Below are 57,671 nucleotides of genomic sequence, written 5' to 3' on the forward strand. Positions count from 1 at the left end.
GCACTAGTCGTTAAAGTATTATCTCCTGAGTTCGTAGCACCATTATTTAATATAAAAGAGAGTGCTGTAAACGACGGATTTAGTAAGATGGATAATTCAAATGTGTTTATTGGTATTATAATAGGACTAATTGCAGCATACTGTTATAACAAATTCAGTGATGTTGAATTACCTATAGCATTATCATTCTTTAGTGGTAAGCGATTAGTTCCAATTATGACAGTATTCTATTGTACTTTTTTAATTGTGATTTTACTATTCGCATGGCCATTTATATATTCAGCTATAGTGGCATTTGGTGAATGGTTAGTTGGTTTTGGACCATTCGGTGCATTCCTATACGGCTTCTTTAACCGACTATTAATTCCTACTGGGCTTCACCATGCATTAAATGCTGTGTTCTGGTTTGATACAGCAGGAATTAACGATATCGGTAAATTCCAAACTGGACAAGATGCAATTAAAGGTATTACTGGTCGATATCAAGCAGGATTCTTCCCAATTATGATGTTCGGCATGCCTGCTGCAGCGTTGGCGATGTATCACACCGCTGAATCTACACAGAAAAAACAAGTATATGGTTGGTTTATAGCAAGTTCCATTTCTGCATTTATGGTTGGTGTAACTGAACCTATTGAATTTGCATTTATGTTTGTTGCACCGGTATTATTTGTAATCCATGCATTATTAACCGGTTTGTCATTATTTATAGCTGCACTATTTCATTGGACAGCAGGATTCTCATTTAGTGCAGGTTTAATTGATTACGCATTATCACTAATCAATCCAGTGGCTAATCATCCGTTAATGATTTTAGTTCAAGGCATTGTATTCTTTGCTTTATATTACTTTATCTTTAGATTTGTCATTAAAATCTTTAATCTCAACACAATTGGTCGTGGTGACAATTTATTAGCTGATCCAACTTCTAATACGACTGAGAGAGATGGGGCTGAAACTACAAGTAAAAGCAAATATCATCACACAGCAAGTCAAATCTTAGAAGGATTAGGTGGTAGTGAAAATATTACTACATTGACCAATTGTGCTACTAGATTAAGAATTGAATTAAAAGATAATTCTATTATTGACGAACAAAAAATTAGAAATGCAGGAGCGGTTGGCGTAACCAAAAATGGTCAACACTCAGCACAAGTTATAATTGGCACTCATGTACAGCAAGTCGCAGATGAAATTGAAAAGCAAATGTAAAATTTATACTTTCATTTTTTAAAAGTATTAAGACAGACAAAATATGTCTTACTGATTTGATAAGATATAACCATATTGATAAATATATGTTGTTCAATTAACTGATGAATTTTAGGAGGATACCTTGAATTCATCAGTTTTTTATTATAGATTTATTGACATTGAGATATAAGACGTTAAGATTATAAGTATCAGAATATTCAAAAATAATGGAGCGAAAAGTCATGAAATCAATTTTATTTGATGTAGACGGTGTATTCTTAAGTGAGGAACGTTGTTTCGATACGTCAGCTTTAACAATAGAGGCGTTACTTAAAAGTGAACATTTTTTAGGTTTAGATAAATCATTTAAACTAAATACATTAAGTGACGAAACTATAAATAATATTCGCAGTAAAGTATTTAATAATGATTTAATTCTTAATCGATTAAAATCAATGGGATTAAATTCAAATTGGGATATGTTATTTGTCGTTTTTTGCATACATTTTATCCAATTAATAAAGCAATTTAACTTTCAAGAAATTAAAGACATTATAGAAGATAATCAATTTTCAGCTAAAAGTATTCAAGGCATTCAGTCATTGATCAATAGAGATTTTAAAATCGATTATGAACTTCCTATGAATTTTATTAATCATAGTCAAGGTGGTAAAAATAATATTTATGCTGAGTTAGAACAATATGCTAAGAAAGAATTAAATGTTAATGATGCGCGCTTGTTTAAACTTAAAGGACCTCTATGGTTTGTTGCTAGAGATTTATACCAAGAATTATACATGGGTTCTGAATTATTTGAACAAGTTGAAGAAAAGCCTTCTAATCTTGATGGCATTAATGGTTTTATTTATTACGAAACAGTTCTTAGACCTATTGAAGAGATAAAGTCATTACTTAATTCTCTTAAAGAGAAAGGCTATCATCTTGCAATAGCTACAGGTAGACCTAGAACTGAGACATTAGTTCCATTTGAATCTTTAGGTTTAAAAGCGTTCTTTTCAGATAATCACATTGTTACTGCAAGTGATGTTATGGAAGCTGAAAATGAATATCCTGACTTTATACCTCTAGGTAAGCCTAATCCTTTTTGCTACATAGCTACTCTATATGGAAATAACAAGGAGAATTATAAACAATTCATTACTCAACAAGATCAAATTGTAAATAAAGAAGATGTAATCATTGTTGGTGACTCACTGGCTGATTTATTCTGTGCTAAACAAATAGGTGCTACATTTATAGGTACATTAACAGGGTTAAAAGGGCAAGAGGCTCGTAAAGAATTGGAGTATCATGAAGCGGATTATATTGTTGATCATATAGGTTTGATTAAAAATATTTTATTGAAAGGTTAATTCATTATAAATTGATATTAAATCATTAGTATTAATATGCCCCTCAATGATGAAGTGAAATCCATCATAGAGGGGCATTATTATTTCAAGTAGTTATAGTAGTGAATCTTTAAAAAGATTAGTTATTTGACTGAGAGTGTAGTTCCATATATTTTATCGAAACCACCCACATCATATAGTTCATTGATAATATCCTCAGTAACAGGTTGATCAATTGATAATACCATCATCGCTTGGCCTCCTTGTACATTTCTGCCAAGTGACATTGATGCAATGTTAATATTATGTCTACCTAGTAGCTGACCAGTTAAACCGACCATACCAGGCTTGTCACCATGATAAGAAACAAGTTGGTAGGCATTAGGTTTAAAGTCAACAGAGTAATCATTAATACGTACAATACGAGCGCCAAAGCCAGCTATGACAGTGGCACCAATTTTTACTTCTTCCGTATCACTAATTAAATGAACTTGAATATAATTACTAAAAGTACCTTGTGATGCTCTTTTTTCAACGTTACGTGTTACACCTTGTTCATTTAAAAGTGCAAAAGCATTAATGATATTAACACGATCTCCTAAATCCTGTTGCAAAATTTGTTTTACAATTGAGCGTGTAATTAAGTCAGTTTCCTGTTTAGCGACATCACCATTAAAAGTCACCTTGATTTCTCTCGGTGCACCTTCAATTAATTGAATTGCTAATTCACCAGATAACTCACCTATTTCAATCCATTGTTGTGTTATTTCATCTATATCATTGAAACTAATTTTTGGCGCATTGACTGCGTGTGTTACATTACCGTTTTCCAGTATATCTATAATTTCTTCTGACACTGATACTGCAACTTTCTCTTGAGCCTCAATAGTTGATGCACCTAAGTGTGGCGTAACAATGATTTTTTCATGCTCTATTAATGGTGAATCGGTAGGGGGTTCATGTTCAAATACGTCTAATGCAGCACGTGCAATCTGATTATTATCTAGTGCATTTAATAAATCATCTTCATTGATAATACCGCCTCTTGCGACGTTAATAATTTGCAATGTTGGTTTTGCTTTTGAAAAGAAATCAGCATTTACAATACCTTTTGTTTTAGGTGTTAATGGCGTATGAACTGTTACAAAATCAGCTTGTCTAGCTATTTCATCTATAGTAGCAAGTTTAACGCCTAATTGCTGTGCTTTATCTTCCGTAAGATAAGGGTCATAAGCTAACACTTTCATACCGAAACTTTGAAGTCGTTGTGCTACACCAATACCTATTCGTCCTGCACCTATGACACCTATTGTTTTTTGATAAAGTTCGACACCCTTAAACGCTTTTCTATTCCATTCCTTATTTTTTAAAGATGCATGCGCTTGAGGAATATTTCTAGCCATCGCTAAAATCATAGCTACTGAATGTTCAGTTGCAGAAATAGTATTACCATCAGGTGCATTAATAACTAAAATACCTTGGAGAGTAGCAGCTTCAATATCAATATTGTCAACGCCAACACCAGCACGTGCGATAACTTTCAATTTATTAGCCTTTTCAATGACTTGTTGAGTCACTTGCGTCTGACTACGAACAATTAAACCCTCGTAATTACCTATAATATCTAATAATGATTGTTCATCCAAATCAGTTTTAATATCGACGTTAAAATCTGAATGGTTTAATAAACTTTGTAATCCATCTGTTGAAATAGGGTCTGACACTAGAATATTATGCTTCACTATGAATCACCTCTGAAAATTTTGTTAAGCCTTTACCAATATAATTCGTTTGACGGTAATCTGTAAGTATAATCTCTAAAGCACTTATCACTGAGAGTATATCGAAAGGTGAGACTTTACCCATATGTCCGATACGTAAAATTTTTCCTTTCAATTTACCTTGACCACCAGCGATTGTAATATTAAATCTTGTTTTTAAAGTTGATTTAATATGAGTTAATTCATCTTTGGATGTTGGTATGAACGATGTTACCGTTGGGGAAGCGAAATCATCTTCTACTAGAAGTTCCAAATCTAATGCATTTAAAGCTGATCTTAGACCGTCTCTAATAATATAGTGACGTTTAATGGTATTTTCAAACCCTTCAGAATGAATTAATTCGGCATAAGCGTTTACAGCTCTAAATAACCCGACATTTGGTGTAAAAGGAGTAGAATCTTGTTGAAGTGAGTCAAAGTATTTATTTAAATTTAAGTAAAAACGTGGTGTAGTCACTTCTTTGAAACGTTTCAACGCACGATCATTATAAGCAACGAATGCTAGTCCGGGTGGCAACATAATTGCTTTTTGACTTCCAGAAACTAACACATCTATGTAGTCACGCTCTAAATTAACATCTACAGCACCAATACAACTCACACCGTCTACAACAAAGTAGATATCTTGATCGAATGTTTTCAGTGCTTTACCAAGTTCACCTACAGGATGTAAGACAGCGGTTGACGTTTCGCAGAATTGAGTAAATACAGCACTGATTTGATGATTTAAATTGTCAAGATATGTTATGAATTCTTTAACATCAATGGGTTGACCCCATTCCACATTATATATGTGTACATTTTCATAGTATGTCTCAGCAATTTGTTTAAAACGATTGCCAAAGGCGCCTGACACTATAACAACAAAATGATCATCAGGATTAACTATATTTAACATACTTGCTTCTAAGACACTAGTACCACTTGATGTTAAAATCATAACTTCATTTTCTGTACCAAAAATGGGTTTTAAATTGTTAAATGCTTTTTTAGCTATAGATTCAAAATCTGGTGAACGGTGACCAACCATAGGTAAACCTAAAGCATGATTGATTTCCTTTGGAACTGGAGTAGGTCCTGGTGTTAATAAAAGTGGTTCATAATAATTCATTAAATTTCCTCCCACGGTATAAGATTTAATCATTTTACCAAATATTCTGATAATTTAAAAGAGCAATCACCATGTTTATATGAGATTCATGGTGAAACTAGCGCAATTTTAACAATTATTGAATTGACGCTTGAATTTTAATTTCTACATTATTACGTATAGAATTCGAAATCATACAATTATTATCAGCTATTTCTAATAATTTAGGAAGTCGTTTCTCAAGATTTGCTTTGTCTTCCGCAGTCACTGAAATTTTAGGATAATGTGTTATTGTAGCCATTTTAAACTTACCATTCTCGAATAGGGCAGTACCCACTGAATCATTTATCAGATTGATGTCGGTAAATTTTGCTCTTTCTAATGTTGCTGCTAATGAGATGATATAACAAGACGATGCTGCTGATACTAATAATTCATCAGGATTTGTACCTACTCCATTACCACCAAGCGGTGCAGGTATAGAAATTTGTTCAGAAATAATGTCTCCATTAACAGTTCCAACTTCTTCTCTTCCACCACGCCATTCTGTTTGTACTTTAAAATCATGCTTAACCATTTATGTTTAACCTCCACTTATAATATGGTAATTTAAGTGTAGTTTAAAGTGTGACATAATTAAAGAAAGGTGACTTTTTATGAAAATTAATAAACCTAATCAAGCATTTCAAATAGTTGCTCATCGTGGTTTATCTAATCAATTTCCAGAAAATACTCTTGTTGGTTTTAAGGCGGCTTTAATGCAACATGTTGATATGTTAGAAATAGATGTACATTTCAGCAAAGACAATCATTTAGTTGTTATACATGATGACACTATTAATCGAACTTCGAATGGTGAAGGAAAAGTAAAAGACTATACACTTGAAGAATTGTTAACATTTGATTTTGGAGTAAAACATGATAAATCTTTTCAAAATACTAAGATTTCAACATTTGAAGAGGTATTATCCTTAATTAAAAATTTTTCAAAAAAGTTACTTATTGAGATTAAAGTTCCACATCAATATCCCGGAATAGAAGAAGCTGTATTAAATGCTTTAGAAATATATAAAGTTCCTAAACATAAGGCAATCATTCAATCTTTTGATGAAGATTGTATGAAACGTTTAAACTCATTGGATAGTGAGTATCAATTAGGGTTGCTTATTAGTAGAAAGAAATATTGGTATAAATCTCCAAATTTTGAAGAAATATCTGATTATGCAAATTTTATTAATCCTAATTACAAATTAGTTAATTCTAAATTTATAAAAAATGCACATAGTCAATCATTGAAGGTTATTCCATATACTGTGAATAAACCGAAAGATGTTAAAAAACTTATAAACCTTGGCGTAGATGGCATTATTTCTGATTTACCAGAGGATATCTTTAGAATATAAAATCATTTTGATCATCTATGATATAAAAAAACCACCCATTCCATAAGAAAGGGTGGTTGTTCATTATCATGAACTTATCTTGAGTAGTACTCAACGATTAATTGTTCATTAATTTCAGCTGGTAATTCGCTACGTTCAGGGAAGCGTACGAAAGTACCTTTTAAGCTATCTGCATCAAAGTCTAAGTATTCTGGTACGAAATTATTAATTTCAACAGATTCTTTGATGATGTCTAAGTTTTGTGATTTTTCACGTACAGTGATAACTTGACCAGGTTTTAATGAATATGATGGAATATCAACACGACGACCATCAACTTCAACGTGACCGTGACCAACTAATTGACGTGCTTGACGACGAGTACGAGCTAAACCTAATGAATAAACAACTGCGTCTAAACGACTAGCTAGTAAAATCATGAAGTTTTCACCATGTACACCGTGTTGTTTACCAGCGATGTCAAATGTGTTACGGAATTGTCTTTCAGTCATTCCATATAAATAACGTAATTTTTGTTTTTCACGTAATTGTAAACCATATTCTGATAATTTTTTACGTTGGTTTGGACCATGTTGTCCTGGTGCGTAAGGACGTTTTTCTAATTCTTTACCAGTACCGCTTAATGAGATACCTAAACGACGAGATTTTTTCCAGTTTGAACCTCTGAATCGAGCCATATTAAGACTCCTCCTTTTTCTTTTTTGTTGTTATGAATAAACAAAAAAGAGTGTTGCATGCCCAATAGGATATGTTGTTTTATGTGTCTTCACCTTATAGCGTCAGTTACGCGACACGTCCTCATCGGGAACAACATAGAGCTTATTGATATGCAACTGCTATTTTCGTTAATTCACACAAAGTTCATTGTAACAGTATTTTACAAAGTGTCAATACTTTTTAGTTATTTAGTTAGCTGTTTTTCAAGAACTTTGACAATAACTTCTAAACCTTCCTTATCTTCATTAGTAAATCGATCTGCGATAGGTGCATCAATATCTAGAACCCCAATTATTTCATCATTGACATGAATTGGAATTACTATTTCTGATTTACTGTTTGCATCGCAGGCAATGTGTCCTGGGAACGCGTGTACATCTTTAACTAACTGAGTTTTATCTTCTGCAACTGCAGTACCACAGACACCTTTGCCAATTGCAATATGAACGCAAGCTGGATGACCTTGAAAGGGTCCAAGAATTAGTTCTTCATTTTCAATTAGATAAAAACCAACCCAATTAATTTGATCTAAATTATCATTTAATATAGCTGATGTATTGCTTAGAATTGCGATAAGGTTCTGTTCGTCTTCGATTAAACTTTGAAGCTGTTTCGTTAATAAATTATAATTTGTTTCTTTTATTAATGGCATATGCTTACCTCATTTTGTTATTTTTAATAAAAGTATAAATGGAAAAATTTATTCTATCAATTCATTCATTTACTATTTTAATGAAAGCGGTATTTGCGTTATAATAATGATAATATAGGAGGAGAATGAGATGGTTTTATACACAATATTAGCAATAATTATCATTGTTTTAATCATTGTAGGAATCATGTTTTATTTACGTTCTAACAAACGAAAAATTGTTGAAGAAGCTGAAGAACGTAAGTTGAAAGTTCAAAGATTACCTTTTGAAGAAAATTTAAAACAACTTTCTGAATTAAATTTAAAAGGTGAAACTAGAACAAAATATGATGCTTTTAAGAGAGACACCTTAGACTATACAAATAACTATTTAGCACCCGTAGAGGAAAAAATCCACGATGCTGAAATTCAACTTGATAAGTTTCAATTTTCTGGAGCTCAAAGTGACATTGACGATGCACATGAATTAATGGATAAATATGAAGCTGGGTATCAACAACAAGTTGAAGATATTAATGAAATTGTTTCTTTACATAAGGAAAATGAACAAGTTTATGAAAAGTGCAAGACTAATTATCGAGAAATGAAGCGTGATGTGTTAGCTAACAGACATCAGTTTGGCGATGCAGCTTCACCACTTGAAAAAAGAATTGAATCATTTGAGCCAGAACTTGTACAGTATGAAGAACTTAAAGAAGAAGGTAATTACGTTCAAGCACACAACCACATTATGGGTCTAAATGAATCTATGAATGAAGTCCAAAAGTATATGGATGAAATTCCAGAATTAATTAGAGAAGCCCAAAAAGAACTACCTGGACAATTTCAAGATTTGAAATATGGTTGTCGTGACTTAAAGATGGACGGTTATGATCTAGATCACGTTAAAATCGATGGTACGCTACAAAGCTTAAAGACAGAGTTGAATTTTGTAGAACCTATGATCAGTCGTCTTGAGTTAGATAATGCAAACGATAAACTTGAACAAATTAATGATAAGCTTGATGAAATGTATGATTTGATTGAGCATGAAGTTAAAGCTAAAAATGAAGTGGAAGAAACTAAAGAACAAATTACTGATGAATTGTTCAAAGCACGTGAGATGAATTACACATTACGTACAGAAATTGACTATATTCGTGAGAATTATTTCATTAATGAAAGTGATGTTCATAGCATTAGACAACATGAGAACGAAATTCAAAATTTAGTAGCAGTTTATGATGAAATTCTTAAAGAAATGGCTAAATCTGCTGTACGTTATAGCGAAGTTAAAGACAACTTAGAATATTTAGACGATCACGTTAAAGTAATTAATGAGAATCAAGAAAAATTACAAAATCATCTTATTCAATTGAGAGAAGATGAAGCTGAGGCAGAAGATAATCTTTTAAGAATTCAATCTAAAAAAGAAGAAGTTTATCGCCGACTTTTAGCTTCAAATTTAACAAGTGTACCTGAAAGATTCATTATTATGAAAAATGAAATTGACCATGAAGTTCGTGAAACGAATGATCAATTTAGTGAACGTCCAATTCACGTTAAACAACTTAAAGATAAAGTTGTCAAAATTGTTATTCAAATGAATACTTTTGAAGATGAAGCAAATGATGTATTGGTAAATGCCGTATACGCAGAACGTTTAATTCAATATGGTAACCGTTATCGTAAAGATCATAATAATGTAGATAAGAGTTTAAACGAAGCAGAACGCTTGTTTAAAAATAATCGTTACAAACGATCAATTGAAATTTCAGAACAAGCACTTGAAAGTGTAGAACCTGGAATTACTAAATATATTGAAGATGAGGTAGCCAAAGGTTAATTTCACTTGTCTTATTGACAATAAAAATTTATAGCTTTGGTAAGTAATAAATGTTAGGTTAAAGCAAATAAATAGTAGTCTATTTTGAGGTGGGACAATGAATTCATAATGAATTCTGTCCCATCTTTTTTGATTTGTTTAAAGTTATAGTAAGTTATTGAATTCAAGGGGAGTTACTTAAATTCAGAACGCTTAATAAATAATGCTAAATAAGTTTTCAACTCAAAATCATTTAATTTGAGTCCGACGCCTTTTATTTTTATTTAAAAATAGTATAATGCTTTAGTATCTATTTTTGAAAAATATGTCTATAAAAGATAAATTTACTAAGGGTAAATAAATAATTTAATAGAGAATGAAAGAGAGTGTTTTAAGTGATCTATTTTGATAATGCAGCCACTACAAAGCCTCATAAAGATGTACTCGATTCATTTAATAAAGTAAATGAAACTGTTTATTTCAATCCAAATAGTCCTCATAAGTGGGGGTTGCAAGCGGAGAAGGTGCTTCTACAAGCAAAGGAGCGTATATCTTCAATGCTATCTATAGGACAAAATACAGATGTTATTTTCACAAGTGGTGCCACTGAATCGAATAATATAGCTTTAAAAGGTATTGCTTATCGTAAAAAGCAATTTGCAAATGAAATTATTACTTCCGTTTTAGAACATCCATCTGTCTTAGAAGTTATGAGATATTTAGAAGAAGATGGGTTTGTATTAAAATATGTTGATGTTAATGCGGATGGCCGTGTTGATATTGAACATTTAGCTTCATTGATGAATGATAAGGTCGGCCTTGTTTCTTGTATGTATGTGAATAATATTATGGGACAAATTCAACCTATTGATGAAATAGTGAACATATTAAAAGAATATCCTAAAGCACATTTACACGTTGATGCAGTTCAAGCTTTGGGAAAGATAACAATGAACCTTGAAGGTGTTAATAGTGTAAGCTTTAGTGGCCATAAATTTAATGGACTTAAAGGACAAGGTCTCCTATTAATTGACAATAAAGATAAATTAGAGCCTATTGTTCATGGCGGAGGACAAGAATACGGCGTAAGAAGTGGAACAGTGAACTTGCCGATGAATGTGTCACTAGTGAAAGCAATAACTTTAGCAATGGATAATTTAAATGAACGTAATCAACGATTAAGTGATTACAACCATGAATTACGTGAATTTTTAAAAGAGTTTAGAGGTGTATATATCAATTCTCCTATGGATTGTGCACCGCAAATATTAAATATTGCGTTTCCAGGTGTGAAAGGTGAGGTCATAGTTAATGCATTTTCTAAAATGGATATCATGGTTTCAACTACAAGCGCTTGCTCATCTAAAAGAGGGAAACTAAATGAAGTTTTAATGTCAATGGGACTTCCTGATAATAAAATTGAAGGAAGTATTAGATTATCCTTAGGGAATATGACTACTCAAGAAGATATTGATCAATTTAAAGTGAAATTTGGAACAATATACAAAGAAATTAAGGAGTTGTTAAAGTAAATGGAGTTTGATCATTTATTAGTTAGATATGGTGAACTGACTTTAAAAGGAACAAATCGGAAAAAGTTTGTAAATGCTTTGAAAGATAACGTCATTAAGTCTTTACAAACTATAGAAGGAACGCATGTTAAAGGTAAGAGAGATAGAATGTATATCTCATTAACTGAAGAAGCGGATGCACAAGAGGTAATCAATCGCTTAACTAAAATATTTGGTATTAAATCTATTAGTCCTGTTCATAAAACATCTCAAGAATTAGATGAAATAAAAAAATTATGTGTTGATTTAGCTCAAGATTTTAAACCGGGAGAGACATTCAAAATTGATGTTAAACGTGTAGATAAGTCATTTCCAATGGACACATATGCTTTACAACGTGAACTTGGAGGTGCGATTTTACAAGCAAGTGAAGATATATCGGTTGATGTGAAACAACCGGATTATAACGTAAGAGTTGAAGTAAGAATGGATGGTGTGTATGTATTCACACAAATTTATGAAGGTGCTGGAGGTTTACCAGTTGGCACTGGCGGTAAAACACTCTTAATGTTGTCAGGAGGCATTGACTCTCCAGTAGCTGGAATGGAAATTATGAAACGTGGTGTTTATATAGAAGCGATTCATTTCCATAGTCCACCTTTCACTAGTGAAAAAGCTAAAGATAAAGTGATTGAACTTACACGTATCCTCTCTGAAAGAGTGGGACCAATAAAATTGCATATAGTGCCATTTACAGAATTACAAAAACAAATAAATAAAGTAGTTCATCCTAGATACACAATGACATCTACACGTCGCATGATGTTACGTGTAGCGGATATTGTATTAGAAAAAGTTGGGGCTAATGCGATTGTTAACGGTGAAAATTTAGGACAAGTGGCAAGTCAAACATTAAAGAGTATGTACGCAATTAATGATGTGACTTCTACTCCGATTTTAAGACCACTTGTTTCGCTTGATAAGGAAGATATTGTCAAGAAAGCACGAGAGATTGGTACATTTGATGTTTCGATTCAACCTTATGAAGACTGTTGTACTATTTTCACTCCTAAAAATCCTGTAACTGAACCAGATTTTGATAAAGTAATTAAATATGAAAGTGTATTTAACTTCGATGAAATGGTTCAACGTGCAGCAGATAATATTGAAACATTAACGATTAACAAAGATTATAAGAGCGAAAAAGACCAAAACACTGATGCATTAATTGATGAGTTATTCTAAAATAGAGTAATCAAGTATTAAAAACAAAGGGGATATGCATCATGGAGATAACGCTAAATATTATATTGATTATTATAGCATTTGGATTTTTAGCTGCTTTTATCGATGCAGTAGTAGGTGGTGGTGGCCTAATTTCAACACCAGCTCTATTAGCTATAGGAATGCCACCTTCATTGGCGCTTGGTACTAACAAATTAGCCAGTTCATTTGGATCGCTTACAAGTGCAATTAAGTTTATACGTTCAGGCAAAGTAGATTTAAATATTGTACTTAAGTTATTTCCATTTGTGTTTATATTTGCAGCAGGCGGTGCTAGTTTAGCTACTATGTTGCCTGCACAAGTTTTAAAGCCTTTAATTATCATTATATTGAGCCTTGTACTGATATATACAATTATGAAAAAAGATTGGGGAAATGTGCGCACATTTTCTAAGCTAACAATTGGTAAAGCTATCATTTTTGTATCATTAATGTTAATGATTGGCTTTTATGATGGTTTCTTAGGTGGAGGCACTGGCTCTTTTATGTTATTTGTTTTGCTTATGTTTGGATTTGATTTTTTAAGTGCAACAGGTAATGCGAAAGTCTTAAATTTTGCTTCTAATTTAGGTGCATTAGTTCTGTTTATTATCTTAGGTCAGGTTGATTTTGTGTATGGCTTAATTATGGCTGTAAGTATGATAATTGGTTCATATGTAGGTGCACAATTTGCCATAAGCAAAGGTGTTGGTTATGTAAAGATACTTTTTATCATCGTTACAGCAGTTCTAATTTTGAAAAACACATATGACTACATTTTACAACTGCTTCAACATTAGATATGCTTCAGTTTTAAATGATTGATTTAAGTTTTACGACTGTCGTATGATAACAATATAATGATAAATACTATAGGAGGTCATTTCATCATGACACAAATTACTTTTAAAAATAATCCAATTCATTTAGCTGGTTCTGAAGTATCAGAAGGGCAACATGCTCCTGACTTTAAAGTATTAGATAACGATTTAAATGAAGTTAGTTTAGAAAATTATAAAGGTCAAAAGAAATTAATCAGCGTTGTACCTTCTATTGATACAGGTGTGTGTGACCAACAAACTCGTAAATTTAATGAAGAAGCGGCGCAAGAAGACGGTGTTGTTTTAACTATTTCTGCAGATTTACCATTTGCTCAAAAAAGATGGTGTGCATCAAATGGTTTAGATAACGTTATTACTTTAAGTGACCATAAAGACTTATCATTCGGTCAACAATATGGTGTCGTTATGGAAGAGTTAAGATTATTAGCTCGTTCTGTTTTTGTATTAGATAACAATGACAAAGTTGTATATAAAGAATTAGTTAGTGAAGGTACTGATTTCCCTAATTTTGATGCTGCATTAGAAGCATATCGCAACATTTAATATCAATTTTAGATGATAGATATAACGTAAAAGTGTCCATATTTATTTCAGAAATGCTACTTTAAATTAGCGTTGATTATTTTGAAGAAATAAACCGAATGGACACTTTTTTAATGGAGAGGATTAAGTTTATGAGTGAAGAACAAACAATCATGGAAAAGCTTTTCAAAACATTAGATGAAAAAGCTAAAGCTTTAAATGAACAAAACGGTCAAAGTTTTATTGAGAATTTAGGATTAGCAATGGAAGATGTTTATAGTAATAAACGTGAATTATTAGAACAAACCACATTACAAGATCGTAGAAAAGCATTTCAGTTCGCTTATTTAAGTTTAATGCAAGAAGAAACAATTCAAGCCAATCACCAAATAACACCCGATTCTATAGGTTTAATTCTCGGATTTTTAGTTCAAAAATTTACTGAAAACAACGAAGAATTACATGTTGTAGATATCGCTAGTGGTGCAGGCCATTTAAGTGCATCTGTTAATGAAGTGCTTAAGGATACTACAATAATGCATCATCTTATTGAAGTTGATCCGGTACTTTCAAGAGTTAGTGTACATTTAGCAAATTTCTTGGAGATACCGTTTGATGTTTATCCTCAAGATGCAATTATGCCGTTACCTTTAGAAGAAGCGGATATAGTTATTGGTGATTTACCGATAGGATATTATCCTCTAGATGAACGAAGTCATGAAATGCAATTAGGATTTAAAGAAGGGCATAGCTATTCTCACTATTTACTAATTGAACAAGCAATTACTGCTTTGAAACAATCTGGTTTCGCATTTTTAGTAGTTCCAAGTAATATTTTTGAAGATGACAATGTAAAACAGTTGGAAAATTTCATTGCTACAGAAACAGAAATGCAAGCATTTCTAAATTTACCTAAGACGTTATTTAAGAACGAAAATGCGCGTAAATCAATATTGATTTTACAAAAGAAAAAATCGAATGAGACTAAGCCAGTTGAAGTGTTATTAGCAAATATTCCTGATTTTAAAAATCCTAATCAATTCCAAGGATTTATTGGTGAATTAAATACTTGGATGAAAGACAATCATCCTCAAAAATAAACTGTGATATTCTTGAATTATGTCTGTATTAATGGTTAAATAAATATGGATATTAATTAATAAATTGGAGGACAATAATATATGTCTAGTTTAGTTTTAGCGATTAACGCTGGTAGTTCTTCTTTAAAATTTCAACTAATAAGAATGCCTGAAGAAACTCTAGTAACAAAAGGTTTAATCGAACGTATCGGTATTAAAGATTCAATCTTCACAATTGAAGTGAATGGTGAAAAAATTAAAGATGTTAAAGATATCAAGGATCATGAAGAAGCAATTAACATCATGTTAGACAGTTTCAAACAACATGGCATCATTGATGACATTAATGATATTGCTGGTACAGGACAACGTGTTGTGCACGGTGGTGAGTTATTCCCAACGTCTGCATTAGTTACAGATAAAGTGGAAGAACAAATTGAGTCATTAAGTGAATTAGCACCATTGCATAACCCTGCTAACTTAATGGGTATCCGTGCATTCAGAAAATTATTACCAAACATTCCTCATGTAGCAGTGTTTGATACTTCATTCCACCAATCAATGCCAGAACAATCATATTTATATAGCTTACCTTACCAATACTATAAAGATTATGGTATTCGCAAATATGGTTTCCATGGTACAAGTCACAAATATGTATCACAACGTGCTGCTGAAATCATGAATAAACCAATTGAAGAGTTACGCATTATCTCTTGTCATATTGGTAATGGTGCATCAATTGCTGCCATCGATGGTGGTGAATCAATCGATACATCAATGGGATTCACTCCATTAGCAGGTGTTACAATGGGTACACGTTCAGGTAATATCGACCCTGCATTAATTCCTTTCATTATGCAAAAGACTGGTCAAAACGCCGAAGAAGTTCTTAATGTATTAAACAAAGAATCAGGTCTACTTGGTATTTCAGGTACATCAAGTGACTTACGTGACCTTGAAAGTAATGCAGAAGAAGGTAAAGAACGTGCACAATTAGCACTAGACGTATTTGCTTCAAGAATTCATAAATATATTGGTTCTTATGCTACAAGAATGCATGGCGTGGATGTCATTGTATTTACAGCTGGTGTAGGAGAAAACTCTTCAACAGTACGTGCTAAAGTATTAGAAGGCTTAGAATTCATGGGCATCTATTGGGATCCTAAGAAAAATGAAGCAATCCGTGGTGAAGAAGGATTTATCAATTACCCACACTCACCAGTTAAAGTTATTGTTATTCCAACAAATGAAGAAGTTATGATTGCTAGAGATACAGTTAAATTTGGCGAATTATAATCGATAGTAGGGTGAATAAAAAAGCACAAAAATGATTGTTGTTTTAAACATCATTTTTGTGCTTTTCCTATTATATTATATGCAAGATTCATTGTTAATATTCAGTATGATTAATCTTTAGTAATAATTTTGAAGTCATATACTTTAACCTAGACTTCATGTAGTACGTTTATGTTAATTATTACTCTCTATAATATATATCACCTTGAATTTCTTTGTCATACCTTTTTTCTAGGAGACCATTTGAATCAAATGAGAAATAAAATGTATCAATATTGTTGTTCACATCTATAAAATCCACCTCAGCAAACTTGCCATCATACTTTGTGACTTGATACTTTAATAATTCTTTTCTTCCTAATACTTCTCTTTTTAATTCTCCGTTAGATCTAAATTCTAGATATGAACCATATACTGTGAAATACTTACCGACTAATTTCTTTTTAAATTTTTCTTCTTCTGATATTTTTGGTTTTGTGATAGTATTAATAATATTTTGGCTACACCCAGAAACAATTAATGAAATGCAAATAATTGTAAATACAAGTAATAAGATTTTTTTCATAAGTTTACTCCTTAAATAATTTAAAAATATTTTATAAAACTTATTAAAATATATAAAGAGTTAAAAAATCTATTTTTTGGATATAAGTAACTAAAGAAAACTAATGTTGCATGGATATAAAATAAAAAAGAGATAGAGTATTATACTCTATCTCCATAAATATTTACCTTGAGTGTGATATAACTTTTATGAATATTGTTTTCTAAATTCTGGAGTCGCAACTTCAGGTTGGAAATCTTCAGGAATTTCTTCTGTACGTACTACTAATACATCACATGGTGCGTGACGTACAATTGCTTCAGATACAGAACCGACAATAAATCTTTCAACGGCATTTAAACCTGAAGTACCACACATAATTAAATCTACACCTAATTCACTTGCTAATTTTTTAGGGATAATTGCTTTAGGAGAACCAAATTCTAAACGAGTTTCAACGTTAGTTACTCCAGCACGCGTTGCAACTTCTTGATAACCTTTTAATAATTCTTCAGAGAAACTTCTAGACTTCTCAGTGAATTGTGCATCGTATACTTCATAAGAAGAATACGTTCTTGAATCGATAATGTTCACTATAGTTAATTTAGCGTCATTACGTTTAGCTACGTCTACTGCTTTGTTGAAAGCCCACTCAGCTTCGTGTGAACCATCAACTGCGATTAAAATGTTTTTGTATGTTAACATCTTAATAACCCCCTTAGCTTTTCTTACTTATATATTACCACAAATTTCAGAATTTTTACTCTTTATATTTTAACAATAATGTGTACTTTTTCTGATTGCGCTTTCATTGGTTTAGCGTTACGATAGTGATGGAGGTGGATGGAATGAAAATTGGTATTCCAAAAGAGATAAAAAATAACGAAAACAGAGTTGGTTTGTCACCAAGTGGTGTACATGCATTAGTTGAGCAAGGACATACAGTACTTGTTGAGAAAGATGCTGGTTTAGGTTCATTCTTTGAAGATAAAGATTACAAAGATGCAGGTGCTGACATTGTATCTGAACAGTCATCTGTATGGGATGTAGAAATGGTTATTAAAGTTAAAGAACCATTGGAAGAAGAGTATAAATATTTCAAAGAAGGACTCATCTTATTTACATACCTACATCTTGCTAATGAAGAAAAATTAACTCAAGCGTTAGTTGATAATAAAGTCGTAGGTATTGCCTATGAAACGGTTCAATTACCTGACCGTTCATTACCATTATTAACACCAATGAGTGAAGTTGCAGGACGTATGTCTGCTCAAGTTGGCTCACAATTCCTACAAAAATTTAACGGTGGAATGGGTATTTTACTTGGAGGCGTTCCTGGAGTACCAAAAGGTAAAGTATCTATCATCGGTGGCGGTCAAGCTGGTACAAATGCGGCTAAAATCGCACTAGGTTTAGGTGCTAATGTTACAATCTTAGATGTAAACCCTAAACGATTAGCTGAATTAGATGATTTATTTGATGGCCGTGTGAACACAATTATGTCTAACCCATTAAATATTGAAAATGCAGTTAAAGAAAGTGATTTAGTTATTGGTGCCGTATTAATCCCTGGTGCAAAAGCACCTAGCTTGGTAACTGAAGATATGATTAAACAAATGAAAGATGGTTCAGTGATTGTTGATATCGCTATTGACCAAGGTGGTATTTTTGAGACTACAGATAAAATTACGACACACGATGATCCAACATATGTAAAACATGGTGTTGTTCACTATGCAGTTGCGAATATGCCAGGTGCAGTACCTCGTACATCTACAATTGCATTAAATAATGCAACATTACCTTATGCGCAATTATTAGCAAGTAAGGGTTACCGTGAAGCATTCAAAGCTAACCACGCATTATCTTTAGGTTTAAATACGTACAAAGGTCATGTAACTCACAAAGGTGTAGCTGAAGCGTTCGGTTTAGAATATACATCTGTTGAAGATGCATTAAAAGAAGATTAATAATTGATTTAATATAAATAATCCAGTTGAGTGCATAGTTTTTTACTATAAACTCAACTGGATTTTTAATTTTTATTTATCATAGTGTGTTAGTATTTCATAACCATTTTCAGTTACTAAAATATCATCTTCAATACGAACGCCAGCAACATTTGGTACATATATACCAGGTTCTATCGTAATAACCATTCCCGCTTCAAGTAGGTTTGAATTTGTACTTGAAACATCTTGATATTCATGTTCTTCTAAACCAAGGCCATGTCCTAATCTGTGAGGGAAATAATCACCGTATCCAGCATCACTTATAATGTCTCTAGCGATTTTATCAATTTCTTGTAAAGGGACGCCTGCTTTAATTGCCTCAATTGCATTGGTTTCTGCTTCTAAAACAATATTATAAATTGTTTGAGCTTCTTCAGAAGGGGTTCCGAATTTTACTGTACGTGTCATATCGCTACAATAATGATTATATATAACCCCTAAATCAAATAATACATATTCATCTTTAACAAGTTTTCTTTCTCCTGGTGTCCCGTGAGGTGATGCAGCGTGATCTCCAAATAATACCATTGTGTCAAAACTCATCTCACTAACACCAAATTTTTTGATTTCATTTTCAATATGATTGACTACTTCACGTTCTGTTACACCAACTTTAAGGAATTCGGTACCAATTTCGATGCATTTGTCAGCGAGTTTTGCCGCTTCGCGAATATTTTCAATTTCGGATTCGTTTTTAATATTACGTAATTCTTTAATTGTTTGATCAATATCGCCATAGTGCTGAACACCAAAGTTTTGAGTTAACTCGCGTTGACGTTTTACTGTTAAGTGTTCACTTTCAATCAATAACTTATTAAAAGATAACGGATCAATTTCAAAAGGATTCTCAGTATCTAAGTAGCCAATGATTTTTCCTTCAAATGGAGAATTCTTAACTTCTTCAACTTCCATCTTTGGACAATATAAGGTTTGATCTCCATTTGCTGTAATTAATAGTGCAAATAGTCTCTTATGAGGTTCGCTTCTATACCCAGTGAAGTAGAATACATTGAGAGGAGTTGTTATCCATGCAGCGTCAGCTTGTTCATGTTGTAATTGTTTAGTTATTTTTTCGATTTTACTCATTCAATCATCTCCATTAAGTATTTATGTTAATTTTACGTCTAATCAGCTTAGAATTCAAAATTATTTAATGCAATAAGCGATTATTTTAGTTTCATGTTATATCTTTAATAGCTAGGGTATAATTATAATAATCAAGCAATAGGAGGCTATAATTATGAAACTTTCTTTTCATGGGCAATCAACGATTTATTTTGAAGGTAATGGTAAAAAAGTAATTGTAGATCCATTTATTTCGGGTAATGACAAATGTGATTTAGATGAACAAACATTAGATGTAGACTATATTATTTTAACTCATGGTCATGCCGATCACTTTGGCGATGTAGTTGAGTTAGCAAATCGTAATCACGCAACTGTTATAGGTTCTGCTGAATTACAAGGGTATTTAAGTACTTATCACGGTGTAGAAGATGTTCATGGTATGAATATCGGTGGCAAAGCTAAATTTGATTTTGGTAGCGTTAAATATGTTCAAGCTTTCCATAGTTCAAGTTTCACACATGAAGATGGTATCCCTGTTTACTTAGGCATGCCAATGGGACTTATATTAGAAGTTGAAGGTAAAACGATTTATCACATGGGTGATACAGGATTGTTTAGTGATATGAAATTAATTGTTGAAAGACACCCTGTTGATGTATGTTTTGTTCCAATTGGAGATAACTTTACTATGGGTATTGATGATGCAAGTTATGCAATTAATGAATTTGTTAAACCTAAGATTTCGGTTCCAGTTCATTACAATACTTTCCCATTAATTGAACAAGATCCACAGCAATTTAAGGATGCAGTGCATGAAGGTGAAGTACAAATATTAGAACCTGGTGAGTCTGTATCATTTTAATAAATGTAAATATAAATGAAGTAATTAATTAGTTTAATGAAATAAATAAGCACAAAGGTGATTTATACATGAACAATCATCTTTGTGCTATTATTTTGACGCATCTTTTGAAATTGTACTAACTATTTTACAATCAATACAGGGATGGTAGCACGTTTAGCTACTTTGTGACTTACGCTGCCTAATACGAATTTTTTCTGAGATTCAGCTTTACGGTTACTTAATACGACGATTTCATATTTACCACTATTAGCGTGTTTCACTAATTCGTCCTTAGGGTTACCACGCACGATGATTTGATCATAATCAATGCCGTAGTCTTCTAAAGTAGTTCGTGTTTTTTCTAGCAATTGACTACGTTTTTCAGTCAATTCATTAATATGCGTACCAGCTTTAATTGATGCTTGTGCATCCTGTTCACCAATCGCATTTAAAATAGTTACTACGGTATCTGGACCTGCTAATTTTGATACTTCCTTCAACGCTTTCTCATTTTTTAATTGAGTATCTACACCTAATAAAATATTTTTATACATAGGTCATCCCTCCTCATAAACAATTATATATAAAATATTTTAATTTTACCAATGTATATAATTAAAATAATTAAAGATTTAATTAACATAACTTGATTTATTAATTAATAAAAAATCAAACTGATGAAGCGTTTTTAAAACTAATTAATTTACATTTTCTAAATCGATTTTTTATGATTAAAAAGTTATAATAAATAAAACACTGTACATTATAAAGAGGTATTATCAATGACTAAACATGAACAAATCATAGCATACATAGAATCGTTAAATGTTGGCCAAAAAATTTCTGTCAGGAAAGTTGCCAAAGTAATGAAAGTATCTGATGGGACGGCATATAGAGCTATAAAAGATGCCGGACAACTTGGGTTAGTAACTACCATTGATAGAGTAGGTACAGTACGTATTGATAAAAAGAATCGTGAGGAGATTGAGAACCTTACGTTTAAAGAAATTTTAAAAATCATTGATGGAGATATCATTGGTGGTAAAAATGGATTAACAAAAAGTGTTTCAAAATTTGCGATAGGTGCAATGGAACTTAAAGATGTGGTTAAATATTTAAGTCATCATACATTGTTAATCGTAGGTAATAGGCCCGATGTTCAGTTAGAAGCGTTAAAAAGAGGTAGTGGCGTACTTATTACTGGAGGTTTTAAAACAACACAAAAAATTATTGATTATGCTAATAATCATGATTTACCAATCCTGTCTTCAAATTATGATACATTTCTTGTAGCCAATATTATTAATAGAGCAATGTATAATCAAATGATTAGAAAAGAAATTTTAATAGTTGAAGATATAGTGAAACCAATTAACGATATGACGGTTATATTTGATGAAATGGGTATTGAAGATTATAAATCACGTGCCAAAGTTACAGGTCATTCAAGGTTTCCAGTTGTAGATAAAGATTGGCGATTAGTTGGGATCGTTACGAGTAAGGAAGTCATTCAAATGAACTCGGATGATACCATTGCTAAAGTAATGACGAAACGTCCTATCAATGTTGAATTAAATACAACGGTAGCGAGTTGTGCTCACATTATGATTTGGGAAGGAATTGAGATATTACCCGTAACTCAGAATAAAAGAGCAATAGGTGTAATAACGAGAGATGACGTATTAAAAGCGATGCAACTTATTGGCAGACAACCTCAAATAGGTGAGACGATTAATGATCAAATAGCGAAACATATTACGATTTCACAAAGTGATATTTCGGTTGAGGTTTCTCCGTTATTAACCAATCAATATGGCACATTAAGTAAGGCTGTATTTGTCGCTATTATTGAAGAAACAATAAAACATGAATTGCGAAAATATAAAAAGGTAGATGTTATGATTGAAAGTTTAAATATCATCTATATTAAAACTGTGCCAATTGAAGCATCAATTAGAGTTCAATATGACATGCTCGATGTTGGAAGGAACTTTGCTAAATTGGAAGTCGCGATGGTAAGCGGGAATGAAAAAGTCGCAAATGCAATGATAATTTGTCAGATGTTTGAGGATATGCAAAGTATTTAATTTTAAAGTAATAAATCTAATTTAAGGAGATATAATAATGGTAGAAATTTTTAATGAAATCATGCAAAGAGTTAAAGAGGCAGAAACAATTATTATTCATAGACATGTGAGACCAGATCCAGATGCTTATGGCTCACAACTTGGATTAAAGTTATATCTTGAACGAAAATTCCCTGAAAAAAATGTCTATGCTGCAGGTGAAGCTGAACCATCATTATCATTTATAGGAGACTTAGATAAAATTGATGACAGTTTATATAGTGATGCACTTGTAATTGTATGTGATACTGCAAATGCACCACGTATTGATGATCAAAGATATTTAAATGGACAGTCATTAATTAAAATAGATCATCATCCTGCTACTGATCAATACGGCGATGTAAATTTTGTTAATACTGAAGCATCTTCTACAAGTGAAATTATATTTGATTTCATCGTACATTTTAATGATCTAAGTTTCATTGATGAACAAGTAGCTCGAGTATTGTATTTAGGTATTGTTGGAGACACAGGGCGATTCTTATTCAGTAATACATCACCCCATACAATGGAAGTTGCTAGTCAATTATTGGCATATCCATTCAATCATAATGCCGAATTAAATAAAATGTCCGAAAAAGATCCTAAGTTAATGCCTTTCCAAGGATATATTTTACAAAATTTTGAACTATCAGATTCACATGAATATTGTCAAATTAAAATAACTAATGATGTTTTAAAGCAGTTTGACATTCAGCCTAATGAAGCTTCTCAATTTGTAAATACAGTTGCGGATATTAGCGGTTTAAAAATATGGATGTTTGGTGTAGATGAGGGAGATCAAATTAGATGTCGTATTCGATCTAAAAGGATTACTATTAATGATGTCGCTAATCAATTTGGTGGGGGAGGCCACCCAAATGCATCAGGTGTGTCAGTCTATAGTTGGGATGAATTTGAAGAATTAGCACAAGCTTTACGTCAGAAATTATAAATTTAAGAAAGGAAGTCATTCATGGTTGCTCATTTAAATCTTCATACAGCATATGATTTATTAAATTCTAGTTTGAGAATCGATGATGTAGTTAAAAAAGCACAACATAATCATTATGATACATTAGCGATTACTGATACTAATGTCTTATATGGCTTCCCTAAATTTTATGATGCTTGTATTAAAGCCAATATTAAACCAATTTTTGGAATGACAGTTAACGTTACGGATGGTTTGTATACAATTGAGACTGTGGTTTTAGCTATAAATAATGATGGCTTAAGATCACTATTTCAACTCTCTTCCGCAATTAAAATGAAGCAAAAAGACGTTATATCAGTTGAGTGGTTAAAAAAGTATTCAACAAATATAGTAATCATATTTAAACAAGCAAATCAATCTCATTATTCTATAGTTGAACAATTTCAAAACCACCAAAATATATTTATAAATCATTCAAGCGACTTAGCATTTTATAATAATATAAAAGTAGTTTGGTTTGAAAATGCACGATACTTAAATCAAGAAGATGTTGGGACGATTCCAGCACTTGAAGCAATTAAAAATAATACTAAGCTAGATTTGGTTAATGATACTGAAGATATTGGGGAACATTTTCCTAATCAAAATGAATTAGAAACATTAAATATAGACAGAGAGGTATGGAATAATACACTTGAACTAGCTAATTTATGTAGTGCAAGCTTAGAATATCATCAAAATTTACTACCTAAATTCGATGCACCATCAGGTAGTTCCTCAAAAGAGTATTTATGGTCACAACTTCAATCAAGTTTAAAGAAGATGGAATTAAATCATGATGAACGCTATACAAAAAGATTAGAACATGAATATCGCGTTATAACTGAAATGGGTTTTGAAGACTACTTTTTAATTGTGAGTGATTTAATTCACTACGCTAAAACACATGATGTTATGGTTGGTCCTGGGCGGGGATCCTCAGCTGGTTCATTAGTTAGCTTCCTACTCGGCATTACTACAATAGATCCAATTAGATTTAATCTATTATTTGAACGTTTTTTAAATCCTGAACGTGTAACAATGCCAGATATAGATATTGATTTTGAAGACACGCGTAGGGAAAGAGTCATTCAATACGTTCAAGATAAATATGGAAAACATCGTGTTTCGGGTATTGTCACATTCGGACATTTATTGGCTAGGGCCGTTGCAAGAGATGTAGGTCGCATAATTGGATTTGATGATAAAACTTTAAATGAAATTTCTAAGTTAATACCTAATCAACTAGGTATAACTTTAGATAAGGCATATGAGGATGAGCAATTTAAGCAATTTGTACATAGAAATCATCGACATGAAAAGTGGTTTGAATTAAGTAAGAAATTAGAAGGCTTACCTAGACATACTTCAACACATGCAGCAGGTATTATTATTAACGATCAACCTTTATATAATTATGCACCACTTACATTGGGCGATACTGGTTTATTGACGCAATGGACGATGACAGAAGCAGAGCGAATTGGTCTACTAAAGATTGACTTTTTGGGGTTAAGAAATTTATCTATCATACATCAAATTATCACTCAAGTAAAAAAAGATTTAAATATTACTCTAGAGATTGAAGAGATACCGTTTAATGATGTAGATGTATTTAAGTTATTATCTAGGGGAGATACAACTGGAATCTTCCAACTTGAATCCGAAGGTGTAAGAAAAGTATTAAAACGACTTCAGCCTGAACATTTTGAAGATATCGTTGCGGTTACGTCTTTATATAGACCAGGACCTATGGAAGAAATTCCGACTTATATTTCAAGACGACATAACGAAAGTGAAATTAAATACTTACATCCTGATTTAGAACCCATACTTAAAAATACGTATGGTGTAATAATCTATCAAGAACAAATTATGCAAATCGCTAGTCAATTTGCTAGCTTTAGTTATGGACAAGCAGATATTTTACGTCGTGCCATGAGTAAAAAGAATAGAGCAGTATTAGAAAGTGAAAGACAACATTTTGTCGAAGGTGCGATAAAAAATAAATATGATGAGAAGATAAGTAAACAAATATTTGATTTAATTCTTAAGTTTGCTGATTATGGATTTCCTAGAGCACATGCAGTAAGTTATTCAAAAATTGCATATATCATGGCATATTTGAAGGTTCACTATCCTAATTATTTTTACGCTAATATTTTAAGTAATGTCGTTGGTAATGAATCTAAAACAGCGGCCATAATTGATGAAGCTAAAAATCAAAAATTGAAAATTTTGCCTCCTAATATTAATGAAAGCTATTGGTATTATAGAGCAACTAAATCAAATATTTATCTATCCTTAGGTGCTATTAAAGGTGTTGGTTATCAGAGCGTTAAATCAATTGTTGATGAAAGGTATCAAAATGGTAAGTATAAAGATTTCTTTGATTTTACTAGACGAATTCCAAATCGCATAAAGACTAGAAAATTACTTGAATCATTAATATTGGTAGGCGCTTTTGATACTTTTGGAAAAACACGTTCAACTTTATTAAGTTCTATTGATCAAGTTTTAGATGAAGTGTCAAATGTAGAACAAAACGATTTGTTAATGGATATTTTAACACCTAAGCAAGCTTACACTGATAAAGAGGAATTTAGTGATCAAATGATTAGTAGTTACGAAATGGAATACTTGGGATTTTATGTTTCTAATCATCCAGTTGAAAAGCAATTTAATAAAAAGCAATATTTAGGTATCTATACACTAAGTAATGTTGTTAATCACAAACCTATTTTGGTTCAAGTAGATCAAATCAAACAAATAAGGACCAAGAATGGTCAAAATATGGCATTTTTAGTTCTAAATGATGGACGACATACGATGGATGCAGTTTTATTTCCAGATAAGTTCAAACGGTATGAAACTCAATTAAATGAGAGAGAAATGTATATTGTTTGGGGGAAATTTGAAAAGAGAAAACAACAATTGCAGCTTATTTTAAATCAAATGGATTCAGTTGAACATTTCGAAGTAACTAAAATAAATGAGGCATCTCAAATTATTTTAAGAAACATTCAAAACTTAGATGAAATTAAACAAATTCTTAATGATCATCAAAACAACTATATGATTAAAGTGAATATATATAATGAACAAACTGGAGAACTTGATTATTTGGGTAGTATGGATAAAACATCGAATGAAATTAAAAACTTTGTTGAGGCTTTTGATCCAAAAGATATAAGAATTTTATAACTTTTATGTATAAAAAAATTATGATATAGTAAACTGATGATTTATAAAATAAAGTCATCAGTTTATTTTATCTTAAAAAATTTTAAATGCAGAGAATATATATTCATTATACTGATGAACTTTCGATATTTTAGTAAATAAACAGGGGTTGATTTAATGTCTTTAAGAGATGATGCATTACAAATGCATAAAGAAAATCAAGGTAAGTTGGAAATTACACCTAATATCAAAGTTACTAATAAAGAAGAATTAAGTTTAGCCTATTCACCAGGCGTAGCAGAACCGTGTAAAGAAATACATGAAGATCCAAGAACTGTATATGATTACACGATTAAAAGAAATACTGTGGCTGTTGTTACTGATGGCACTGCAGTTTTAGGTTTAGGTAATATTGGTGCCTCAGCTAGTATTCCTGTTATGGAAGGTAAAGCTGTTCTTTTTAAAAGTTTTGCAGGTATAAATGGTGTACCTATCGCTTTAGATACTAAAGATACAGAAGAAATTATTAGAACAGTTAAATTAATTTCACCTAATTATGGAGGAATTAATCTAGAAGATATTTCAGCACCAAGATGTTTTGAAATTGAAGATCGTCTTAAAAAAGAAACTAATATTCCAGTTTTCCATGATGATCAACATGGTACAGCGATTGTTACTATGGCTGGTTTAATCAATGCACTAAGAATAGTTGATAAAGATTTATCTGATATTAAAGTTGTGTTAAATGGTGCAGGTGCAGCAGGTATTGCAATTGTTAAATTATTAGATTCTTACGGTGTCAGAAATATGATAATGTGCGATTCAAAAGGTGCTATTTTTGAAGGTCGATCTTATGGTATGAATGACACTAAGGATTATGTAGCTAAATTCACAAATAAAGATAAAATTGAAGGTTCATTACAAGATGTAATTAAAGATGCTGATGTATTTATAGGTGTTTCAGTTGATAACTTACTATCAAAAGACATGGTTAAATCAATGGCGGATGATGCAATCATCTTTGCAATGGCTAACCCAGATCCAGAAATCAAGCCCGATGATGCTAAAGAAGCAGGCGCTAAAGTTGTAGGAACAGGTCGTTCAGATTTTCCAAACCAAATTAATAATGTACTTGCGTTCCCAGGTATTTTTAGAGGTGCATTAGACACTGAATCAACACACATAAATGAAGATATGAAGAAAGCGGCGGTTGTAGCGATTGCTAATCTTATAGATGAAGATGAGTTAAATCCGGATTATTGTATTCCTGGTCCTTTCGATAAAAGGGTAGCTCCTTCAGTTGCACGTGAAGTTGCAAAAGCAGCAATGGAAACTGGCGTGGCAAGAATTGAAGTGGATCCTCAAAAAGTTTATGATAAAACAATGCAATTAACAGACTTGAAATAACCTAGAATTGCAACAATTTTAATAAAAAACAAAGACATGTATTATTTCTAACTCATATTTTATGTTCGATCATATATTAAATTGAGATGTAATAAATTAAGGTTGTATGGTTAGGTGGAGGTTTACGAATGTTTAAAGACTTTTTTAATCGTAGTAGTAAAAAACGAAAATATTTAACAGTTCAAGATTCAAAACAAAATGAAGTACCAGCAGGTATTATGACTAAATGTCCAAAATGCAAAAAAATAATGTATACAAAAGAATTAAATGAGAATTTAAATGTATGTTTTAACTGTGATCACCATATTGCATTACCTGCATATAAGAGAATTGAAGCAATCACTGATGAAAATAGTTTCGTTGAATTTGATAAAGGAATGACATCAGCAAATCCTTTAGACTTTCCTGGTTATCAAGAAAAAATTGAAAAAGACCAACAAAAAACTGATTTAAGCGAAGCGGTTGTAACCGGTACTGCCAAACTAGATGGTGTTCGATTTGGTGTAGCTGTTATGGATGCTAGATTTAGAATGGGAAGTATGGGTTCAGTTGTTGGTGAGAAAATATGTCGAATTATTGATTATGCAACAGAACATAGACTACCATTCATATTATTTTCTGCAAGTGGTGGTGCTAGGATGCAAGAGGGTATTATTTCATTGATGCAAATGGGTAAAACGAGTGTTTCATTGAAACGACACTCAGATGCCGGATTATTATATATTTCTTATCTTACGCATCCAACAACTGGTGGTGTTTCTGCTAGTTTTGCATCTGTTGGGGATATCAATTTAAGTGAACCTAAAGCCTTAATTGGATTTGCTGGTCGACGTGTTATTGAGCAAACTATTAATGAGAAACTTCCAGATGATTTCCAAACTGCAGAGTTTCTTCTTGAGCATGGTCAACTTGATAAAGTTGTTCACCGTAAAGAGATGAAAGAAACACTTGCTCAATTATTAAAATTGCACCAAGAGGTGAATAAAGATGCTTGATTTTGAAAAACCACTTTTTGAAATAAAAAATAAAATTGAATCTCTTAAGCAATCTCAAGAAAAAAATGATGTAGATTTACAAGATGAAATTGATTTACTTGAAGCATCACTTGAAAGAGAAACCAAAAAAATATATACCAATCTTAAGCCTTGGGATAGAGTGCAAATTGCTCGTCTCCAAGAACGACCTACGACATTAGACTATATTCCATATATCTTCGATTCATTTATTGAATTGCATGGAGATCGTAATTTTAGAGATGACCCTGCAATGATTGGTGGAATTGGGTATTTAAACGGTACCCCTGTTACAGTTATAGGCCAACAAAGAGGTAAAGATACTAAGGATAATATATATCGAAATTTTGGTATGGCGCATCCTGAAGGTTATCGTAAAGCATTAAGATTAATGAAACAAGCAGAGAAATTTAATAGACCTATTTTTACTTTCATTGATACTAAAGGTGCTTATCCAGGTAAAGCTGCTGAAGAACGCGGACAAAGTGAATCTATTGCCAGAAACTTAGTTGAGATGGCATCTCTAAAAGTGCCAGTTATAGCTATCGTTATCGGCGAAGGTGGTAGTGGTGGTGCACTAGGAATAGGTATAGCCAATCGAATTATGATGCTTGAAAACAGTACGTATTCTGTTATTTCCCCAGAGGGAGCAGCGGCACTGTTATGGAAAGATAGTTCATTAGCAAAAATGGCTGCCGAAACTATGAAAATTACTGCAAAAGATTTACATCATTTAAACGTTATTGATAGTGTGATTGACGAACCTTTAGGTGGTGCACACAATAATATAGAACAACAAGCTATTGATATTAAGCAAGCATTCGTAAATCAATTAGAACAACTTCAACAACAAAGTGCTGATGAATTAGTTGAAGATAGATTTAATAAGTTTAGAAATATCGGTGCTTTTATTGAAAAATAGCTGGGCTGGGACAAATACAAATTAATATTTAAAACTACTTTGAAAACACAGTTGCAAATTAAGTTGTGAAGGAACCTTTATTATATTTTTCTAGCTGTAGTTTTCCTTATAGGGGTGAAACAATTGATTCTAGTTGAATATTGTTCACCCTTTTTTTATTTCGAAAAGAAATATTGATTATAAAACGTTTACATGAATTTTGTGCACCTATATTGATGGAACACTAAAAAAAATTGTGGTAATTTATTATTAAAGAGAAATCTAGTTAGGAAAGGGAATGTCGTCATGAAGAAAATTGCGGTTTTAACTAGTGGTGGAGATTCACCAGGCATGAATGCTGCTGTTAGAGCAGTTGTGCGTAAGGCGATTTATAACAACATTGAAGTTTATGGAATTTATCAAGGTTATCAAGGGTTACTTGATGACAATATTCATAAACTTGAATTGGGTTCAGTAGGGGATACAATTCAACGTGGAGGAACTTTCCTTTACTCTGCAAGATGTCCACAATTTAAAGAGGCGAGTGTAAGACAAAAAGGTATAGAGAATTTACATAAACGTGGTATTGAGGGACTAGTAGTAGTTGGGGGAGATGGCAGTTACCGAGGTGCCCAACGTATTAGTGAAGAAACGAAAGATATTAAAACAATAGGAATTCCAGGTACTATTGATAATGATATTAATGGTACTGACTTCACTATTGGGTTTGACACAGCGTTGAACACAATTATTGATAGTGTAGACAAGATTAGAGACACAGCTTCAAGTCATGCTAGAACTTTTATTGTAGAAGTTATGGGACGTGATTGTGGTGATTTAGCATTATGGGCTGGCTTATCAGTTGGTGCTGAAACAATATTAGTTCCTGAAGCTAATACAGATATTAAAGATATTGCCGAAAAAATAGAAAAAGGTATCAAACGAGGTAAAAAACACTCAATCGTCATGGTAGCTGAGGGCAGTATGAGTGGACAAGAATGTGCGGATCAATTAATGAAATATATTAATGTTGATGCACGTGTGTCTGTACTGGGCCATATCCAACGTGGTGGTAGCCCATCAGGTGCTGACAGAGTATTAGCTTCACGCTTAGGTGGTTACGCCGTTGATTTATTAATACAAGGTCGTTCTGGACATGGAGTAGGTATTATGAATAACAAATTGACTGCTACACCATTTGATGAAATTTTCAATGGTAACGACCATAAATTCAATACTGATATTTATGAATTAGCGAAAGAGTTATCTATTTAATTTAGGAGGCTTTTTAAAATGAGAAAGACTAAAATTGTATGTACAATTGGACCTGCATCAGAGTCTGAGGAAATGTTAGAAAAATTAATGAAAGCTGGTATGAACGTAGCGCGTTTGAATTTCTCTCATGGTAGCCATGAAGAGCATAAAGCACGTATTGATACGATTCGTAAAGTAGCTGATAAATTAGGTAAAACAATTGGTATCTTATTAGATACTAAAGGACCTGAAATTCGTACTCATGACATGAAAGATGGCTTAATTATGCTTGAAAAAGGCAAAGAAGTTATCGTTAGTATGTCTCAAGTTGAAGGTACACCTGAAAAATTCTCAGTAACTTATGAAGATTTAATCAACGATGTTCAAGTAGGTTCTTACATTTTACTTGATGATGGTTTAGTTGAACTACAAGTAAAAGACATCGATAAAACAAAAGGCGAAGTTAAATGTGATATCTTAAATACGGGTGAATTAAAAAATAAAAAAGGCGTAAATTTACCAGGTGTAAAAGTTAATTTACCAGGTATTACTGATAAAGATGCTGATGATATCTTATTTGGTATCAAAGAAGATGTTGATTATATCGCAGCAAGCTTTGTACGACGTCCAAGTGATGTCTTAGATATTCGTGAAATTCTTGAAAGAGAAAACAATCATAATATCACTATTTTCCCTAAAATTGAAAACCAAGAAGGAATTGACAATATAGAAGAAATATTAGAAGTTTCTGATGGTTTAATGGTAGCTCGTGGTGACATGGGTGTTGAAATTCCACCAGAATCTGTACCAATTGTACAAAAAGATTTAATCAGAAAATGTAATAAACTAGGTAAACCAGTTATCACAGCTACTCAAATGTTAGATTCAATGCAACGTAATCCTCGTGCGACAAGAGCGGAAGCTAGTGACGTTGCTAATGCAATTTATGATGGTACTGACGCAGTTATGCTTTCTGGTGAAACTGCTGCTGGTTTATATCCAGAAGAGGCTGTTAAAACAATGAGAAATATTGCGGTTTCTGCTGAAGCGGCACAAGATTACAAAAAATTATTATCAGACCGTACTAAACTAGTAGAAACTTCATTAGTAAATGCTATTGGTGTTTCAGTTGCACATACTGCTTTAAATCTAAAAGTTAAAGCTATTGTTGCAGCAACTGAAAGTGGATCTACTGCAGTAACTATTTCTAAATATCGTCCACATTCTGATATCATTGCGGTTACTCCAAGCGAGCACACTGCACGTCAACTTGCTTTAGTTTGGGGTGCATATCCTGTAATTAAAAAAGGTCGTAAAACTACTGATGACCTATTAAATAACGCAGTTGCTACAGCAGTTGAAACTGGAAGAGTCACTAATGGTGATTTAATTATTATTACTGCTGGTGTACCTACTGGTGAAAAAGGTACAACTAATATGATGAAATTACATTTAGTTGGAGATGAAATTGCAAAAGGACAAGGTGTCGGTCGTGGATCAGTAGTTGGTAAAACTGTAGTTGCTAATAGTGCAAGTGAATTAGAAGGCGTAGATTTAAGTGAATCAGTTATTGTTACTAATTCAGTAGATGAGACATTAGTGCCTTATATTGAGCAAGCAGTTGGATTAATTACAGAAGAAAATGGTATCACATCACCAAGTGCGATTATTGGACTTGAAAAAGGTATTCCAACAATTATAGGTGTTGAAAATGCTACTAAAGAATTAAAAGATGGTATTTTAGTAACAGTAGATGCTGCCCAAGGTAAAATATTTGAAGGGTATGCTAACGTACTTTAATTCATTAATTTATTATTAAGAATGATGGCTAACCTAGTAAGATAAGAGAGCCAGAACAGATAATATTTCAAAGCGATATTGCAAATTCGCAAAAGTTGATTAAACTGGGAATAAGCTCGTGAAGAGTTTTTCTCAGTTTTTTCATTTCATTAGAAGGAAATTCATTAAATGAGAATTTCAAATAGGAAAGTTAATTGAGTTATAAAATTTCATTTTGAATAAGGTTATAATTTGTGGTAATATAACATGGATTAATTGAGATATACTAATATAAGAAGGTTTAATTATTATGAAAGAAAATTTTTGGAGTGAATTACCACGTCCTTTTTTTATTTTAGCACCTATGGAGGACGTTACTGATATCGTTTTTCGACATGTTGTTAGTGAGGCTGCTAGACCTGATGTTTTTTTCACTGAATTTACAAACACTGAGAGTTATTGCCATCCGGAAGGTATTCATAGTGTTCGTGGAAGATTGACATTCAGTGAAGATGAACAGCCTATGGTAGCACATATATGGGGCGATAAACCCGAACAGTTTAGAGAAATGAGCTTTGGTTTAGCTGAAATGGGTTTTAAAGGTATAGATTTAAATATGGGATGTCCAGTAGCTAATGTCGCAAAAAAAGGTAAAGGTTCTGGTTTAATATTAAGACCTGAAACAGCTGCTGAGATTATTCAGGCTACTAAAGCTGGTGGATTACCTGTTAGTGTTAAAACCCGTTTAGGTTATTATGATATTGAAGAGTGGAAAGATTGGTTAAAGCACGTTTTTAAACAAGATATCGCAAATTTATCCATACATCTTCGAACACGCAAAGAGATGAGTAAAGTAGATGCGCATTGGGAATTAATTGCAGCAATTAAACAATTAAGAGATGATATCGCACCTAATACATTACTAACGATTAATGGAGATATTCCAGATAGAAAAACTGGACATGAACTTGCGATGAAATATGGTGTTGATGGCGTGATGATAGGTAGAGGGATCTTTAATAATCCGTTTGCTTTTGAAAAAGAACCCCGTGAACATACTAGTAAAGAACTATTGAATTTGTTTAGATTGCATTTATCATTGTTTGAGAAATATTCAAGTGATGAAAGTCAACAATTCAAAAGTTTAAGAAGATTTTTTAAGATTTATGTGAAGGGGATTAAAGGAGCTAGTCAATTACGTCATCAATTAATGAGTACAGAATCGGTTGATGAAGCACGCGATTTATTAGATGAATTTGAGTCTAAAATTGAAGAAGATATAAATTAATTTTCTAAAACATTAGATATAGTTATTAGATAATAGGTTTATTATAAATAACAAGCCAGTAAATGAATTTTTATGTTAATTCATTTACTGGCTATTATAATCTCATAAAAATTTTAAATTATTTATTATGCTTAGCAACTTGTCTATATCTCAAATACATTAAACCTAGTAATATAAACCAAATTGGAGTTAAGAAAATAGCATTTCTAGTTGTTTCATTTACAAATAATAAACAAAATACTAAGAAGAAGAATACTAATATCGCGTAACCCATATATTTACCACCAGGAAGTTTATAAGATACAGTTTTATGTAGCTCAGGATTTTTTCTGTGATAGTTAATATAAGCAATAATAATTAATGCCCATACGATAATAAATAATACAGTTGAAATTGTTGTTACATAAGTAAACACTAACGTAGCATCTGGGAAGATGTAGTTTAATAATGCTGTTACTAATAATAATGCAGATGAACCAATAATAGCAAAATGAGGAACACCATTTTTATTAGTACTTCTAAAGATAGGTGGTGCTTGATCTTGTTCTGATAAACCAAATAACATACGACTATTTGAGAATATTCCACTATTACAAGATGATGCTGCAGCAGTTAATACTACAAAGTTGATCAATCCAGCAGCGAAAGGAATACCAATTAATGAGAATAATCTAACAAATGGACTTTCACTAGGGTCAACTTTATCCCAAGGAATAATAGACATAATTACCGCTAATGCACCAACGTAGAATACTAAAATTCTTAACGGTACAGCATTGATAGCTTTTGGAATTGTTTTCTGAGGATCTTTAGTTTCTCCAGCAGTTACACCAATCATTTCAATACCAACAAATGAGAACAATGCCATTTGGAATGACATAAAGAAACCAGATGCACCGTGAGTAAAGATGCCATGTTTATATAAATTTGTAAAACTCGCATGTCCAAATTGTGTTTTATATGCCATTAAAATCATGACTAAACCTACAACGATTAAAGCGATGATAGTTATAATTTTAATTATAGCGAACCAGAATTCTAATTCACCAAATAATTTAGCACTAAGCAAATTAAATAACATTAATATTAGTACACAGAATAGTGCACTAACCCAGTTTGGAATTGCAGGGAACCAGAAACTAACATATTTAGCAACGGCAGTTACTTCAGCCATACCTGTTATAATCCAGCACAACCAATAAGTCCAACCAGTTACAAAACCAGCAAACGGTCCTATGTATTCATTTGTCACATCGGCGAAAGATTTGAAGCGAGTATTTTGAATTATAATCTCACCTAAGCCTCTCATAAACATGAACAACATGAAACCTATAATAATATAAGTTAATAGAATAGATGGACCAGTCATTGCTATTGTTTGACCTGCTCCCAAGAATAATCCAGTACCAATAGCGCCGCCAATAGCAATCAATTGCACATGACGATTACTCAATCCTCTTTGTAATTTTTCTTCAGCCATAAGACAACTCCCTTACATTTAATTAATATTATTATGCACTTATAAATTCAATTCGACAATTATTTTTCGAATTTTTTCTAAAAATTCCTTTAAATTTAGATTAAATAATTGTAATCAAGCTTGATAATTAAATTGAAATTTTCAATATTTTCTCATTAATTACATAATTTAAATTGGAATGAAAGCTTATATAATGGCGTTTATTGGGTATTTAAGTAAAAATAAGTTTAAAAATTTAAAGTTAAATAGCATTTATTGAGCGATATATAATCGTTCACAAAACTTATCACATTGGCTATAATAGTATTTGAAAGCCATTACATTATGTATAAGAAAAGGGGAATTACTTATGGCAGAATTACAAAAAGGTTTAGAAGGGGTAATTGCAGCTGAAACTAAAATCAGTTCAATTATTGATAGTCAATTAACGTATGCGGGATACGATATTGATGATTTAGCAGAAAATGCATTGTTCGAAGAAGTAGTGTTTTTATTATGGAATTATAGATTGCCTACTCAAGATGAACTAGATGCATTAAGAGAAAAATTTAATCATTATATGACTTTAAACCCAAGAGTTTATAAGCATTTTGAAGAATACGCAACTGATAATGTGCATCCTATGACGGCACTACGTACATCTGTATCATATATTGCTCATTTTGATCCTGATGCTGAAAATGAAACAGAAGAAAATAGAAAAGAAAGAGCAATACGTATTCAAGCGAAAATTGCATCTTTAGTTACAGCATTTGCGCGTGTTCGTGAAGGTAAAGAACCTGTTAAACCTAATCCTGATTTAAGTTATGCAGCTAACTTCTTATATATGTTAAGAGGAGAATTACCAACAGATACTGAAGTTGAAGCATTTAATAAAGCATTAGTGTTACATGCTGACCATGAACTTAATGCTTCTGCATTTACTGCACGTTGTGCCGTATCTTCTTTATCTGATATGTACTCAGGTATTGTAGCTGCTGTGGGTTCATTAAAAGGACCTTTACATGGTGGAGCAAATGAACAAGTAATGAGCATGCTTGCTGATGTTAAATCAGTTGATGAAGTTGATGCTTATTTAAATGAAAAATTCAAAAATAAAGAGAAAATCATGGGATTTGGTCATAGAGTATACAAAGACGGGGATCCAAGAGCTAAATATTTACGTGAGATGAGCCGAAAAATCACTTCTGAAACTGGTAGAAGTGAATTATATGATATTTCAATAGCTATTGAGAAACGTATGAAAGAAGAAAAAGGACTTATTCCTAATGTCGATTTCTTTAGTGCTACTGTATATCACAGTATGGATATTCCACACGATTTATTCACGCCAATTTTCGCGGTAAGTCGTACATCTGGTTGGACAGCACATATTCTAGAACAATATCGTGATAATAGAATAATGCGTCCTAGAGCTAATTACGTCGGTGAAACTAATCGTAAGTATTTACCAATTGAAGAAAGATAAATTATAAACTTTAATAGATTTCACTATATTTGGAGGTAAAATTATGTCAGCTGAAAAAATTACTAGAATTAACGATGGATTAAATGTACCTAATGAACCAATTATTCCTTTTATTATTGGTGATGGTATTGGCCCAGATATTTGGAAAGCAGCGAGTCGCGTTATTGATGCAGCTGTTGAAAAAGCATATAACGGCGAAAAACGTATTGAATGGAAAGAAGTACTAGCAGGTCAAAAAGCTTTTGATGAAACAGGTGAATGGTTACCTCAAGAAACGCTTGACACGATTAAAGAATATTTAATCGCTATTAAGGGACCTTTAACTACACCAATTGGTGGTGGTATTCGTTCATTAAATGTTGCATTACGTCAAGAATTAGACCTATTTACATGCTTGCGTCCAGTTCGTTGGTTCAAAGGTGTCCCTTCACCAGTTAAACGTCCACAAGATGTTGATATGGTTATCTTCCGTGAAAATACTGAAGATATTTATGCAGGTATCGAATTTAAAGAAGGTACTGATGAAGTTAAAAAAATCATTGATTTCTTACAAAATGAAATGGGTGCTACTAACATTCGCTTCCCAGAAACTTCAGGTATTGGTGTGAAACCAGTTTCTAAAGAAGGTACTGAACGTTTAGTTAGAGCAGCAATTCAGTATGCAATCGATAATAACCGTAAAACTGTTACGCTTGTTCATAAAGGTAATATTATGAAATTCACCGAAGGCGCATTTAAGCAATGGGGCTATGATGTAGCTCATAATGAATTTGCTGATAAGGTATTTACTTGGCAACAATATGATGAAATTGTTGAAAAAGATGGTAAAGATGCAGCAAATCAAGCTCAAGAAAAAGCTGAACAAGATGGGAAAATCATTATTAAAGATTCTATCGCTGACATTTTCTTACAACAAATTTTAACTCGTCCAGCAGAACATGATGTAGTTGCTACAATGAATTTAAATGGTGACTATATTTCAGATGCTTTAGCAGCTCAAGTGGGCGGAATTGGAATTGCACCAGGTGCAAACATTAACTATGAGTCTGGACACGCTATTTTCGAAGCAACACATGGTACTGCACCTAAGTATGCTGGTTTAAACAAAGTTAACCCATCTTCTGAATTATTAAGTTCAGTTCTAATGTTAGAACATTTAGGTTGGCAAGAAGCCGCTGATAAGATTACTGATGCAATTGAAGCTACTATTGCTTCTAAAGTTGTAACTTATGATTTTGCTCGTTTAATGGATGGTGCTACTGAAGTATCAACTTCAGAATTCGCTGATGAGTTAATTAAAAACTTAAAGTAATTTAATTACACATTAATATTTTAAAATTTTTAAAAATTAATAGATTGACGATGCATTGCACTAATGTAGTAGTTAAAACAAAAGCGCAAGTTTAAGGCATTCTCGATCATAGCAATTTTTAATAAAAGTGGAACAATGAATTTATATTAAATTCTGTTCCGCTTTTTTATTATGAAGTAAAACAAATAACTTTATTTTATTTATAATATGTTAATAATTTTTTAAAAATAATAAAATAAATACTCAATATGTGGAAAATAATCATATGATTGTTAAGATTATGTAAATTTAATATGTTGTATGTTATTTTTGTTTTAACTTCCGTTATAATGAAATTGAAATGTTATATTAATTCAGGGAGGCACATTATGTCACAAAAAGTATTAGTGGTTGACGATGAGCAATCAATTGTAACTTTACTTAAATATAATCTTGAAACGGCTGGTTACATCGTTGAGGTAGCTTACGATGGTGAAGAAGCTTTGGAAAAGGTAAATGAAATTCAACCAGAACTTGTCGTTTTAGATGTAATGTTACCTAAAAAAGATGGTATTGAAGTATGTAAAACAATACGTTCTGATAAGAATTTAGTACCTATTTTAATGTTAACTGCAAAAGATGATGAGTTTGATCGTGTATTAGGATTAGAATTAGGTGCCGATGATTATATGACAAAACCTTTTTCTCCTAGAGAAGTTGTGGCGAGAGTTAAAGCTATCTTGAGAAGATCGAAATTTGCTAGTGAAATTGAAAAAGAAGATGTTGATGATGAGGATATATTGATTGAAAATATTAGAATCAGACCTGAATTCTTTGAGGTATATAAAGATGATGAATTATTAGAACTCACTCCTAAAGAATTTGAACTATTGTTGTATTTAATAGAAAGACAAGGGCGAGTAATCACTCGAGAACACATGTTAAATTCTGTATGGAATTATGAATTCGCAGGAGATTCTCGGATTGTTGATGTTCATATAAGTCATTTAAGAGACAAACTCGAAGAGAATCCGAAACAACCTAAATTAATTAAAACTGTTCGTGGACTTGGTTATAAATTAGAGAGACCTAAAGCTTAATGCTTAAATTTCATCATAGATTATTATTGCTATTAAGCACAATTACTATAATCAGTTTTATTGGTTTAGGCGTCATTATTCATCATACAATTTATCAAATATTATCAACAGCTCAGGTTACGGAACTCAAACATGTATCTGAAAATTTTTTGAAATTAAACAAGCAAAATGAGAATAATGAAATTAAAAATATTTCAGCTAATCAAAATTTAATTGTTAGAATTTCTGAAAATGGTAAGGTGATATACCAAACTGGTAACCAAAATAAAATAAATGATAACATCGATAATGAAGCTAATCCATCAAATATCATTTATAAAAGAGAAAATGGTCAGGTTAGATACACATTTAAAACAACTGTCAATGACAAAACGATATACATAAGTGGGATGAATACTGAGATTCTTGAATTACAGAAGAGTATGTGGAAGTATTTATCTTTAATAGGAATTATTGTTCTTTTAGCGATTTATTTAGCTGTTAGAAGTATCAATCGTACATATATTAGACCGATTAATGAAGTGACTTATGCTACCTCGTTAATTGCTGATGGATACTATCATGTTAGAGTACCTGAAAGCAATGTTAAGGAGACAAAAGCGCTATTTGTCACAACTAACGATCTTGCAAGACGTTTACAAAAGCTTAATAATAAACAAAAAATGCAATCAAATCGATTAAAAACAACATTAGAAAATATACCTAGTTCAGTATTAATGATCGACAAACATGGTGAAATTGTTGTGGCCAATCATGCATACTATGAGTTGTTTAGGCCAAACGGTAAGGTTGAAAATAAAAACTATACATCATATTTAGATCCTAAAATTCAACAATTAATTCTAGAAAGTTTTAAAACTGAAAAGCCACTATATGATCAGATAGAAATTTTATTAAATAATGTTCATCATAAATATTTCGATTTGTCATGTGTTCCAATACTAAGTAAATCTAAGAAAAAGTTACAAGGTATGGTTGTAGTAATGCATGACATAACAAATTTGAAAAAATTGGAAAACTTGCGTCGCGAGTTTGTTGGGAATGTATCTCATGAGCTTAAAACACCTATTACATCTATTAAAGGCTTCGCTGAAACACTTATCGAAGGTGCGAAAAACGATGAAGAATCACTTGATATGTTCTTAAATATTATTTTAAAAGAATCTAATCGTATTGAGTCACTCGTTATGGATTTATTGGATTTATCACATATCGAACAACAAACAGAGATAGAAACAGCATTTATGAATTTATCAGAGCTTGCTTACACAACTATTGATAACTTACAAAACCAAGCAAGATATAAAAATATTAAAATAGTATCCGATATAGAAAAAGATGTCATTATAGAAGCACATGAAAACAAAATCGCACAAGTCATTACTAATTTACTATCAAATGCAATTAATTATTCACTAGAGAATAATGAGGTTATTGTAAGAGTGTATAGAGAAGGACATGAAGTAAATTTAGAAATACAAGACTTTGGTATTGGAATAGATAAAAGTGATCAAAAGCATATTTTCGAAAGATTTTATCGGGTGGATAAAGCAAGAAGTAGAGATTCAGGCGGTACAGGTTTAGGTTTATCTATAACAAAACATATAGTAGAGGCACACCATGGAACGATTAATGTCGAAAGCAATATTGGTGAAGGCTCGCTATTTAAAGTTTCATTTTTAGATGAACAAGAATAATATCGTTCAATAAAGAATGACTAAAATATCGGGGTACTAGAACTTTTATTTTGATTAATAATTATTACTATTATTTTAAGGCCTTTCGTATACTTGCACCAAAAATTGGTTGAGGATATGAAAGTGCCTTTTTTATTTAAATAAGTAATGTAGAGTGTGAAAAGTTATTGTATAAACCATACATTCGTTATGCCACAGGTTATATGCTAAAATATAATAAAATCACTCTGGAGGTATACGCTTTGAATAAATTAGTTTTAATTGATGGTAATAGTTTAAGTTTTAGAGCATTTTATGCATTACCACTACTTTCTAACAAAGCAGGAATACATACGAATGCTGTATACGGTTTTGCTATGTTATTGGAAAAGATTATAAGAGAAGAACAACCAACACACTTTTTAGTTGCGTTTGACGCCGGCAAAACAACATTTAGACATTCAAAATTTAGTGAATACAAAGGCGGAAGACAGAGTACCCCACCTGAGTTAAGCGAACAGTTCCCATACATTCGACAATTATTAGATACTTACCATATAAAGCACTATGAGTTAGAAAATTATGAGGCTGATGATATTCTAGGCACATTAAGTAAAGAAGCTAACGAGCAAGGGTTTGAAACGATTATTGTTACTGGTGATCGAGATTTAACACAGTTAGCAACTGATAATGTTACAATTTATTACACTAAGAAAGGTGTAACAGATGTTGATCATTATACTCCAGAATTCATTAATGAAAAATATGAGGGACTCAATCCAAGTCAAATTATAGATATGAAAGGTCTTATGGGTGACACATCTGATAACATCCCTGGTGTTGCTGGTGTAGGTGAAAAGATGGCTATCAAACTATTGAAACAATTCAATACTGTTGAAGGTGTTTATGACAATATAGAATCTGTTTCAGGAAAAAAATTAAAGGAAAAACTTGAAAACAGTCGTGAAGATGCATTCATGAGTAAAGAATTAGCAACAATTAATAAAGATAGCCCAATTGAAGTTGCATTACAAGATACTGAGCTAAAAAATCAAGATGATAATAAAGATAAAATTGAATTATTCAAAAAGTTAGAATTCAAACAATTATTATCTGATATAGATAGTAATAATACTGAAGAGAAACACGAAGATAAAGTCATTGAAGTGAGTAATGATTTTAACACCATAAATTTTAAAGAATTAAAAGAAGCTGTGATTCACATCGAAGTAGATGGTATCAATTACTTACAGGATACAATTTTAAAATTTGGATTTTATGATGGAGTGGACCATGTTGTAATAGCCTCCGATCAACTAAAGGAATATCCTGAATTGATTAAATGGCTAGAGAATGAGACTACAGAAAAAATTGTTTATGATGCTAAAAAAACATACGTTGTTGCGCATAGATTAGATATAGATATAAAAAATATTGTATTTGATGTTATGTTAGCAAGTTATATTATTGATCCATCGAGAACGATAGATGATGTGAACTCTGTAGTAAGTAATTATAATCAAAAATATGTCCAAGATGATATTTCAATTTATGGAAAAGGGAAAAAGCGACATGTTCCAGAAGACGCAATTTTAAATAAGCATATTGCTACAATCACAGAGGCAATTTATGCCTGCAAACCTGAAATGGTTACTGAATTAGAATCACACCAACAAACTGATCTATTGTTAAATTTAGAGCTTCCACTTGCACGTATCTTAAGTGAAATGGAAGAAACAGGAATTTATACGGATATTAATGATTTAAAACAAATGCAGTCTGAAATCCAAGAAAAATTAGATTTACTAATAAGTAATATTCACGAAGCGGCGGGGGAAGAATTTAACATTAACTCTCCTAAACAATTAGGTGTAGTATTATTTGAAACACTAGAACTACCAGTCATTAAAAAAACAAAAACTGGATATTCTACTGCAGTTGATGTGTTGGAGCAATTACAAGGTCAGCACCCAATCATTGACTATATACTTGAATATCGTCAATTATCAAAATTACAATCCACTTATGTAGAGGGATTACAAAAAGTCATAAGTAAAGATAACAGAATTCATACTCGCTTCAATCAAACATTAGCGCAAACTGGTCGTTTATCAAGTGTAGATCCTAATTTACAAAATATACCAGTCCGTCTTGAAGAAGGACGTAAGATTAGAAAAGCTTTTAAGCCTACTTCAAATGATAGTGTGATATTATCAGCTGATTACTCTCAAATTGAATTACGTGTACTAGCTCATATTACCCAAGATGAAAGTATGAAAGAAGCATTTATCCATGAAAGAGATGTTCATACTGCTACTGCGATGAAAGTATTTGATGTAGAAGCGAATGAAGTTAACGCTTTAATGAGAAGACAAGCTAAAGCTGTTAACTTTGGAATAGTGTATGGTATTAGTGATTATGGTTTAAGCCAGAGCTTGAACATTACTCGAAAAAAAGCAAAAGCATTTATAGATGATTATTTGGCAAGTTTCCCAGGTGTAAAACAATACATGTCTGATATTGTCAAAGATGCGAAAGCAGATGGATATGTTGAAACATTATTGCACCGTCGTAGATATATACCAGATATTAATAGTAGAAACTTTAATTTGAGAGGTTTTGCTGAACGTACGGCAATGAATACTCCAATACAGGGTAGTGCAGCAGATATTATTAAATTAGCAATGGTCGAGTTTGATAGACAAATTAAACAAACGTCTTATCATGCCCAATTATTACTTCAAGTACATGATGAATTAATTTTCGAAGTACCTGAAAATGAAGTTGAAGATTTTAGTTTATTTGTTGAGGAAATTATGGAACACGCATTACAATTAGATGTGCCGTTAAAAGTAGATTCTAACTATGGATCTACATGGTATGATGCAAAATAGAAAGAGGAATTAGAAATGCCAGAATTACCAGAGGTTGAACACGTTAAAAGGGGTATAGAGCCTTATATATTGAATGCAACTATTAAAAGTGTGACATTTTCAAACAAAGTTATTGAGGGTAAACAACAAGGAAAAGAGACAATTATCAAAGGAATTAATCTGGATGGTTTCAGATTGAATAGTGAAAGTTTTAAAATAAAATCCGTTGATAGAAGAAGTAAATATATTGTCTTCACTATTGAAAAAAATAACAACCAGCGTATTATATTAAGTCATTTAGGTATGGCAGGCGGATTTTTTATTGTCGATAAATTATCAGATATTAGTACACCTAACTATCGAAAACATTGGCATGTCGTGTTTCATTTAGATAATGGTAAACAACTCGTTTATTCTGATATTAGACGATTTGGTGAACTAAGAAATCTGGCTACTTATAATGATTATCCAGCTTTTCTTGAAATTGCGCCTGAACCTTTTGATGACAAAGCATTAAACTATTTTTTAGACCGGATTAAACTTAAGAAATATCAAAACAAACCTATTAAACAAATGTTGCTTGATCATAAAATGATAGCAGGTTGTGGAAATATTTATGCATGTGAAGCGTTATTTAGAGCGGGCGTTTTACCTGAGAGGAAAGTAAAAGATGTGTCTAATCAAGAACGACAAATGTTATTTTATTATGTTCAAGAAGTATTAAATGAGGGTATAAATAATGGCGGTACTAGCATTTCTGATTATCGTCATGCTGATGGCAAGACAGGAGAAATGCAATTACACTTAAATGTATATAAACAAAAGACATGTAAAATATGTGGTCATGACATTGAGCAAAAAGTCATTGCATCGCGAAATAGTCATTTTTGTCCACATTGTCAGAAATAAAGGTGAGTGAATATTTATGCCAAAAGTTATTGGATTAACAGGTGGTATTGCCACTGGAAAGTCAACGGTTTCTGAGTTATTAACAGCATTTGGTTTTAAAGTTGTAGATGCTGATATAGCTGCAAGAAAAGCTGTTGCAAAAGGAACCAAAGGTTTAGAACAAGTTAGAGCAGCTTTTGGTGATATTGCTATTACTGATGAAGGTGAAATGGATCGCAAATATGTAGGTGAAATTGTTTTTAATCACCCAGAGAAACGTTTAGAGTTAAACGATATTGTGCATCCTATAGTTAGAGAAATAATGGAAGAAGAAAAGCAATCATATCTTAATCAAGGTTATGATGTCATAATGGATATCCCGCTTCTTTTTGAAAATGAATTACAAAATACAGTTGATGAAGTATGGTTAGTATATACGTCTGAAAGTATTCAAATTGAGAGATTGATGGAGCGAAATCAATTGTCATTAGAGGATGCGAAAGCGCGCGTTTATAGTCAAATATCAATAGATAAAAAGAGTAGAATGGCAGACCATGTTATTGATAACCTAGGGGATAAGTTGGAACTGAAACAAAACTTAGAACAGCTATTGACTGATAAAGGTTTTATTAACAAAGATATATAAAATTTGCTTAAGCAATTATTTATGCTTCGGCTCTAGTAGATGAATGATGTAAATGTCAAATTTTTACATAGATAAGTCTATTAGAGCTTTTTTGTTAATCAAATATTGTCGATTAAAAAATTTTTTAAAATTAATAGAAAACGCTTTCAAAATTAAATTATTATGTTACACTATTTTTATAAAGTATAACATATAAACAAACAATCAAGGGGTGCTTTAAATGTCAACAAATATTGCAATTAATGGTATGGGTAGAATAGGTAGAATGGTGTTAAGAATCGCATTACATAAAGAAGATTTAAATGTTGTAGCGATCAACGCAAGCTATCCACCTGAAACAATTGCGCATCTAATAAATTACGATACTACTCATGGTAGATTTGATAAAAAAGTTGAACCAATTGAGAACGGTATCCGTGTCGATGGACAAGATATTAAACTTGTTTCTGACCGTAACCCTGAAAATTTACCTTGGAAAGACTTAGACATTGATATTGTAATTGAAGCTACAGGTAAATTTAACCATGGCGATAAAGCAATAGGCCATATTAATGCAGGTGCTAAAAAAGTGTTACTAACTGGTCCTTCTAAGGGTGGCCATGTACAAATGGTGGTTAAAGGGGTAAATGATAACCAATTAGATGTAGATACATATGACATTTTTAGTAATGCATCTTGTACAACTAACTGTATTGGTCCGGTAGCAAAAGTGCTTAATGATAAATTTGGCATCGTTAACGGTCTTATGACAACAGTACACGCGATTACTAACGATCAAAATAATATTGATAATCCGCATAAAGATTTACGTCGTGCACGTTCATGTAATGAAAGTATTATTCCAACTTCAACTGGCGCAGCTAAAGCTTTAAAAGAAGTACTTCCAGAATTAGAAGGTAAATTGCATGGCTTAGCTTTACGTGTGCCAACTAAAAACGTGTCACTTGTAGACTTAGTTGTAGATTTAAAAGAAGATGTTACAGCTGAACAAGTCAATGATGCATTCAGAAATGTTGGCCTAGATGGTATTCTCGATGTAGAAGAGGCGCCACTAGTATCAATGGACTTCAATACAAATCCTAATTCAGCAGTTATTGACGCTCAAAACACAATTGTGATGGATGATAATAAAGTAAAAGTGATTGCATGGTATGATAATGAGTGGGGCTACTCAAATAGAGTAGTTGAAGTTGCTCAACAAATTGCTAAATTAATTGGCTCTGAAAATGTTGCAACGGCTAACTAACGAGACATTAATGTAAATTAATACGAGACTGTTAAATCTTTTCACTAAGATTTGATAGTCTCGTATTTTATTTTTATGTGATTTTGTATTTAAACTTTCACACATTCTTGTCATTTAAGAAATATATTATGCATAAAACTAGATTCTTATTAAGATACTTTTGTTTTAGTTTAATTTAAATGAGGATTAGACTTCTTTTGTCAAGAATGCTTTTATAGTATAATGAATCATAATCTATTCAAGAGGGTGAAAGATATGAAATGCCCAAAATGTAGTTCAACACATTCGCGTGTAGTTGATTCTAGACATGCGGATGATGCAAATGCAATTAGAAGAAGAAGAGAATGCGAAAATTGTGGTACTCGATTTACGACGTTCGAACATATAGAAGTAAGTCCATTGATTGTCGTAAAAAAAGATGGAACTCGAGAACAATTTTTAAGAGAGAAAATTTTAAATGGTCTTGTTAGATCTTGTGAAAAGAGACCAGTACGTTATCAACAATTAGAAGATATTACTAATAAAGTTGAATGGCAGCTACGTGATAGCGGACAAACTGAAATATCTTCACGAGATATTGGTGAACATGTTATGAACCTGTTGATGCATGTCGATCAAGTTTCTTATGTGAGATTTGCTTCAGTTTATAAAGAGTTTAAAGATGTTGATCAATTGTTAGCATCAATGCAAGGTATCTTGAACGATAATAAACGGAGTGATCTATAAATGAGTTTACAATCGTATGAGTATGGTTTGAGTCCACATGACGGTTTTAAAGTGTATCGTCAGTTCCAATTTAATCATAATCATTTGGAAATACTTAATAGATTGTATATGCCATTAATTGGCGCGCAAGCGATAGGTACATATCACTTTATGAATCAATTCGTGAATAGTGATGACACATTAACGCATTACACAATAATGAATGAATTGAAAATGAATTTATCAGAATTTAGACAGTATATGGATTTATTGGAAGCAATCGGTCTATTTAAAACATATGTAAAGCATGATGAACAACAATCATTTTTTATTTACGAATTGATACAGCCACCAACTGCCTATCAATTTTTTAATGATCCAATGTTATCAATTTATCTATATAACCAAGTCGATAAACAACGTTTTAAAAGCTTAAAAAATTATTTTAAAAAATATGATTTTGATTTAAGTGGTTTTCAACAAGTAACTCGCAAGTTTACTGATGTTTTTAAAATTCCACACTCAAGCGTTACTATTGATGCTTCATCAATTAAAAAAGAAAAACCATATCATGGTATAGATTTATCCAATGTATCATTTGATTTTGAGATTTTAAAAGAAATGCTACGTCATCATTTTATTAGCGATGAAATTATAACTAAAGAAGCTAGAGATTTAATTGTTCAATTGGCTACATTGTATGGTTTAACAGAAGATGCTATGAAACGAATTATATTGAATTCTATTACAAGTAATCAACAATTATCATACGAAGAAATGAGAAAGCATGCGCGTTCGTATTATTTAATTGAACATAATCAACAATTACCTGAATTAGAGCCTAAGGCAAGTAATCAAAATGAAGTGAATAGTAACAATCAATCTGTGTCTTCAAGTCAGCCCACTTCAAATGATGATTGGTTTCAATTGTTAGAGGAAACAAGTCCAGTAGATATGTTGGCGTCATGGTCAGAATCAGAACCAACATTTCAACAAAAGAAAATGATTGAAGAGTTAGTCGAAAGAGAGAAATTAAACTTTGGTGTAATTAATATTCTTTTACAATTTGTAATGCTAAAAAATGAGATGAAACTACCTAAAACATATATTTTAGAAATCGCATCTAATTGGAAAAAATTAGGTATTAAGACTGCAAAAGAAGCATATAACTATGCTTTAAAAGCAAATGAACCAAAATCAGAATATAAAGGTAATGACCAACGTCAATCAAGAAAACGTTATTCAAAATCACGTGAGATTGTATCTAGAGAAAAAACACCTAAATGGTTAAAAAATAGAGGTCAAGAAAATACTGATAAAGAAACGACTAAAGAAGAACAAGAACAGTTTGAAAAGGAAAGAGCTGCGTTTCGTGAACAACTAAAACGCGATTGGGAGGAGGATTAAATGAAATCATTCAATAGTATTATCAAATCAAATGGCGATTTAGAAAAAAGAATTGCTAAAATTAAAAAACAAGTTATTAACGATCCTGACGTTAAATCATTTTTAAATGAACATCAATCTGAATTGACTAATGAAATCATTGATAATGACTTAAATGTGTTACAAGAGTATAAAGATCAACAAAAAAATTATGATGGACATGATTATGAAAATTGTCCGAACTTTGTTAAAGGTCATGTACCTGAATTATATATCGACAATAATAGAATTAAAATACGTTATAATATGTGCCCTTGCAAAATTAAACACGATGAAGAAAGATTTAATTCTCACTTAATCACATCTCACCATATGCAACGTGATACATTAAACGCTAAGATGAAAGATATTTATGACACTGATTTGAACCGATTAGTTATAGCTAAAAATGTAAATGATATCTGTAAACAATTAGTTAATGGAGAAAATGTAAAAGGAATGTATATTCACGGTCCATTTGGAACAGGGAAATCATTTATTCTAGGTGCAATTGCCAATCAACTTAAAGCTAAAAGTGTTGCTTCTACGATTGTTTATTTACCTGAGTATATTCGCACGCTCAAAAGTGGTTTCAGAGATGGTAGTTATGAAACAAAGTTACAACGAATAAGAGAGGCAAATATATTAATGATAGACGATATAGGTGCGGAAGAAGTGACACCATGGGTGAGAGATGAAGTGATTGGTCCATTGTTACACTATCGTATGGTTCAAGAACTACCAACGTTTTTCTCATCGAATTTAAATTTTGATGAGCTAGAACATCATTTATCTATTACACGTGAAGGTGCGGAAGAAACAAAAGCTGCTAGAATTATTGAACGAATTAAATCTTTATCAACGCCATATTATTTGGATGGTAAAAATTTAAGAAACAATTGAAATTTAAAATAACTATTGTATAATTAAGATAAATCTTAATCGTTGAAATAATTGAAGATATGATAATTTAATCCATGTTATACAGCGAGCTAATATATGATGAGAGATTAGCTAACAAATTAAATTATTACTCCTTCATCATTAGGTGTTGGTAATCAATGCCCGGCTCAAGACCGTTATCTTAAGTAGAGATATTTAGCTATTGCTAAATAACTAGGGTGGTACCACGACGAACTCGTCCCTTTTTTAGGGGCGAGTTTTTTTATTTCAACGAAATTAGAATTTAATTGAAATTAGAATTTATTTATGGAGGTTTTATAATGGATCAAATAAATGTTCAATTCCCAGATGGTAATTCGAAAGCGTTTGATAATGGCGTAACAACTGAAGAAATTGCACAATCAATTAGCCCTGGATTAAGAAAAAAAGCGGTTGCTGGTAAATTTAATAATCAAATGGTTGATTTAACTAGACCATTAGAAGAAGATGGTTCAATTGAAATTGTGACTCCAGGTAGTGATGAAGCGCTTGAAGTTTTACGTCATTCTACCGCCCATTTAATGGCTCAAGCTTTAAAACGTTTATATGGGGATGTTAAGTTTGGAGTTGGCCCTGTTATAGACGGTGGGTTCTATTATGATTTTGATATGGATGAAAAGGTTTCGTCAGATGATTTTGAAAAAATTGAAAAAACGATGAAGCAAATCGTTGATGAAAATCATAAAATTGAACGTAAAGTTGTATCAAGAGAAGAAGCTAAATCATTCTTCAAAGATGATCCTTATAAATTGGAATTAATTGACGCTATACCTGAAGATGAAAGTGTTACTTTATATTCACAAGGTGAATTTACTGATTTATGTCGTGGTGTACACGTTCCTTCAACTTCAAAAATCAAAGAATTTAAATTACTTTCAACTGCCGGTGCATATTGGCGTGGGGATAGCAATAACAAAATGTTACAGCGTATTTATGGTACAGCATTCTTTGATAAAAAAGATTTGAAAGCACATTTAGAGATGCTTGAAGAACGTCGTGAGCGTGATCATCGTCGAATTGGTAAAGATTTAGAGCTTTTCACTAACAATCAATTAGTAGGTGCAGGTCTTCCATTATGGTTACCTAATGGAGCTACAATTCGTAGAGAAATTGAACGTTATATAGTTGATAAAGAGGTAAGTATGGGTTATGACCATGTATATACTCCAGTGTTAGCAAATGTTGAGTTATACAAAACTTCTGGACACTGGGATCATTATAGAGATGATATGTTCCCACCAATGAAATTAGACGAAACAGAAGAAATGGTATTACGACCTATGAACTGTCCACATCATATGATGGTCTATAATAATCGTCCTCATTCTTATCGTGAACTACCTATCCGTATTGCAGAATTAGGAACTATGCACAGATATGAAGCCAGTGGTGCAGTATCAGGATTACAACGTGTACGTGGAATGACATTAAACGATTCACACATATTTGTTAGACCTGATCAAATTAAAGATGAATTTAAACGTGTTGTTAACATGATTCAAGAAGTATATAGTGACTTTGGCTTTGAAGATTACACATTCAGATTAAGTTACAGAGATCCTGAAGATAAAGAGAAGTATATGGATGATGATGAAATGTGGAACAAAGCTGAGACTATGTTAAAAGAAGCAGTCGATGAAATGGGATTACCATATGTTGAAGCAATTGGTGAAGCGGCATTCTATGGTCCTAAACTAGATGTTCAAGTTAAGACTGCTATGGGTAAAGAAGAAACTTTATCAACTGCTCAAATTGATTTCTTATTGCCAGAGCGTTTTGAATTAACATACATCGGTAGCGATGGTGAAAATCATCGTCCAGTAGTTATTCATCGTGGCGTAGTTTCAACTATGGAACGATTTGTAGCGTTCTTAACTGAAGAAACTAAGGGTGCATTCCCAACTTGGTTAGCACCTAAACAAGTTGAAATAATACCTGTTAATGTTGACTTACATTATGACTATGCTAGAAATTTACAAGATGAATTAAAATCACAAGGTGTACGTGTAGAAATTGATGATCGTAATGAAAAAATGGGATACAAAATTCGTGAAGCACAAATGCAAAAAATACCTTATCAAATAGTTGTTGGTGATAAAGAAGTTGAAAACAACCAAGTCAATGTACGTAAATACGGCTCTCAAGATCAAGAAACAGTTGAAAAAGATGAATTTATTTGGAATTTAGTAGATGAAATTCGTTTGAAAAAACATAGATAGTCTTGATAAAAATGATAGCTTAATGTATATTACTATATAGTTAATTAAAAAAAGAGTTAGAGGTTGCGTCTTTAATTAGTAACACTTCAGAAGTTATTAAGGAACGTATGTTGAAAGTGTGGAAGGTAAAGATGCCGAAATGAATGATACCCTTAATTATCATTTGTTGGGACAGTTATCGAATAGAAACTGTACTGTCACAATTTGTGATGTGCTACCGACATAGATTAAGCAGATGGTTGCATATCTAAAGGTATGCAACCATTTTTTATGCTTTAAAGAATTATAAACTATTTGGAAGTATAATTTGAAAGCGTTCATAATCATCGCATAACACAACAAAACTATTTTAGTTAGCCTCTACTGTAAGAAAGGGAGCTTCTATGAAAAAAGTCGAAAATCAAGATGATGGAATCAAAAGAGGACTTAAGGACCGCCATATTTCTATGATAGCAATGGGTGGTTGTATCGGTACCGGATTATTTATGACCTCTGGGGGAGCAATACACGATGCAGGGGCATTAGGTGCTTTAATTGCATATGCGATTATTGGAGCTATGGTATTCTTCCTCATGACATCTTTAGGTGAAATGGCAACGTATTTACCAGTGTCTGGTTCATTTAGTACTTACGCAACACGTTTTGTAGATCCATCTTTAGGATTTGCGTTAGGTTGGAACTATTGGTTTAACTGGGTTATTACAGTTGCAGCAGATGTAACCATTGCTGCACAAGTCATTCAATATTGGACACCTATGGCTGGTATTCCAGCATGGGTTTGGAGTTGTATATTCTTAGTTATTATATTCGCACTAAACTCTTTATCTGTTAGAGTTTATGGTGAAAGTGAATATTGGTTCGCTTTAATCAAAGTTGTAACAGTCATTATCTTTATCATTATTGGTCTTTTAACGATACTAGGTATTATGGGTGGAGAATTTGTAGGTTTTGAGACATTTACGAAAGGTGACGGACCAATTCTAGGTGGTAACTTAGGTGGAAGTTTATTATCAATTCTAGGCGTCTTCCTAGTTGCTGGATTCTCATTCCAAGGTACAGAGTTAATTGGTATTACAGCTGGAGAATCTGAAAATCCAGAACGCGCTGTACCTAAAGCTATTAAACAAGTATTCTGGAGAATATTATTATTCTACATATTAGCAATATTTGTTATAGGTATGTTAATCCCTTATGATAGTAATGCATTGATGGGTGGCGATGATAATATTGCTACTTCACCATTTACACTCGTGTTTAAAAATGCTGGGTTAGCTTTTGCGGCATCATTTATGAATGCAGTAATTTTAACATCAGTATTATCAGCAGGTAATTCAGGTATGTATGCCTCAACACGAATGCTTTATTCAATGAGTAAAGATAAATTAGCTTTTCATTCGTTTGGTAAAACGAATAAGTATGGTGTTCCTTATTTATCACTAGTTGGAACAGCGATTTTAGTTGTTATTATTTTCTTAGTGCAAAAACTAAGTGGTGACGCATATGAATATATTGTTGCTGCAAGTGGTATGACAGGCTTTATTGCATGGGTAGGTATTGCAATTAGTCACTACAGATTTAGAAGAGCTTTCGAAAAACAAAATCATAGTAAAAGGGAATTGAAGTATAAAGCTAAATGGTTCCCATTCGGTCCTATATTCGCAGGCCTGCTCTGTGTGATTGTCATAATCGGGCAAGATGTTGATTTTATTAAAACAGGTCATTTCGATTTAAATCGCTTCATTATCACATATATGGGAATCCCAGTTTTCTTAGTATTCTTCATTTATCATAAATTGAGATATAAAACGAAGATAATTCCATTAGATAAAGTAGATTTAAGACAAGATGTTTCAATGGATGAAGTAAAACATCACTAATATTAAAATAATTGTTGACTTATATGATATACACTGATATGATTATTAACGTTGAATACGAAACGTACCAAGTAGAAACACCCGTTTCTCACCTGTAGCGACGCTTAAAGCAGTTGGCAGGTCAATCATGTCACACATAAAATGTGTATGAGAGAAGAGCGGGCATAATATGTCCGCTCTTTTTGCTTGGAAAATTTCGTAAAATTTTGGGAGGTGTCAACCATAGCAAAAGATCAAACGCAAGTTAACGAAAAGATTCGCGCTAAAGAATTACGTTTAATTGGCCAAAATGGTGACCAAATTGGTGTTAAATCAAAACGAGAAGCATTAGAAATGGCTGAACGTGTTGAATTAGATTTAGTAGTTGTAGCACCAAATGCTAAACCACCTGTTGCAAGAATTATGGATTATGGTAAATACAAATTCGAACAGCAGAAAAAAGAAAAAGAAATGAAAAAGAAACAAAAAGTTATCAATGTTAAAGAAATACGCCTAAGTCCAACTATTGAGGAACATGATTTCCAAACTAAGTTGAAAAATGGTCGTAAATTCTTATCTAAAGGCGATAAATGTAAAGTTTCTATTCGTTTCAGAGGTCGTGCAATCACTCATAAGGAAATTGGTCAGCGCGTATTAGAAAAATTCGCTGACGAATGTAAAGATATTGCCACTGTTGAACAGAAACCTAAAATGGAAGGGCGTCAAATGTTTATCATGTTAGCGCCTATTAACGAAAAATAATTCACTATTATTAGGAGGAAATGAATCATGCCAAAAATGAAAACTCACCGTGGAGCAGCTAAACGTGTTAAAAGAACTGGTTCAGGTCAATTAAAACGTTCAAGAGCTTTCACATCACACTTATTTGCAAATAAAAACACTAAACAAAAACGTAAATTACGTAAAGCTAAATTAGTTTCTAAAAGCGATATGAAACGAGTAAAACAATTATTAGCTTATAAAAAATAATTGTAATTGATAAATGTACGATAATTAATTGTTATATCTAAGGAGGAATTTAATATGCCACGAGTTAAAGGTGGAACAGTAACAAGAGCACGTCGTAAAAAAACGATTAAATTAGCTAAAGGTTACTTCGGTGCTAAACACACATTATATAAAGTAGCAAAACAACAAGTAATGAAATCAGGTCAATACGCTTTCCGTGACCGTCGTCAACGTAAACGTGATTTCCGTAAATTATGGATTACACGTATTAACGCAGCTGCACGTCAACATGACATGAGCTATTCAAGATTAATGAACGGATTGAAAAAAGCTGACATCAATATTAACCGTAAAATGCTTTCTGAAGTTGCTATTTCAGATGAAAAAGCTTTCGCAGAGTTAGTTTCAAAAGCTAAAGAAGCTTTAAAATAATTGATTTATAAAAGATGACTTTGAAGTCATCTTTTTTTGTTTTCAAATAATTAATAATTGAAATTATAAATCGTTAATGCACCTTTATTTGTTCTTTGGTGATTGAGTTTGATAAAATGCTAATTAAGAAATTATTGTAAGGAGAACACTATGTCTAAATATGATGAGCAAATTATAGTTGTACCAAGAGATATCCTTTTTGAACAAGAGTCAAATGCTTTTAACGGCTTTTTAACTAAAAATGATCCACAAGGTGAAGCGATATTTAATACTTTTTCTAATTATGAAGTTAAAAGACGTGGAGATATGGAAGAAGATCCTTCATATAAACAATTAATATCATATTGTCTTTTAGAAAATGAGAAAAATGAAATATTAGTATACAAAAGATTAAGTGGTGGTGGAGAGTCACGTTTACATGGTCAATCTTCTATCGGTGTAGGTGGACACATGAATGATGTGATTGGCGCAAATTCTGTAAATGAAGTTTTAAGGGTAAATGCTCAAAGAGAGTTAGAAGAAGAAGTCGGTTTATTAGAAACTAATTCTCAGAATTTGGAATATATAGGTTTTATAAATGATGATACAAACGATGTGGGTAAAGTACATATAGGTGTAGTCTTTAAAATTAAAGTTAACTCAAATGATATTGAAGTACGTGAAACAGATACATTAAAAATTCAATGGTTAGAAAAAGAGCGTATTGATAATTATGATGAATTTGAAACATGGAGTGCATTAATTTTAAAAGATTTATAGGAGGGATACAACATGTCAGACATCATCCCTTTTCCAAAACTACAACAAAAATTGTATAAAGATATTAAATCATCTCATAACAGTCAACATTACGAAACGGTATATCAATTAATTGAAGATTATGAAGCACAATTTGAACTAGATGAGACATTAGCCTTAATTAAATGTGATATGTTATATCATTTGAATTCATTTTTGGAGTTAAGAGAAGAAGCTATTGTACTTTTAAAAAGAGGCATTCAAGCGTATGATGAGTTAATGTTATATTATATAAAGGCGTTAAATGGCTTAGGTCAGTATTATGAGTCTGTAAATGTTATCAATCAAATTATAGACGAAGTTCAAAGTCATAAAACAAGAATGGCGTTATTTCCATTAAAAGAATATGCTCAATCTCAACTCAATGAAGATAAACATATCACAAGTCAATCATTGGCTAAATTTAATACACTCAATTTGAATGAACAAATACAATTAGTTCTTAAATTAATTGATAATGGGCATTATGAATTTAAAGAAACTATAGCCTTTTTATTATCTAATGAGGTTGAGGCAGACAATTTAAAAAGTTTAATGTTAGAATTTTTAAGATTTGCTGGCTACAATACACCAATTAATATTAACAAGATGAATTATTCAGTTAACGTTATTCCTAATGAGCTTAACGGTTTGGAACATACTGAACTTAAAACTCAAGTAATTCCTCGAGTAATTGATAAGCTAGAAAATGGAGCACTCAATATCATTGATGAAGCAATACATACCATGAATAATCATGCTATATTACTATATCCACTCAATATATTCGAT

At 32.0% G+C, this 57,671-nt stretch carries 49 protein-coding genes, 1 riboswitch and 1 other annotated feature (2 of these 51 running past the window's edge); of the genes, 39 read left to right on the forward strand and 10 right to left on the reverse strand.

Annotation, left to right across the window (positions count from 1 at the left end):
- Window positions 1-1,212: the 3' portion of an N-acetylglucosamine-specific PTS transporter subunit IIBC gene (gene nagE, locus SBL16_RS03655; protein ID WP_107611758.1), read on the forward strand. 252 nt of this gene lie to the left of the window's left edge; only the last 1,212 of its 1,464 coding nucleotides appear in the window; the start codon falls outside the window, past its left edge; the stop codon is at window positions 1,210-1,212.
- A gap of 224 nt (window positions 1,213-1,436) precedes the next feature.
- Complete coding sequence (locus SBL16_RS03660) at window positions 1,437-2,567, forward strand: HAD family hydrolase (RefSeq protein ID WP_317952758.1); 1,131 nt, start codon at window positions 1,437-1,439, stop codon at window positions 2,565-2,567.
- Window positions 2,568-2,689: 122 nt separating this feature from the next.
- On the opposite strand, the gene serA is transcribed toward SBL16_RS03660, so the two are convergent.
- The 3 genes from serA to SBL16_RS03675 form a co-directional block, all read right to left on the reverse strand.
- Complete coding sequence (gene serA, locus SBL16_RS03665) at window positions 2,690-4,288, reverse strand: phosphoglycerate dehydrogenase (RefSeq protein ID WP_107611756.1); 1,599 nt, start codon at window positions 4,286-4,288, stop codon at window positions 2,690-2,692.
- Entirely contained in the window at window positions 4,278-5,438 is a 1,161-nt protein-coding gene (locus SBL16_RS03670) for a pyridoxal-phosphate-dependent aminotransferase family protein (protein ID WP_107611755.1), read from the reverse strand. The genes serA and SBL16_RS03670 overlap by 11 nt, the downstream gene beginning before the upstream one ends.
- A 115-nt stretch (window positions 5,439-5,553) precedes the next feature.
- On the reverse strand, window positions 5,554-5,994 hold the full coding sequence (locus SBL16_RS03675) for an OsmC family protein (RefSeq protein WP_107611754.1): 441 nt from the start codon (window positions 5,992-5,994) through the stop codon (window positions 5,554-5,556).
- A 79-nt stretch (window positions 5,995-6,073) separates the two neighbouring features.
- Here SBL16_RS03675 and SBL16_RS03680 point away from each other — a divergent pair, with 79 nt between their 5' ends.
- Window positions 6,074-6,820, forward strand: coding sequence for a glycerophosphodiester phosphodiesterase (locus SBL16_RS03680; protein WP_107611753.1), 747 nt, complete (start codon window positions 6,074-6,076; stop codon window positions 6,818-6,820).
- Between the two features lie 74 nt (window positions 6,821-6,894).
- On the opposite strand, the gene rpsD is transcribed toward SBL16_RS03680, so the two are convergent.
- Entirely contained in the window at window positions 6,895-7,497 is a 603-nt protein-coding gene (gene rpsD / locus SBL16_RS03685) for a 30S ribosomal protein S4 (protein ID WP_011275505.1), read from the reverse strand.
- 224 nt (window positions 7,498-7,721) lie between these two features.
- Window positions 7,722-8,189 (reverse strand): GAF domain-containing protein, encoded by a 468-nt coding sequence (locus SBL16_RS03690; RefSeq protein ID WP_107611752.1) that lies wholly within the window; start codon window positions 8,187-8,189, stop codon window positions 7,722-7,724.
- Between the two features lie 130 nt (window positions 8,190-8,319).
- Between SBL16_RS03690 and ezrA the strand changes: the two genes are divergently transcribed.
- The 7 genes from ezrA to SBL16_RS03725 all read left to right on the forward strand — a co-directional run bounded on the left by ezrA (window position 8,320) and on the right by SBL16_RS03725 (window position 16,509).
- Window positions 8,320-10,014 carry a septation ring formation regulator EzrA gene (gene ezrA, locus SBL16_RS03695; RefSeq protein WP_317952768.1) on the forward strand — a complete coding sequence of 565 codons (1,695 nt, stop codon included), beginning with the start codon at window positions 8,320-8,322 and terminating at the stop codon, window positions 10,012-10,014.
- Window positions 10,015-10,388: 374 nt separating this feature from the next.
- Window positions 10,389-11,525, forward strand: a complete 1,137-nt coding sequence (locus SBL16_RS03700; protein ID WP_317952770.1) for a cysteine desulfurase family protein — start codon at window positions 10,389-10,391, stop codon at window positions 11,523-11,525.
- On the forward strand, window positions 11,526-12,749 hold the full coding sequence (gene thiI / locus SBL16_RS03705; RefSeq protein WP_107611749.1) for a tRNA uracil 4-sulfurtransferase ThiI: 1,224 nt from the start codon (window positions 11,526-11,528) through the stop codon (window positions 12,747-12,749).
- 41 nt (window positions 12,750-12,790) lie between these two features.
- Window positions 12,791-13,567: a TSUP family transporter gene (locus tag SBL16_RS03710; RefSeq protein WP_107611748.1), complete on the forward strand. Its 777-nt coding sequence runs from the start codon at window positions 12,791-12,793 to the stop codon at window positions 13,565-13,567.
- Window positions 13,568-13,657: 90 nt separating this feature from the next.
- Complete coding sequence (gene tpx / locus SBL16_RS03715) at window positions 13,658-14,152, forward strand: thiol peroxidase (protein ID WP_317952776.1); 495 nt, start codon at window positions 13,658-13,660, stop codon at window positions 14,150-14,152.
- 131 nt (window positions 14,153-14,283) lie between these two features.
- Window positions 14,284-15,231, forward strand: a complete 948-nt coding sequence (locus SBL16_RS03720) for a class I SAM-dependent methyltransferase (RefSeq protein WP_107611747.1) — start codon at window positions 14,284-14,286, stop codon at window positions 15,229-15,231.
- 81 nt (window positions 15,232-15,312) lie between these two features.
- Complete coding sequence (locus SBL16_RS03725; protein ID WP_107611746.1) at window positions 15,313-16,509, forward strand: acetate kinase; 1,197 nt, start codon at window positions 15,313-15,315, stop codon at window positions 16,507-16,509.
- Window positions 16,510-16,690: 181 nt separating this feature from the next.
- On the opposite strand, the gene SBL16_RS03730 is transcribed toward SBL16_RS03725, so the two are convergent.
- Together SBL16_RS03730 and SBL16_RS03735 are read right to left on the reverse strand one after the other, a co-directional pair.
- On the reverse strand, window positions 16,691-17,074 hold the full coding sequence (locus SBL16_RS03730; RefSeq protein WP_107613804.1) for a hypothetical protein: 384 nt from the start codon (window positions 17,072-17,074) through the stop codon (window positions 16,691-16,693).
- A 186-nt stretch (window positions 17,075-17,260) separates the two neighbouring features.
- Window positions 17,261-17,758 (reverse strand): universal stress protein, encoded by a 498-nt coding sequence (locus SBL16_RS03735; RefSeq protein WP_011275514.1) that lies wholly within the window; start codon window positions 17,756-17,758, stop codon window positions 17,261-17,263.
- Window positions 17,759-17,901: 143 nt separating this feature from the next.
- Between SBL16_RS03735 and ald the strand changes: the two genes are divergently transcribed.
- Complete coding sequence (ald, locus tag SBL16_RS03740; RefSeq protein ID WP_011275515.1) at window positions 17,902-19,023, forward strand: alanine dehydrogenase; 1,122 nt, start codon at window positions 17,902-17,904, stop codon at window positions 19,021-19,023.
- A 72-nt stretch (window positions 19,024-19,095) separates the two neighbouring features.
- Here ald and SBL16_RS03745 read toward each other — a convergent pair whose 3' ends face one another.
- Window positions 19,096-20,151 (reverse strand): M24 family metallopeptidase, encoded by a 1,056-nt coding sequence (locus tag SBL16_RS03745; protein WP_107612623.1) that lies wholly within the window; start codon window positions 20,149-20,151, stop codon window positions 19,096-19,098.
- 154 nt (window positions 20,152-20,305) lie between these two features.
- Between SBL16_RS03745 and SBL16_RS03750 the strand changes: the two genes are divergently transcribed.
- Window positions 20,306-20,995 (forward strand): metal-dependent hydrolase, encoded by a 690-nt coding sequence (locus SBL16_RS03750; protein ID WP_107612625.1) that lies wholly within the window; start codon window positions 20,306-20,308, stop codon window positions 20,993-20,995.
- Between the two features lie 122 nt (window positions 20,996-21,117).
- On the opposite strand, the gene SBL16_RS03755 is transcribed toward SBL16_RS03750, so the two are convergent.
- The gene (locus SBL16_RS03755) at window positions 21,118-21,531 is read right to left on the reverse strand and encodes a universal stress protein (protein WP_011275518.1); all 414 of its coding nucleotides are present in this window, start codon (window positions 21,529-21,531) and stop codon (window positions 21,118-21,120) included.
- A gap of 228 nt (window positions 21,532-21,759) precedes the next feature.
- On the opposite strand from SBL16_RS03755, the gene SBL16_RS03760 reads away from it, so the two are divergent.
- From SBL16_RS03760 to SBL16_RS03800, 9 genes are all read left to right on the forward strand, one after another.
- A complete protein-coding gene (locus SBL16_RS03760) occupies window positions 21,760-23,064 on the forward strand; it encodes a DRTGG domain-containing protein (protein WP_107612627.1) in 1,305 nt (434 codons plus the stop codon).
- A 37-nt stretch (window positions 23,065-23,101) separates the two neighbouring features.
- The gene (locus SBL16_RS03765) at window positions 23,102-24,040 is read left to right on the forward strand and encodes a DHH family phosphoesterase (RefSeq protein WP_107612629.1); all 939 of its coding nucleotides are present in this window, start codon (window positions 23,102-23,104) and stop codon (window positions 24,038-24,040) included.
- Window positions 24,041-24,061: 21 nt separating this feature from the next.
- On the forward strand, window positions 24,062-27,265 hold the full coding sequence (locus SBL16_RS03770; protein WP_107612632.1) for a DNA polymerase III subunit alpha: 3,204 nt from the start codon (window positions 24,062-24,064) through the stop codon (window positions 27,263-27,265).
- Window positions 27,266-27,421: 156 nt separating this feature from the next.
- Window positions 27,422-28,651, forward strand: a complete 1,230-nt coding sequence (locus SBL16_RS03775; protein ID WP_107611710.1) for an NADP-dependent malic enzyme — start codon at window positions 27,422-27,424, stop codon at window positions 28,649-28,651.
- 128 nt (window positions 28,652-28,779) lie between these two features.
- Window positions 28,780-29,646: an acetyl-CoA carboxylase, carboxyltransferase subunit beta gene (gene accD / locus SBL16_RS03780; RefSeq protein WP_107611711.1), complete on the forward strand. Its 867-nt coding sequence runs from the start codon at window positions 28,780-28,782 to the stop codon at window positions 29,644-29,646.
- On the forward strand, window positions 29,639-30,586 hold the full coding sequence (locus tag SBL16_RS03785) for an acetyl-CoA carboxylase carboxyltransferase subunit alpha (protein WP_107637939.1): 948 nt from the start codon (window positions 29,639-29,641) through the stop codon (window positions 30,584-30,586). Before accD ends, SBL16_RS03785 begins: the two co-directional genes overlap by 8 nt.
- A 285-nt stretch (window positions 30,587-30,871) precedes the next feature.
- Window positions 30,872-31,840, forward strand: coding sequence for a 6-phosphofructokinase (gene pfkA / locus SBL16_RS03790; protein ID WP_037536816.1), 969 nt, complete (start codon window positions 30,872-30,874; stop codon window positions 31,838-31,840).
- 18 nt (window positions 31,841-31,858) lie between these two features.
- Complete coding sequence (gene pyk, locus SBL16_RS03795) at window positions 31,859-33,619, forward strand: pyruvate kinase (protein WP_107611713.1); 1,761 nt, start codon at window positions 31,859-31,861, stop codon at window positions 33,617-33,619.
- A gap of 289 nt (window positions 33,620-33,908) precedes the next feature.
- Entirely contained in the window at window positions 33,909-34,886 is a 978-nt protein-coding gene (locus tag SBL16_RS03800) for a tRNA dihydrouridine synthase (RefSeq protein ID WP_037536813.1), read from the forward strand.
- 118 nt (window positions 34,887-35,004) lie between these two features.
- Here SBL16_RS03800 and SBL16_RS03805 read toward each other — a convergent pair whose 3' ends face one another.
- Window positions 35,005-36,366 (reverse strand): amino acid permease, encoded by a 1,362-nt coding sequence (locus SBL16_RS03805; protein ID WP_037536810.1) that lies wholly within the window; start codon window positions 36,364-36,366, stop codon window positions 35,005-35,007.
- Between the two features lie 349 nt (window positions 36,367-36,715).
- Here SBL16_RS03805 and SBL16_RS03810 point away from each other — a divergent pair, with 349 nt between their 5' ends.
- The 18 genes from SBL16_RS03810 to SBL16_RS03895 all read left to right on the forward strand — a co-directional run.
- The gene (locus tag SBL16_RS03810) at window positions 36,716-37,834 is read left to right on the forward strand and encodes a citrate synthase (protein WP_107611714.1); all 1,119 of its coding nucleotides are present in this window, start codon (window positions 36,716-36,718) and stop codon (window positions 37,832-37,834) included.
- 43 nt (window positions 37,835-37,877) lie between these two features.
- Complete coding sequence (icd, locus tag SBL16_RS03815) at window positions 37,878-39,146, forward strand: NADP-dependent isocitrate dehydrogenase (RefSeq protein ID WP_016930833.1); 1,269 nt, start codon at window positions 37,878-37,880, stop codon at window positions 39,144-39,146.
- A 368-nt stretch (window positions 39,147-39,514) separates the two neighbouring features.
- Complete coding sequence (locus SBL16_RS03820) at window positions 39,515-40,225, forward strand: response regulator transcription factor (protein WP_037536805.1); 711 nt, start codon at window positions 39,515-39,517, stop codon at window positions 40,223-40,225.
- On the forward strand, window positions 40,225-41,922 hold the full coding sequence (gene pnpS, locus SBL16_RS03825; protein WP_107611715.1) for a two-component system histidine kinase PnpS: 1,698 nt from the start codon (window positions 40,225-40,227) through the stop codon (window positions 41,920-41,922). Before SBL16_RS03820 ends, pnpS begins: the two co-directional genes overlap by 1 nt.
- Before the next feature lie 242 nt (window positions 41,923-42,164).
- Complete coding sequence (gene polA / locus SBL16_RS03830) at window positions 42,165-44,795, forward strand: DNA polymerase I (protein ID WP_317952799.1); 2,631 nt, start codon at window positions 42,165-42,167, stop codon at window positions 44,793-44,795.
- A 15-nt stretch (window positions 44,796-44,810) separates the two neighbouring features.
- Window positions 44,811-45,683, forward strand: coding sequence for a bifunctional DNA-formamidopyrimidine glycosylase/DNA-(apurinic or apyrimidinic site) lyase (gene mutM, locus SBL16_RS03835; protein ID WP_037536799.1), 873 nt, complete (start codon window positions 44,811-44,813; stop codon window positions 45,681-45,683).
- A 16-nt stretch (window positions 45,684-45,699) separates the two neighbouring features.
- Complete coding sequence (gene coaE / locus SBL16_RS03840) at window positions 45,700-46,308, forward strand: dephospho-CoA kinase (protein WP_317952803.1); 609 nt, start codon at window positions 45,700-45,702, stop codon at window positions 46,306-46,308.
- Between the two features lie 220 nt (window positions 46,309-46,528).
- Entirely contained in the window at window positions 46,529-47,554 is a 1,026-nt protein-coding gene (gene gap / locus SBL16_RS03845; protein WP_107611717.1) for a type I glyceraldehyde-3-phosphate dehydrogenase, read from the forward strand.
- A 255-nt stretch (window positions 47,555-47,809) separates the two neighbouring features.
- On the forward strand, window positions 47,810-48,280 hold the full coding sequence (nrdR, locus tag SBL16_RS03850) for a transcriptional regulator NrdR (protein ID WP_011275538.1): 471 nt from the start codon (window positions 47,810-47,812) through the stop codon (window positions 48,278-48,280).
- Entirely contained in the window at window positions 48,281-49,666 is a 1,386-nt protein-coding gene (locus tag SBL16_RS03855; RefSeq protein WP_107611718.1) for a replication initiation and membrane attachment family protein, read from the forward strand.
- A complete protein-coding gene (gene dnaI, locus SBL16_RS03860) occupies window positions 49,667-50,587 on the forward strand; it encodes a primosomal protein DnaI (RefSeq protein ID WP_037536791.1) in 921 nt (306 codons plus the stop codon). It abuts the gene before it with no gap.
- Between the two features lie 320 nt (window positions 50,588-50,907).
- Window positions 50,908-52,845 carry a threonine--tRNA ligase gene (thrS, locus tag SBL16_RS03865; RefSeq protein WP_107611719.1) on the forward strand — a complete coding sequence of 646 codons (1,938 nt, stop codon included), beginning with the start codon at window positions 50,908-50,910 and terminating at the stop codon, window positions 52,843-52,845.
- A 49-nt stretch (window positions 52,846-52,894) separates the two neighbouring features.
- Window positions 52,895-53,070: riboswitch (Lysine riboswitch) on the forward strand.
- Between the two features lie 158 nt (window positions 53,071-53,228).
- Window positions 53,229-54,722, forward strand: a complete 1,494-nt coding sequence (locus tag SBL16_RS03870; RefSeq protein ID WP_107613785.1) for an amino acid permease — start codon at window positions 53,229-53,231, stop codon at window positions 54,720-54,722.
- Window positions 54,723-54,785: 63 nt separating this feature from the next.
- Window positions 54,786-54,913: a sequence feature (ribosomal protein L20 leader region), on the forward strand.
- A 22-nt stretch (window positions 54,914-54,935) separates the two neighbouring features.
- Window positions 54,936-55,463 carry a translation initiation factor IF-3 gene (gene infC / locus SBL16_RS03875; protein ID WP_029376631.1) on the forward strand — a complete coding sequence of 176 codons (528 nt, stop codon included), beginning with the start codon at window positions 54,936-54,938 and terminating at the stop codon, window positions 55,461-55,463.
- Between the two features lie 27 nt (window positions 55,464-55,490).
- Window positions 55,491-55,691, forward strand: a complete 201-nt coding sequence (rpmI, locus tag SBL16_RS03880) for a 50S ribosomal protein L35 (RefSeq protein ID WP_002448990.1) — start codon at window positions 55,491-55,493, stop codon at window positions 55,689-55,691.
- A 54-nt stretch (window positions 55,692-55,745) separates the two neighbouring features.
- Window positions 55,746-56,102 (forward strand): 50S ribosomal protein L20, encoded by a 357-nt coding sequence (gene rplT, locus SBL16_RS03885; protein ID WP_011275545.1) that lies wholly within the window; start codon window positions 55,746-55,748, stop codon window positions 56,100-56,102.
- Between the two features lie 150 nt (window positions 56,103-56,252).
- On the forward strand, window positions 56,253-56,861 hold the full coding sequence (locus SBL16_RS03890; protein ID WP_107611721.1) for an NUDIX domain-containing protein: 609 nt from the start codon (window positions 56,253-56,255) through the stop codon (window positions 56,859-56,861).
- A 12-nt stretch (window positions 56,862-56,873) separates the two neighbouring features.
- On the forward strand, window positions 56,874-57,671 hold the 5' portion of the coding sequence (locus tag SBL16_RS03895) for a hypothetical protein (RefSeq protein WP_107611722.1). Its footprint extends 126 nt past the window's final position; 798 of the gene's 924 nt are visible here — the first part of the coding sequence; its start codon is at window positions 56,874-56,876; its stop codon lies off the right edge, out of view.

It is taken from the genome of Staphylococcus sp. NWU MK-U1 (genome assembly GCF_033283505.1).
GTDB lineage: Bacteria > Bacillota > Bacilli > Staphylococcales > Staphylococcaceae > Staphylococcus > Staphylococcus haemolyticus.

Excerpts from the sequence above, each read along its gene's own strand:
- SBL16_RS03660 (WP_317952758.1), top strand. The coding sequence starts at position 1,437 with ATGAAATCAATTTTATTTGATGTAGACGGTGTATTCTTAAGTGAGGAA.
- SBL16_RS03670 (WP_107611755.1), bottom strand. The coding sequence starts at position 5,438 with ATGAATTATTATGAACCACTTTTATTAACACCAGGACCTACTCCAGTT.
- SBL16_RS03675 (WP_107611754.1), bottom strand. The coding sequence starts at position 5,994 with ATGGTTAAGCATGATTTTAAAGTACAAACAGAATGGCGTGGTGGAAGA.
- SBL16_RS03680 (WP_107611753.1), top strand. The coding sequence starts at position 6,074 with ATGAAAATTAATAAACCTAATCAAGCATTTCAAATAGTTGCTCATCGT.
- rpsD (WP_011275505.1), bottom strand. The coding sequence starts at position 7,497 with ATGGCTCGATTCAGAGGTTCAAACTGGAAAAAATCTCGTCGTTTAGGT.
- SBL16_RS03690 (WP_107611752.1), bottom strand. The coding sequence starts at position 8,189 with ATGCCATTAATAAAAGAAACAAATTATAATTTATTAACGAAACAGCTT.
- ezrA (WP_317952768.1), top strand. The coding sequence starts at position 8,320 with ATGGTTTTATACACAATATTAGCAATAATTATCATTGTTTTAATCATT.
- thiI (WP_107611749.1), top strand. The coding sequence starts at position 11,526 with ATGGAGTTTGATCATTTATTAGTTAGATATGGTGAACTGACTTTAAAA.
- SBL16_RS03710 (WP_107611748.1), top strand. The coding sequence starts at position 12,791 with ATGGAGATAACGCTAAATATTATATTGATTATTATAGCATTTGGATTT.
- tpx (WP_317952776.1), top strand. The coding sequence starts at position 13,658 with ATGACACAAATTACTTTTAAAAATAATCCAATTCATTTAGCTGGTTCT.
- SBL16_RS03720 (WP_107611747.1), top strand. The coding sequence starts at position 14,284 with ATGAGTGAAGAACAAACAATCATGGAAAAGCTTTTCAAAACATTAGAT.
- SBL16_RS03725 (WP_107611746.1), top strand. The coding sequence starts at position 15,313 with ATGTCTAGTTTAGTTTTAGCGATTAACGCTGGTAGTTCTTCTTTAAAA.
- SBL16_RS03730 (WP_107613804.1), bottom strand. The coding sequence starts at position 17,074 with ATGAAAAAAATCTTATTACTTGTATTTACAATTATTTGCATTTCATTA.
- SBL16_RS03735 (WP_011275514.1), bottom strand. The coding sequence starts at position 17,758 with ATGTTAACATACAAAAACATTTTAATCGCAGTTGATGGTTCACACGAA.
- ald (WP_011275515.1), top strand. The coding sequence starts at position 17,902 with ATGAAAATTGGTATTCCAAAAGAGATAAAAAATAACGAAAACAGAGTT.
- SBL16_RS03745 (WP_107612623.1), bottom strand. The coding sequence starts at position 20,151 with ATGAGTAAAATCGAAAAAATAACTAAACAATTACAACATGAACAAGCT.
- SBL16_RS03750 (WP_107612625.1), top strand. The coding sequence starts at position 20,306 with ATGAAACTTTCTTTTCATGGGCAATCAACGATTTATTTTGAAGGTAAT.
- SBL16_RS03755 (WP_011275518.1), bottom strand. The coding sequence starts at position 21,531 with ATGTATAAAAATATTTTATTAGGTGTAGATACTCAATTAAAAAATGAG.
- SBL16_RS03760 (WP_107612627.1), top strand. The coding sequence starts at position 21,760 with ATGACTAAACATGAACAAATCATAGCATACATAGAATCGTTAAATGTT.
- SBL16_RS03765 (WP_107612629.1), top strand. The coding sequence starts at position 23,102 with ATGGTAGAAATTTTTAATGAAATCATGCAAAGAGTTAAAGAGGCAGAA.
- SBL16_RS03770 (WP_107612632.1), top strand. The coding sequence starts at position 24,062 with ATGGTTGCTCATTTAAATCTTCATACAGCATATGATTTATTAAATTCT.
- SBL16_RS03775 (WP_107611710.1), top strand. The coding sequence starts at position 27,422 with ATGTCTTTAAGAGATGATGCATTACAAATGCATAAAGAAAATCAAGGT.
- accD (WP_107611711.1), top strand. The coding sequence starts at position 28,780 with ATGTTTAAAGACTTTTTTAATCGTAGTAGTAAAAAACGAAAATATTTA.
- SBL16_RS03785 (WP_107637939.1), top strand. The coding sequence starts at position 29,639 with ATGCTTGATTTTGAAAAACCACTTTTTGAAATAAAAAATAAAATTGAA.
- pfkA (WP_037536816.1), top strand. The coding sequence starts at position 30,872 with ATGAAGAAAATTGCGGTTTTAACTAGTGGTGGAGATTCACCAGGCATG.
- pyk (WP_107611713.1), top strand. The coding sequence starts at position 31,859 with ATGAGAAAGACTAAAATTGTATGTACAATTGGACCTGCATCAGAGTCT.
- SBL16_RS03800 (WP_037536813.1), top strand. The coding sequence starts at position 33,909 with ATGAAAGAAAATTTTTGGAGTGAATTACCACGTCCTTTTTTTATTTTA.
- SBL16_RS03805 (WP_037536810.1), bottom strand. The coding sequence starts at position 36,366 with ATGGCTGAAGAAAAATTACAAAGAGGATTGAGTAATCGTCATGTGCAA.
- SBL16_RS03810 (WP_107611714.1), top strand. The coding sequence starts at position 36,716 with ATGGCAGAATTACAAAAAGGTTTAGAAGGGGTAATTGCAGCTGAAACT.
- icd (WP_016930833.1), top strand. The coding sequence starts at position 37,878 with ATGTCAGCTGAAAAAATTACTAGAATTAACGATGGATTAAATGTACCT.
- SBL16_RS03820 (WP_037536805.1), top strand. The coding sequence starts at position 39,515 with ATGTCACAAAAAGTATTAGTGGTTGACGATGAGCAATCAATTGTAACT.
- pnpS (WP_107611715.1), top strand. The coding sequence starts at position 40,225 with ATGCTTAAATTTCATCATAGATTATTATTGCTATTAAGCACAATTACT.
- mutM (WP_037536799.1), top strand. The coding sequence starts at position 44,811 with ATGCCAGAATTACCAGAGGTTGAACACGTTAAAAGGGGTATAGAGCCT.
- coaE (WP_317952803.1), top strand. The coding sequence starts at position 45,700 with ATGCCAAAAGTTATTGGATTAACAGGTGGTATTGCCACTGGAAAGTCA.
- gap (WP_107611717.1), top strand. The coding sequence starts at position 46,529 with ATGTCAACAAATATTGCAATTAATGGTATGGGTAGAATAGGTAGAATG.
- nrdR (WP_011275538.1), top strand. The coding sequence starts at position 47,810 with ATGAAATGCCCAAAATGTAGTTCAACACATTCGCGTGTAGTTGATTCT.
- SBL16_RS03855 (WP_107611718.1), top strand. The coding sequence starts at position 48,281 with ATGAGTTTACAATCGTATGAGTATGGTTTGAGTCCACATGACGGTTTT.
- dnaI (WP_037536791.1), top strand. The coding sequence starts at position 49,667 with ATGAAATCATTCAATAGTATTATCAAATCAAATGGCGATTTAGAAAAA.
- thrS (WP_107611719.1), top strand. The coding sequence starts at position 50,908 with ATGGATCAAATAAATGTTCAATTCCCAGATGGTAATTCGAAAGCGTTT.
- SBL16_RS03870 (WP_107613785.1), top strand. The coding sequence starts at position 53,229 with ATGAAAAAAGTCGAAAATCAAGATGATGGAATCAAAAGAGGACTTAAG.
- rpmI (WP_002448990.1), top strand. The coding sequence starts at position 55,491 with ATGCCAAAAATGAAAACTCACCGTGGAGCAGCTAAACGTGTTAAAAGA.
- rplT (WP_011275545.1), top strand. The coding sequence starts at position 55,746 with ATGCCACGAGTTAAAGGTGGAACAGTAACAAGAGCACGTCGTAAAAAA.
- SBL16_RS03890 (WP_107611721.1), top strand. The coding sequence starts at position 56,253 with ATGTCTAAATATGATGAGCAAATTATAGTTGTACCAAGAGATATCCTT.